This window comes from Micromonospora solifontis, from assembly GCF_003725545.1.
Classification (GTDB): domain Bacteria; phylum Actinomycetota; class Actinomycetes; order Mycobacteriales; family Micromonosporaceae; genus Micromonospora; species Micromonospora solifontis.
The window spans coordinates 1-55,674 of record NZ_RJLN01000026.1 but is presented as its reverse complement, the minus strand read 5'-3'; the positions used below and the strand labels follow the sequence as shown (position 1 = coordinate 55,674).

Genomic DNA, 55,674 nt, shown 5'->3' with positions numbered 1-55,674 from the left:
GCGGGGCGACTTCTGGAGCTGGCGGGACGTGATGTACACGGTCGCGGCCCGGCTCGACCCCGACTCGTACCTGGCCCTAGCCCGGGCCGCGTACGCCGAGATGGCGCTCGCCGGGATCACCTGCGTGGGCGAGTTCCACTACCTGCACCACGGGCCGGACGGGACGCCGTACGACGACCCGAACGCGATGTCGGCGGCGCTGGTCGAGGCCGCCGCGCACGCCGGGATCCGGCTCACCCTGCTGGACGCCGCGTATCTGACCGCGGGCGTGGCCGGGGAGCCGCTGACCGGGCCGCAGCGCCGGTTCGGCGACGGGGACGCGCTGCGCTGGGCGGACCGGGTGGCCGCGTTCCGTCCGGAGGACGACCACGCCCGCGTCGGCGCGGCCATCCACTCGGTCCGCGCCGTGCCGGCGGAGCAGCTCGCCACCGTCGCCAACCTGGCCGACCGCGCCGGTGTGCCACTGCACGTGCACCTGTCGGAGCAGCCCGCCGAGAACGACGCCTGCCGGGCCGTGCACGGCTGCACCCCCACCCGGCTGCTGGCCGAGCACGGGGTGCTCGGCCGGCACACGACCGCCGTGCACGCCACCCACCCCACCAGCGCCGACCTCGGCCTGCTCGGGGAGAGCCGGACCGGGGTGTGCCTCTGCCCCACCACCGAGCGGGACCTGGCCGACGGGATCGGGCCGGCCCGGCGGATGGTCGACGCGGGCAGCCCACTCAGCCTGGGCAGCGACAGCCACGCGGTGGTCGACCTGTTCGAGGAGGCCCGCGCGGTCGAGCTGGACGAGCGGCTGCGCACCCGCAAGCGGGGACACTTCACCGCCGTCGAACTGCTCACCGCCGCGACCGTCGGCGGGCATGCCGCGCTCGGCTGGGGCGACGCCGGCCGGCTGGCGGTGGGCGACCGGGCCGACCTGGTCACGGTACGGCTGGACAGCGCCCGGACCGCCGGGGTGCCGCCGGTCGGCGCGTTCTTCGCGGCCACCGCCGCCGACGTCACCTACGTGGTGGTCGACGGGCGGACGGTCGTGGCCGACGGCCGGCACCTGACCGTCGACGTGCCGGCCGAGCTGCACGACGCCATCGCGGCGGTGACCGCGTGAGCGCGAGGAGTGAGCCGGGCGTTCCGGCGCGCCCGACCGTGCGCAGCAGCGGCAGCCTGCTGGTGGACAACATCGGCGAGCTGGTCACCAACGCCCCCGGCGCCGAAGGCGACCCGCTGGGCCTGCGCCGGGATGCCGCGCTGCTCATCGAGGACGGCGAGGTGGCCTGGATCGGACCGGCCCGGTACGCGCCGGCCGCCGACCGGCGCATCGACGCCGATGGCGCGGCGGTGCTGCCCGGCTTCGTGGACAGCCACGCCCACCTGGTCTTCGCCGGGGACCGGGCCGCCGAGTTCGCCGCCCGGATGTCCGGCGAGCCGTACACCGGGGGCGGCATCCGGACCACCGTCGGCGCGACCCGCGCCGCCTCCGACGACGAGCTGCGGGCCACCGTGGGCCGGCTGCGCGGCGAGGCGATGCGGCAGGGCACCACCACCATCGAGATCAAGAGCGGGTACGGGCTCACCGTCGCCGACGAGACCCGCTCGCTGCGGATCGCCGCCGAGTTCACCGAGGACACCACCTTCCTCGGCGCGCACGTGGTCCCCGCCGAGTACGCCGACCGCCCCGACGACTACGTGGGCCTGGTGTGCGGGCCGATGCTGGCCGCCGCCGCCCCGTACGCCCGCTGGATCGACGTGTTCTGCGAGCGGGGCGCCTTCGACGTGGACCACGCCCGGGCGATCCTCGCCTGCGGGCAGGCCGTCGGGCTGGGCGTGCGGGTGCACGCCAACCAGCTCGGCCCCGGGCCGGGGGTTCAACTCGGGGTGGAACTCGGTGCGGCCAGCGTCGACCACTGCACCCACCTCTCCGACGCCGACGTGGACGCGCTGGCCGGGTCGGCGACGGTGGCCACGCTGCTGCCCGGCGCGGAGTTCTCCACCCGGTCGCCCTACCCGGACGCCCGGCGGCTGCTCGACGCGGGGGTGACCGTCGCGCTGGCCACCGACTGCAACCCCGGGTCGTCGTACACCTCGTCGATGCCGTTCTGCATCGCCCTCGCCGTACGGGAGATGCGGATGACCCCGGCGGAGGCCGTGTGGGCCGCGACCGCCGGCGGCGCGGCGGCGCTGCGCCGCACCGACGTGGGCCGGCTCGCGCGGGGCGCGCGGGCCGACCTGATCATCCTCGACGCCCCGTCCCACCTGCACCTGGCCTACCGGCCGGGGGTGCCGCTGATCCGCCAGGTCCTGCACAACGGAGTGCCCCAATGTCGACCGTAGTCATCCAGCCCACCGGGATCTCCCCCGCCGACGTGCTCACCGTGGCCCGCGGCACCGCCAAGGTCGTCCTCGACCCCACCGCCGTGGAGGCCATGGCCGCCAGCCGGTCCATCGTCGACGGCATCGAGGCGGCGGGCCGCCCGGTGTACGGCGTCTCCACCGGCTTCGGGGCGCTCGCCAACACCTTCGTCGCACCCGAGCGGCGGGCCGAGCTCCAGCACGCGCTGATCCGCTCGCACGCCGCCGGTGTGGGCGCGCCGATGCCCCGCGAGGTGGTCCGGGCGATGATGCTGCTGCGGGTCCGCTCCCTCGCCCTCGGCCGCTCCGGGGTCCGGCCGCTGGTCGCCGAGGCCCTGGTCGACCTGCTCAACCACGAGGTCACCCCGTGGGTGCCGGAGCACGGCTCGCTGGGCGCCTCCGGCGACCTGGCTCCGCTCGCCCACTGCGCCCTGGTGCTGCTCGGCGAGGGCTGGGTGCTCGGCCCGGCCGGCGACCGGATCCCCGCCGCCGACGCGCTGCGCCGGGTCGGGCTGGCGCCGATCGAGCTGGCCGCCAAGGAAGGGCTGGCGCTGATCAACGGCACCGACGGCATGCTCGGCATGCTGCTGCTGGCGATCCACGACGCCCGGCACCTGTTCGCCATGGCCGACGTCACCGCCGCGCTGGCCATCGAGGCGATGCTCGGTTCGGAGCGGCCGTTCCTGCCCGAGCTGCACGCCATCCGGCCGCACCCCGGCCAGGCGGCGTCGGCGGCGAACATCCACCGGCTGCTGCAGGACTCGGCGGTGATGGACTCCCACCGCGACGACGTGGCGCACGCGGTGCAGGACGCGTACTCGATGCGCTGCGCCCCGCAGGTGGCCGGCGCGGCCCGGGACACCCTCGACTTCGTCGAGCTGGTGGCCGGCCGGGAGCTGCTGTCCGTGGTGGACAACCCGGTGGTGCTGCCGGACGGGCGGGTCGAGTCGACCGGCAACTTCCACGGGGCGCCGCTCGGCTTCGCCGCCGACTACCTGGCCATCGCCGCCGCCGAGGTGGGCGCGATCGCCGAGCGGCGGGTGGACCGGCTGCTGGACGTCACCCGCTCCCGGGACCTGCCGGCGTTCCTCTCCCCCGACGCCGGGGTCAACTCCGGCCTGATGATCGCCCAGTACACGGCCGCCGGCATCGTCGCCGAGAACCGGCGACTGGCCGCCCCGGCCTCGGTCGACTCGCTGCCCACCAGCGGCATGCAGGAGGACCACGTCTCGATGGGCTGGGCGGCCACCAAGAAGCTGCGGACGGTGCTGGACAACCTGACCAGCCTGCTCGCGGTGGAGCTGCTGGCCGCCGTACGCGGGCTCCAGCTGCGCGCCCCGCTGACCCCGTCGCCGGCCGGCCGGGCCGCGCTGGCCGCGCTCGGTGCGGCGGCCGGCGAGCCGGGACCGGACGTGTTCCTCGCGCCGCTGATGGAGGCGGCGCGCGACGTGCTGCGCGGCCCCGAGCTGCGCGCGACGATCGAGCGGGAGGTCGGCCCGCTCGGCTGACCGGATCCCGCTCCGGCCGGCTCAGCGGTACGCCGGGGCGTGCGCCAGCAGGGCGACCGCGTCCCGGTCAGGGCTGCCGGCGTCGGGCTGGAAGGCGACGAACCGCTGCCCGTCCGGGGCGGTGAGGATCTCGGAGGTCAGCTCCAGCCGGCCCACTCCCGGGTGCTGGAAGGTGCGCCGCGCGCCGCTCTTGACCCGTACGTCGTAGTGCCGCCACAGCGCGGCGAACTCCTCGGCGGTGCCGGACAACTCGGCCACCAGCCGGGCCAGTTCGGGTGAGTCGGGGTCGGCGGCGGCGACCGTGCGCAGGTGCGCCACGCAGTCCTCGGCCATCCGCCGCCACGGCACGAAGAGGGTACGGGCGGCGGGGTGGGTGAAGACGTACCGGACCAGGTTGCGCCGCTGCGCCGGCCACTGCTCGACCCCGGCCAGCAGCCGGTACCCCTCCTGGTTGGCGGCCAGCACGTCGCTGGTTGGGCTCAGCACGTACGCCGGGGTGGGCCGGACGGCCGCCAGCAGCAGCCGCAGCCCCGGCCGCGGGCTGGCGGCCGGACGCGGCCGCCGCGCGGGTCGACCGGCCGCGTTGCGAGCCAGCGCGTGCAGGTGGGCCCGCTCGTCGTCGTCGAGGCGCAACGCCGTGGCGAGCGCGTCGAGGACGGCCGGGCCCGGGTTGGTGTCCCGGCCGCGTTCCAACCGGATGTAGTAGTCGACGCTCACCCCGGCCAGGGCGGCGAGTTCCTCGCGGCGCAGGCCGGGCGTCTGCCGGCGACCGGTGCCCGCCGGCAGCCCCACCTCGGCGGGACCGATCCGGCCCCGCCGGTTGCGCAGGAACTCGCCGAGGGCGCCACGATCGACCACCCGTCGAGTCTCCCAGCCCCGTACCCGGCCGGGGTGGCCCTGTCAGGGCCCGTCCCGGCCCGGTCTCCCGGCCGGTCCGGCGGGCCGGGAACCTGGGCGGCATGACACGATCTCGGATCCTCATCATCGGCGGCGGCTCGGGCATGGGGCTGGCGCTGGCGGAACTGCTGCTGCGCGGCGACGCGGAGGTGACCATCGCCGGCCGCTCCGCCGACCGCCTGGCCCAGGCGGCCCACCGGCTGGACATGCCCGGACGGCTGCGCACCCGGCCGGTCGACATCACCGACGAGGAGCAGGTGCGGGAGCTGGCCGCCGAGTGCGGACAACTGGACCACGTGGTGGTCACCGCCGCTGACATGACCGGGGCGTACGGGCCACTGGGCGACCTCGACCTCGACACGGCGCGAGCCGTCCTCGCCACCAAGGTGCTCGGGCCGTGGCTGGTGGCCAAGCACATCCGGATCGCCGCGGCGGGTTCGCTGACCTTCACCTCGGGCATCGCGGCCTACCGGCCCGCCCCGGGCGGCTCGCTGGTGGCGACCGCTAACGGGGCGCTGGAGTCGCTCGTGCGGGCGTTGGCGCTGGAACTCGCCCCGGTCCGGGTGAACGCGGTCTCGCCCGGCTGGGTGGACACCCCGATCTGGAACACCTTCGCCGGCGACGCCAAGCAGGCCCGGCTCGCCGCGATGGCCGAGCGGCTGCCCGGCGGCCGGGTGGGTGACCCCGCCGACATCGCCCGGGCGTTCGTGGCGGTGACGGAGAACCGCTTCATCACCGGGACGGTGCTGCACGTCGACGGTGGACACCGGCTGGTGTGAGCCGACTCCGCCCTGGTTGGCGAAACCGGCGACGTGGTGGTGTCCGGGTGCGCCGGACACCACCACGCCGGCGACGAGGCGGCGGTCAGGCGGCCGGCGGGAGCACCTTGGCGACCAGCTTGGCCAGCTCGCGCAGCGCCTTGCCGCGGTGGCTGACCGCGTCCTTCTCCTCCGGGGTCAACTCCGCGTTGGTCCGCTCCTGGCCGTCGCCGAGGAAGATCGGGTCGTACCCGAAGCCGCCGTCGCCGCGCGGGGCGCGCAGCAGCCGGCCGGACTGGCGACCGTCGACCAGGTGCTCCTTGCCGCCGGGCAGCACCAGCGCCACGGTGCACACGAAGGCGGCGCCCCGGTGCTCGTCCGGCACGTCGGCGACCTGGTCCAGCACCAGCTGGAGGTTGGCCCGGTCGTCGCCGTGCCGGCCGGACCAGCGGGCGCTGAACACGCCCGGCATGCCGTTGAGCGCGTCCACGGCCAGCCCGGAGTCGTCGGCGATGGTCGGCAGCCCGGTGCGCCGGCAGCCCTCGCGCGCCTTGATCAGCGCGTTCTCGCCGAAGGTGAGGCCGGTCTCCGGCAGCTCCGGGTACTCCTCGACGTCGTCGAGGCCGAGCAGGGCGATCCGGTGGGCGCCGAGCGCGCCGTCCAGGATGCGCTGCAGCTCGACCAGCTTCTTCCGGTTCCGGGTGGCGAGGAGGACCTTGTTCATGAGGTGAGCGCCTTCCGCTGCGCGTCGGCCAGTTCCAGACAGCCCATCACGCCCAGGTCGAGCAGGGCGTCGAGCTGGTCGCGGGCGAAGACGCCGGCCTCGCCCGTCCCCTGCACCTCGACGAAGTCGCCGGTCCCGGTGCAGACCACGTTCATGTCCACCTCCGCCGCGACGTCCTCGTCGTAGCAGAGGTCCAGCCGGGGCTCGCCGGCGAGGATGCCGACGCTGACCGCCGCCACCGACCGGTGCATCACCTTCTCGACCTTGCCGGCGAGCGCCTTGCGCCCGGACAGCCAGGTGACCGCGTCGTGCAGCGCCACGTACGCGCCGGTGATCGCGGCGGTCCGGGTGCCACCGTCGGCCTGGAGCACGTCGCAGTCGAGCACGATCGAGTTCTCGCCGAGGGCCTTCAGGTCGACGCAGGCGCGCAGGCTGCGGCCGATCAGCCGGGAGATCTCGTGGGTCCGTCCGCCGATCTTCCCCCGCACGCTCTCCCGGTCCGAGCGGGTGTTCGTGGCCCGGGGCAGCATCGCGTACTCGGCGGTCACCCAGCCGAGACCGGAGCCCTTGCGCCAGCGGGGCACGCCCTCGGTCACGCTGGCCGTGCAGAGCACCCGGGTCGCGCCGAACTCGACGAGGACGGAGCCCTCCGGGTGGGTGCTCCAGCCGCGGGTCAGGGTCACCGGTCGGAGTTGGTCGGGCCGCCGCCCGTCAGGTCGCGCCATGCCTGCACCTTATGCGGTGCCGTGATCAGACCGTCCCCCGGTGCCCGACAGGTCGGCCGCGCCGTGGTCAGACGTCGTAGCAGGCGCCGGGCCGCACCACGTCCAGCGGCCCGGTGTACGCGCCCGCCGCCGCCTCCACCGTGTGCGACTCGCTGCCCCAGGCCGCCACCAGGTGGGTGAGCAGCAGCCGGCCCACCCCCGCCTTGGTGGCGTACTCGCCGGCTTCCCGGCCGGTGAGGTGCAGGTCCGGTGGGTTCTCCATGCCGTCGAGGTAGCTGGCCTCGCAGAGGAAGAGGTCGGCGCCCTGGGCCAGGCGCAGCAGCGCGTCGCAGGGCGCGGTGTCCGACGAGTAGCAAAACACCCGGCCGCTGTGCTCCAGCCGCACGCCGTACGTCTCGACCGGGTGGTTCATCCGGTCCACGGTCACCGAGAACGGGCCGATCGGGAACGTGCCCGGCTGCAGCCCGTAGAACTGGTAGACGTCCTCGACGGTGCTGTCCTCCTGCCCGTACGCCGCGGCGATCCGGTCCGGCGCGCCGGAGGGCGCGTACACCGGCAGGGCCGGGTACGGGCCGTCCGGGGCGTACCGGCGCACCACCACGTAGGACACGGCGTCGAGCATGTGGTCGCAGTGCAGGTGGGTGAGGAGGATGGCGTCGGGGGCGTGCAGCCCGACGTACCGCTGCAGAGTGGAGAGCGCCCCCGAGCCGAAGTCGATCAGGAGTTTGAAGCCCTCCGCCTCCACGAGGTAGGCGGAGCAGGGGGACTCGGGGCCGGGGAAGCTGCCCGCGCAGCCGAGGACGGTCAGTCGCATCCGGTCGCCTCGATATCACGCCTCGTAGTCGACGCGCCGGAAGTCGCTCCGCCGATGATCTTTACCGACGCGTACGCCACGCTGCGCAGCCTACGCGTCGGCCCGGTCGGGCAAGAATCATCTACCGGAAGTTGTCACCAACGTGACACCCGTACACGTCCGGTCCAGGGCAACGCGGTCGGGCCGGCCGCCGGGGGTCCCGTCGGCCGGCCCGAACCGCCCAGCCGTCACGCCCAGAGCTGTCCCTCGAGGGCGTCCTCGGCGTCCGCGAGGGTGCCGCCGTACGCCCCGGTGGAGAGGTACTTCCAGCCGCCGTCGGCGATGACGAAGGCGACGTCGGCGCGGCGGCCGGCCTTGACCGACTCGTGCGCCACCGCGAGGGCCGCATGCAGGATCGCGCCGGTCGAGAAGCCGGCGAAGATCCCCTCCACCTCGACGAGCTGCCGGGTCCGCAGCACCGCGTCCCGGGTGCCGACGGAGAAACGCCGGGAGAGCACCTGGGCGTCGTAGAGCTCGGGGACGTAGCCCTCGTCGATGTTGCGCAGGCCGTAGACCAGCTCGCCGTAGCGCGGCTCGGCCGCGACGATCTGGATGCCCTCGACCTTCTCCCGCAGGTAGCGTCCGGTGCCCATCAGCGTGCCGGTGGTGCCCAGCCCGGCCACGAAATGGGTGATCGTGGGCAGGTCGTGCAGCAGCTCCGGTCCGGTCGTCTCGTAGTGGGCCCGGGCGTTCGCCTCGTTGCCGTACTGGTAGAGCATCACCCAGTCGGGGTGCTCGACGGCGATCTGCTTGGCGGTGGCGACGGCCTGGTTCGAGCCGCCGGCCGCCGGCGAGAAGATGATCTCCGCGCCGTACATCCGGAGCAGTTGGACCCGCTCGGTGGAGACGTTCTCCGGCATCACACAGACCAGCCGGTAGCCACGCAGCTTCGCCACCATGGCCAGCGAGATGCCGGTGTTGCCGCTGGTCGGCTCCAGGATGGTGTCGCCCGGCCGGAGCCGACCGGCCGACTCGGCCGCGCGGACCATGAACAGGGCCGCCCGGTCCTTGATGCTGCCGGTCGGGTTCCGGTCCTCCAGCTTGGCCCAGAGTCGCACCGGCGGCGCACCCTCGGGCACCGTCGGCGAGAGCCGGGGCAACCCGATCAGGGGCGTGCCGCCGCACGCGTCGAGCAGGCTCTCGTACCGCGCCATGGCGACCGCCCTCAGCGGGCGACGCGCGCTTCGCGCACGTCGCCGTGCCGCGCGATCGCCGCAGCGGCGGCGCTGTGCTGGGCGATCGCGGCTGCCGCCGCGAAGCCGAACGCGCCACCGGCCACGGCCGGCAGGATGGTGACGCTGTCACCGTCGTTGAGCTTGGCGTCGAGCGCGCCGAGGAAGCGGACGTCCTCGTCGTTGACGTAGACGTTGACGAACCGGTGCAGCGCGCCGGCGTCGGTGACCAGGCGGGCCTTCAGGCCGCCGTGCCGGGAGTCCAGGTCGGTGAGCAGGTCGCTCAGCGTGTCGCCGGCGCCCTCGACGACCTTCGCGCCGCCGGTGTAGCTGCGCAGGATGGTGGGGATGCGAACCTCGATGGCCATGATGTCTCGTGCTCCTTGTTCGGGTCGTGCCAGGTGACGGGAGAAAGAAGAGGTGCCGGCGCTGGAGGGATCAGCGGTCGGAACACTCGTAGTCGACCGTCGCCGGGCTCTGCCCGAACATGTAGGACTGGACGGCGTGCGGGTCCACGGCGGCATCCACGATCTTGACCGGCTCTTCGGTGACCACGCCGTCGACGATGCGGAAGGAGCGGATCTCCTCCGTGTCGGGCTCACGGGTCGAGACGAGCAGGTAGTGCGCTCCCGGCTCACCGGCGAAGGAGATGTCCGTGCGGGACGGGTAGGCCTCCGTCGCGGTGTGCGAGTGGTAGATGACGACCGGCTCCTCGTCGCGGTCGTCCATCTCCCGCCAGACCCGCAGGTGTTCCATCGAGTCGAACTCGTAGAACGTCATGGAGCGGGCGGCGTTCTCCATCGGGATGTGCCGGATCGGGGTGTCGCTGCCGGCGGGACCGGCGACCACGCCGCACGCCTCGTCCGGGTGGTCCCGGCGCGCGTGGGCGACGATCGCGTCGATGATCGACCGGTCGATGCTCAGCACGCCGACCAGCCTAGCGCCCGGGGTTCTCCGGTGGCGAGGTGGCGACCGTCACGGGTCAGTCGATCAAGGCGTTGAGCAGGGACTCCTGCAGATATCCGAGATACGCGTAGACCGATAGTTGGAACACCCGCGACGAGGTGGGGTCCTCGGCCACCGCGTCGTCGAGCTCCTCGCCCAGGTCGGTGCCGTCCTTGATCTCCAGCCGGACGCCCATCGCCAGCCGGGCGTCGTTGAGCGCGCGCAGCCACGCCTCGGCGGCCTCCGCGTCGAGCCGCACCTCGCCGCCGACCTCGCCGTCGGGCAACGCGGCGAGAATCGCGCCGGCCTGATCGATCTTGGCGGTCTTGAGGTCGCCCTCGGTGTAGCGGCGGAACTCGGCGGCGCTCGCCGCGTCCTCCGGATAGACCTCGGGGAAGAGCCGGCCGACCACCGGGTCGCCGTGGTCGAAGCCGTCGGTGAGCAGGCCGACCACCTCGGAGGCCACCTTGCGCAGCACCCGCACCTCGTCCACCGCGAAAGTGGCCACGTAGCGGTCGCCGTAGCGACGGAACATGCTCACGGCGTCTTCCCTGTTCGCGACTGCGGGGCTCGCAACCCCGGCTCACTCCTCGCGCTCACGAGCGGTCCACCGTCGCCCAGAGCCCGTACGCGTGCAACTGCGACGCGTCGTGCTCCATCCGCTCCCGGGCCCCGCTGGAGACCACCGCCTTGCCCTTGTGGTGCACATCCAGCATGAGCTGCTCGGCCTTCTCCCGGCTGTATCCGAAGAGCTTCTGGAACACCCAGGTCACGTACGTCATGAGGTTGACCGGATCGTCCCAGACGATGGTCACCCAGGGCCGGTCGGACGCCGGCACCTCGTCGGTGTCCGGCGTCTCGACCGGTGCAACCTGTGGAGCCGCCATGCCCCCCATCGTGCCACCGGATCCGGGGAACCGATGAACCGGAACGCCGCGCCGGCCCGGATCACCCTCCCGGGCCGCGTCCGGCGGCCCGGTCGACCGCTCCACGGCCCGCCCCTCAGGCGAGCAGGATGCCGTGTTCGACCGCATCGGTGACCACCAGGCCCAACGAGAGACGGATCACCTCGAAGCGGCGGGACACCTCGCGGGACAGCTCCAGCTCCACCTCGCGCAGCGCCCGCTGGGCCCAGGACCGCGCGCCGTTCGGGTCGTCGTTGCCCGGCGCGCGCCAGTGCTGCCAGCAGCCGCCGGAGAGCGCCACCCCGACCGGCGGCAGCACCTCGTCCCGCTCCCCGCCGGGGAAGCCGGACAGCGCCTCCAACGCTCCGCCACCGGCCAGCCCGGCCACCCCGGCCGTGCTGGTGACCAGGAGCACCCGGTCCAGCTCGCGACCCGCGGGATGGTCGGCGAGCCCCCACCGGACGGCGTGCGCGATCCGGTGCCGGACCCCCTCGGCCAGCGGCGCACCAAAGACCCGCGCGGCGGTGTCGTCGAGGATGCCCCGGGCCGCCTCGTCGCACTGGACCGTGGCGAGCAGCGACAGCGCCTCCATCTCCCGGTCGAGCAGGGCCGGCAGGCCGGCGCAGCCGACGCCGAAGACGATCTCCTGCACCACCCGCAGGTGGATGTTGGCCAATTCCAGGGCGAGGTGCTGACGGATCCGCTGGGCGCAGGTTCTGGCCTGCCGGTCCAGCCGCTCGGTGAGGTCCCCCGGGTCGAGCCCGGACCGGACCGGGACCCGGCCGTGCGCGCCGGGCGGCTCCGGCGGCCGGATGCTCGCCCGTCGCAGCCCCTCGTCCGCCGCCCAGCCCACCAGCGCCCGGCGCAGGGCGGCGTGGTCGGCCTGCCGGACGGCGAACCAGCGGGCGTCGGCCAGCCCGGGCACCGCCGAGAGCAGGGCGGCGCGGTGCGCCGCGAGGGAGACCTCCACCGGGTTGACCCGGTGGCCGCCCGGACGCGGCAGGGACCGGCCCGGGTGGCCGACCGACGCGACGGACGCCCCCGCGCCCTCCGTAACCGTCGGTCCGCCCGCCGGGCCGGCCCAGCCGGTGGCCCCGGGAGTGACCGCGAACAGCACCTCGACCCGGGTCCGGGCCAGTTCGGCCAGCAGGTTCAGCTCGGTCGCGGTGAGCGCCTGGTCGGCGCAGATCACGAAGAGCAGCGCGCCGGCGCGGCCGGCGGCGTCGAGCAGCACCCGGCAGCCCGCCACGCCGAGCGAGCCGGTGTCCGGCGTGTCGAGCACGGCGAAGTGGCGCAGCAGCGGGTCGGGCAGGCTCAGTTCCACCCGGCGCGGCGGGCGGGCCAGGGCCGGACCGGCGGCGACCGGGTCGGCGCCGTACGAGTGCGGCTGGCGGTAGCCCGGCACGTAGGCGGCCCGGGTGGGCACCCGCCCGTGGTTGACGTACAGGTAGCTGCCGTCGGGCACCGTGAGCATCCCGGGCTCCAGCCCGAGCAGGCCGGCGAGCAGCTCACGCCGCCCGGCGCCGGCCGGACCGGCGACGACGACGGCCAGCGGTTCGCCCGGGTCGGGGTCGGCCACCCCGAGCCGGGTGGGCAGGGGCGTGCACGGTGGCTCGGCAGGTTCGGGCGCCTCGACCGAGCGGAGCGGGCTCGGCTTCATCAAGCGGCCTCCGATAGGGCGACCAGGTTACGGGCCGGTCGCGTCGGGTGACATCCGTGGTGGCAGAAGAGTACGGGTGTCGGGAGTCCGACACCGAACACCCGGGATACTCAGGGGTAATCGACCGATTACTCAACTTCGCTGCGTGACGGTGTGGGCGCGGCCGGATTACCGTCGATATGCTGCACCGATGAGTCGGTGGGACTTCGTCGGCCGGAGGGATGAGCTCAACCGTCTGTTGTCGGCGGTCGGCGGCCCCGAGGGGCGCGGGCTGCTCTTCAGCGGCAGCGCCGGGGTCGGCAAGAGCCGGCTGCTCCGGGAGGGGGTCGCCGCCCTCCCCACCGACCGGTACGCGATCTGGTCCGTCTCGGCCAGCGCGACCACGGCCGCGTTGCCCTTCGGCGGGCTCGTCCAGGTGCTTCCGGCCGAGCAGCCGCAGGGGCTCTCCCCCGCCGGCATCCTGCGCTGGGCGGTGGACCTGCTCCAGGAGCAGGCCGCCGGCCGGCCGATCGTGCTCGCGATCGACGACGCCCACCTGCTCGACCCGCCGTCGGCCGCGCTGGTCCACCTCATCGCGCGGGCCGAGAACGCCACCGTGATCGGCACGCTGCGCAACGGCGAGCAGATCCCGCTGCCGATCCGTGCGCTGTGGACCGACGACCTGGTGGACCTGGTCGAGCTGGCGCCGCTCGGCCCGGCCGAGACCACCGGGCTGCTCGCCGCGATCCTCGGCGGCCCGGTGGACGCGGGCAGCTCGGAGCGGCTGTTCCGGCTCTCCGCGGGCAACCCGCTGCTCCTGCGCGAGCTGGTGCTGGCCGCCTCCGGCGGCGACGAGCTGCGCCGCACCTACGGCATCTGGAAGTGGACCGGCCGGCTTGAACTGGCGCCCAGCCTCACCGACCTGATCGACACCCGGATCGGCCAGCTCACCCCCGGCGTCCGGTCGGTGGTCGAGCTGGTGGCCTTCGGCGAGCCGCTCGGCCTGCAACTGCTCCAGCGGGCCGTCGACCCGGCCGACGTGGAGACCGCCGAGGAGCGCGGCCTGATCACCATGGTCCACGACGACCGGCGGTTGGACGTCCGGCTCGCCCACCCGCTCTACGGCGAGGTGATGCGCCGGCAGTGCCCGGTCAGCCGGACCCGCCGGCTCCAGGCCACCCTGGCCGAGCTGCTCGAACAGGTCGGCAAGCGACGCCGCGACGACCTGTTGCGGGTGGCCGTGTGGCGCCTCGACTCGGGCACGGCGCAAGATCCGGCGCTGCTGCTGGACGCGGCCGCCCAGGCCTTCGGCCGGTACGACGTGCCACTGGCCACCCGGCTGGCCCGCGCCGCCCTGGACGGCGAGGGCGGCTCCGACGCCGCCGAACTGCTGGCCACCATCCTCATGTTCGCCGACCGGCCGGACGAGGCGATCCGGGTCCTCGACTCGGTGGGCGCCGAGGTCCCCGACGGCCGGCGGCGCGCCCGGTGGCTGACGGTGCGCGGCATGGTCAGCTACTGGGGCCTCAGCCGCGAGTCCACGGTGGAGGAGATCGCGGCGCGCGCCGCCGAGCTGACCGACCCGGCCGACCAGGCCCGGATCCGCGCCTTCGAGGCGATCATGCGGCTGCACGGGCTGGACACCACCGCCGCGCTGCGGCTCGCCCAGGCGGTGCTGGACCGGCCGGCCGCGCCGGTGGCGGCGCGGGAGCTGGCCCGGTGCACGGTGGCCCACCTCCACGCCGCGCAGGGGCAGTACCGGCGCAGCGCCACCGCCATCGCCCGGGTGCAGGCCGAGGCGGCCCGCTGGCGCGCCGACATGCCGTACCTCCAGCTCGCGATGGAGCTGGCCCGGGGCACCCGGCTGGCGCTCTCCGGCGACCTCGCCGGCATCGACGCGATCGTGGCCGACGAGTTCGCCGACCTGGCCGGCGCGGGGGACTTCCGGCTCGGCACCGGCTACCTGGCCATCCTCCAGGCGTACGCGGCGCGGCTGCGGGGCCGCAGCGACGAGGCGCTCAAGACCAGTCTCGGCGCCTGCGCGGTGCTCGCCACCAGCCGGGTGTACGCCGGCCTGGCGCACGCCGAGCGGGCCCAGGCGGCGGCGTGGCGGGGCGACGCGACGCACGCGGCCGAGGCGATGGCGGAGGCGGACCGCACCCATGCCCCCGGCATGGCGGTGCTGTATCCCTGGCTGGAGCAGGCCCGGGGCGCGGTGCACGGAGCCGCCGGCGACCTGCCGGCCGCCACCAAGCACCTCTGCGCGCTGGCCGACCGGCTCCGCGAGGACGGCTTCGCCGGCCACGAGCTGCTCGTCCTGCTCGATCTGGTCCGGTTCGGCCAGGCCGGCGCGCCGGTCGGCCCGACCTGCACCGACGGCGGGCGGCGCACCGTGGCCCAGCGCCTGGCCGAACTCTCCGAGCGGATCGACGGCGTCCTGCCCCCGCTGATCGCCCGGTACGCCCGCGCGGCGGTCGACTGCTCCCCCGCCGAACTGCTCGCCGTCGCCGACGCGTTCGCGGCGCGGGACCTGACTGTCTACGCCGCCGAGGCCACCGCGACGGCCCTGCACCACGCGGGGCGCAATCGGGACGCCGCGACCGGCCCGGCGCGGGAACAGCTGGCCGAGCTGCTCCGGCGCTGCGACGGGCTCGCCACCCCGGCGCTGCGGCTGCTCCGGCCGGCGCTCAGCGAGCGGGAGTGGCAGGTGGCCCGGCTCGCTGCCGAGGGCGTCACCAGCCGGGCCATCGCGGAGCGGCTCTACCTGTCCAGCCGCACGGTGGAGAACCACCTCCAGCGGGTCTACAGCAAGCTCGGGGTGGCCGGCCGGGCCGAGCTGCGGGCCGCCCTGCGGTCGATGCCGGGCCATGACGGCACGGATCCGCGCTGAACTCTAGGCTGGGGGCGTGAGCACCCTTCGCCCCGCGCTGCTGACCGACCACTACGAGCTGACCATGATCAGCGCCGCCCTGCGGGACGGCACCGCCGACCGCCGCTGCGTCTTCGAGGTGTTCACCCGGCGGCTGCCGGCGGGCCGGCGCTACGGGGTGGTCGCCGGCACGGCCCGGCTGGTCGAGCTGATCCGGGAGTTCCGCTTCGACGCCGAGGAGGTCGACTTCCTGCGCCGTACCGGGGTGGTGGACGACCGGGCCGCGGAGTGGCTGACCAACTACCGCTTCACCGGCGACGTCGACGGGTACGCCGAGGGCGAACTCTTCTTCCCCGGCTCCCCGATCCTCACCGTCTCCGGCGGCTTCGCCGAGTGCGTCGTGCTGGAGACGCTGGTGCTGTCGGTGCTCAACCACGACTGCGCGGTCGCCGCGGCGGCGGCCCGGATGGTCACCGCCGCCCGCGGCCGGGCCCTGATCGAGATGGGGTCCCGGCGGGCGCACGAGGAGGCGGCGGTGGCCGCCGCGCGGGCGGCGTACCTGGCCGGGTTCCGGTTCACCTCCAACCTCGCGGCGGGCCAGCGGTACGGCATCCCCACCGCGGGCACCGCGGCGCACGCGTTCACCCTGCTGCACGACGACGAGCGGGCGGCGTTCGCCTCGCAGGTCGCCACCCTGGGCAAGGACACCACCCTGCTGGTCGACACGTACGACATCAGCCAGGGCATCCGGAACGCGATCGAGATCGCCGGGCCGGAGCTGCGCGCGATCCGGATCGACTCCGGCGACCTGACCGTGATCGCGCAGCAGTCCCGGGAGCTGCTCGACTCGCTCGGGGCCACCGAGACGAAGATCATCGTTTCCGGCGACCTGGACGAGTACTCCATCGCCACGCTGGCCGCCGAGCCGGTCGACATGTACGGCGCGGGAACCTCCGTGGTGACCGGCTCCGGCGCGCCGACCGCCGGTCTGGTCTACAAGCTGGTGGAGGTCGAGGGGCGGCCGGTGGTCAAGCGCTCCGAGCACAAGGCCACCATCGGCGGCCGCAAGGTGGCCGTACGCCGGCACAAGCCGACCGGCACCGCCACCGAGGAGGTCATCGTGCCGCAGGGCGTGCCGGACCGGCAGCCGAACGACCGGTTGCTCCAGCGCTCCTTCGTGGTGGCGGGCGAGCCGGTGGCGCTGCCCACCCTCGACGAGTCGCGGGAGCACCTGCGGCAGTGCCTGATCTCCATCCCGTGGGAGGGCCTGAAGCTGTCCGGCGGCGACCCGGCCGTCCCGGTGACCGTCGTACCCGCGACCTGAGGAAGGACCGTACCGATGGGCAACGCCTTGATCATCGTCGACGTGCAGAACGACTTCTGCGAGGGCGGCTCGCTCGCCGTCGCCGGCGGGGCGGGCGTGGCGGCCGGCATCTCCCGGCTGCTCGCCGCCGAACCGGACCGCTGGGACCACGTGGTGGCGACGAAGGACTACCACATCGACCCGGGGGCGCACTTCGGCAACCCGCCGGACTTCGTCGACTCCTGGCCGAGGCACTGCGTGGTGGGCACCGCCGGGTCGGAGTTCCACCCCGACCTGGCGACCGACCGGGTCGAGGCGATCTTCCACAAGGGCGAGCACGCCGCCGCGTACTCCGGTTTCGAGGGGCACGGCCCCGACGGCGAGTGCCTGGCCGACTGGCTGCGCCGGCACGACGTCGACCGGGTCGACGTGGTCGGGATCGCCACCGACCACTGCGTACGGGCGACGGCGCTGGACGCCGTCCGGGAGGGCTTCCGCACCACCGTGCTGCTCGACCTCACCGCCGCGGTGGCCCGGGACACCCTCGACGTCGCGCTGCGGGCGTTCGAGGGCGGCGACGTGACCATGGTCGGCGAACCTGTGATCAGGACCGCTTGACCAGGTAATTGGTTGCGACTGTCGTACCCCCGGTCGAGGATGTCGGCCGGAGGTACGGACCGTCGTGAACTTGAAGCCTTACCGGGAGGCGCTCGCCCTGCCCGGTCTCCGGTCGTTGCTGCTGGTGTCGGTGCTGGCCCGCGTCCCACTCACCGCGACCGGGGTGACGCTCACCTTCCACGTCGTGCTGGACCTCGGCCGGGGCTACGGCGCGGCCGGCCTGGTGGGTGCCGCGTCCACCGTCGGCGCCGCGCTCGGCTCGCCACTGCTCGGCCGGCTGGTCGACCGGCGCGGGCTGCGGCCGGTGCTGCTGCTGACCACGCTCGCCGAGGGGGTCTTCTGGGCCGTCGCGCCGACCCTGTCGTACCCGGTGCTGCTCCCGGCGGCCTTCCTGGCCGGGCTGCTCGCCCTGCCGGTATTCTCGGTGGTCCGCCAGTCGGTGGCCGCGCTGGTGCCGGCCGATCGGCGTCGCCCCGCGTACGCGCTGGACTCGATGTCGGTGGAGCTGTCGTTCATGGTGGGCCCGGCGCTGGCCGTGGCCCTCGCCACCGCCGCGTCCCCGCGGCTCACCATGTGGGCGCTCGGGGTCGGGATCGTGGCCTCGGGCGTCTGCTTCTGGCTGCTCGACCCGCCCACCCGCAGCGCCGACGAGCCGGCCGGCCCGCACCGGAAGATTCCCCGCCGCGAGTGGCTCACGCCGCGGCTGCTGGCCGTGCTGGCGATCAGCCTGGCCGCCACCCTGGTGCTCGGTGGCACGGACGTGGCGGTGGTGGCCGTGCTGCGCGCCGGCGGCGAGGTCGGCTGGACCGGCGCGGTGCTGACCGCCTGGGCGGTGGCCTCGCTGCTGGGCGGCTTCGCGTACGGGGCGGTCACCCGCTCGCTCTCGCCGCTGCTCCTGATGGCCGTCCTCAGCCTCACCACGATCCCGGTCGGCCTGGGCGGGGCGCACTGGTGGCTGCTCTGCCTCGCGCTGGTCCCGGCCGGGGCACTCTGCGCGCCCACCCTCGCCGCGACCGCCGACGCGGTGAGCCGGCTCGCCCCGGCCGACGTACGCGGTGAGGCGATGGGCCTGCACGGCTCGGCGGTCACCGTCGGCATCGCCCTCGGCGCGCCGCTGGCCGGCGCGGTCATCGACGCGTCGGCCCCGCTGTGGGGCTTCGCGGTCACCGGCGCGATCGGCGTGCTGGTCGCGCTGGTGGTGCTCCCGATCGAACTGGGCCATCGCCGCCGGCCGGCCACCCCCACCCCGGACGTGGACCTGACACCCGCCGGCGTCTGACCCGCGGTCGGCGCGCGACGAAGCCCGCAGGCCGGCCGGCGATACCGAGCGCCGCCGTAACAGCTCCGACACGGTGACCCGAGCGGGACAGCCGGACGAACGGGGCGCCGGGAGAATGGGAGCGCTTCCAATCCCGCGATCAAGGAGTCGCCGTGAAGATAGCCGCTCTACGTCTGGTTGCCGTGGCCGCCCTCTCGGTGGGGATGGTTTCCTGCAGCAGCAGCGCCGAGACCCCGGTGGCGAAGCCGACCGGGCTCAACGCCGGCGCCGACTGTCCCGGGCTGGCCGAGCACGGCCGGCAGATCGTCTTCGGCGAGGAGGCCGGCACCCAGTTGGGCGGGGTCGTCCTCGGCTCCGGGAGCACCGGCGTGGTGCTGGCGCACATGGCGGGCGGCGACGTCTGCCAGTGGCTGCCCTACGGGCGGGAGTTGGCCGACCGGGGCTACCGGGTGCTCGCCTTCGACTTCGCCGGATCCGGCTCCTCTCCGGGCAGCGGCGTCACGCGGGGCCAGCAGGTCCAGGCGGCGGCCGCGGCGCTGCGGGCCGACGGGGCCAGCCGGGTGGTGCTGATGGGCGGGTCGATGGGCGGCACCTCGGTGCTGGCCGCCACCCCGACGCTCAGCCCGGCGCCGGACGCGGTCGTCGCGCTCTCCCCGCCCACCTCCTACGGCGACGCGGACGCCGCCGGCGCCGCCCCGAAGATCACCGTCCCGGTCTTCTACGGCGCGGGTGAGCTGGAGCCGAACTTCCCGGTGGCGGCACAGGCGCTGTACGACGCCACACCGAAGACCACCCAGCGGCAGCTGGTGCTGGCCCCGAGCACCCAGCACGGGGTGTTCCTGGTCGACCCCGGCACCGGCGAGGCCGGGATCCGTGAGCAGGTGACGAAGTTCCTCGACAGCCACGCCCCGGCGGCCTAGGACCGCCGCACGCCTCCGGCGGCCGCGCTCCGGCCGGGCGGCGGCCCGACGATCCCGGACAGCAGGTCTCCGGCCCGGCACGGGGCGGACCGGAGCACGGGAAGGGCCCCCTTCGCACACCGTTTCCGGTGGCGAAGGGGGCCCTTCGACGAGTGGTCAGCGCCGGTCGAGGTTACCGGCGGTGTCCTCCACGTAGCTGGCGCCACCGTTGGCCTCGCTGGTCAGCGGCTTGGCGCCGCCCTCCGGCGGGCCGGCCAGGGTCTGCCCGGCGGCCAGCTCCGGGAACTTCAGGTCGAACGCCGGCCGCTCGGAGCGGATCCGGGGCATCCGGTCGAAGTTGCGCAGCGGCGGCGGGGAGCTGGTGGCCCACTCGAGCGAGTTGCCGTGGCCCCACGGGTCGTCGACCTCGACCACCGGGCCGGCCTTGTACGACTTCCAGCAGTTCCAGATGAACGGCAGCGTCGAGATGCCGGTGATGAACGCGCCGATCGTGGAGATCGTGTTCAGCGTGGTGAAGCCGTCGCCGGGCAGGTAGTCGGCGTACCGCCGGGGCATGCCCTCGTTGCCCAGCCAGTGCTGCACCAGGAAGGTGGTGTGGAAACCGATCATGGTCAGCCAGAAGTGCACCTTGCCCAGCCGCTCGTCGAGCATCCGGCCGAACATCTTCGGGAACCAGAAGTAGATGCCGGCGAAGACGGCGAACACGATCGTGCCGAAGAGCACGTAGTGGAAGTGCGCCACCACGAAGTACGAGTCGTGGATGTGGAAGTCCAGCGGCGGGCTGGCCAGGATCACACCGGTCAGACCACCGAAGAGGAAGGTGACCAGGAAGCCGATGGCGAAGAGCATCGGCGTCTCGAAGGTGATCTGGCCCCGCCACATGGTGCCGATCCAGTTGAAGAACTTCATTCCGGTCGGCACGGCGATCAGGTAGCTGAGGAAGCTGAAGAACGGCAGCAGCACCTGGCCGGTGGCGAACATGTGGTGCGCCCAGACGCTCATCGACAGGGCGGCGATGGCGATGGTCGCGCCGACCAGGCCCTTGTAACCGAAGATCGGCTTCCGGGAGAAGACCGGGATGACCTCGGTGATGATGCCGAAGAACGGCAGCGCGATGATGTAGACCTCGGGGTGCCCGAAGAACCAGAACAGGTGCTGCCAGAGCATCGGGCCGCCGGTCGCCGGGTCGTACACGTGGGCGCCGATCAGGCGGTCCGCGGCGAGCGCGAAGAGCGCGGCGGCCAGCAGCGGGAAGATGAGGATGGCCAGCAGGCTGGTGACCAGCATGTTCCAGGTGAAGATCGGCATCCGGAACATGGTCATGCCGGGGGCGCGCAGGGTCAGGATCGTGGTGATCATGTTGACCGCGCCGAGGATGGTGCCCAGACCGGAGATGGCCAGGCCGACCACCCACATGTTCGCGCCGACGCCCGGCGAGTGCTCGGCCGTGCTCAGCGGCGTGTACGCGGTCCAGCCGAAGTCGGCGGCGCCACCGGGGGTGATGAAGCCGGCGGTGGCCATGGTGCCGCCGAAGAGGTACAGCCAGTAGGCGAAGGAGTTGAGTCGGGGGAACGACACGTCGGGCGCGCCGATCTGCAGCGGCACCACGTAGTTCGCGAAGGCGAACACGATCGGCGTCGCGAAGAACAGCAGCATGATCGTGCCGTGCATGGTGAAGAGCTGGTTGTACTGCTCGGGCGACAGGAACTGCAGGCCCGGCCGAGCCAGCTCGGCGCGCATGATCAGGGCCATCAGGCCGCCGATCATGAAGAACGCGAACGCGGTGACCATGTACATGATCCCGATCTGCTTCGCGTCCGTGGTGCGCAGCAGCCGCGCGATGGCCGACCCCTTGACCGGCTCGCGGACCGGCCAGGGCCGGGTCACGACCGGCTTGGGTGCGACGGTGGTCACGAGTGGCCTCCGGTTCTGGGTTGTCCCGCTCGGCACGCGCTGTTCTTCTGCGCAGCCGTCATCCGTAGGGAGGATAGTCCCCGGCAGGTGGGGGCGCCGCGTGGGGTGGGCGGCTACGATCACCGGCCGTCGCCGCCGGGGCGTCAGAGCGGGTCGACCAGCAGCCGGTAGTGCTCCTGGAAGATCCGCCCGCCGCGCCCGCGCAGCAGCGGGTCGCGCAGCGCCGGCGGCACGTCGCGAGTCCGGTTGCGGTCCCGGGTCCGGTCCCGCACCCATCGGGTACGCGGCCGGCGGCGGCTCTCGTACGCGAGCAGGGCGGCGTCGACGCTGCCGGCGGCCCGGAGCGACTCGGCGAGCACCACGGCGTCCTCCAGGGCCATCGCGGCACCCTGGGAGAGGGTCGGCGCGGTGGCGTGGGCGGCGTCCCCGACGAGCAGCACCCGGCCGTGGAACCACCGGCCCAGCTCAACCTCCTCGGTGCGCTCCACGTGCACCCGGTCGAGCGCGGCCAGCACCTCGGGGACCGGACCGCCGTAGTCGCCGAACAGCTCGTGCAGCCGGGCGAGCGGGTCGGCGGGGAGGGTGCTGCCGGCCTCGTCGGCGTAGCAGTGCAGCCGGCCGGCCCCGATCGGCACCACCAGGAAGCCGGCGCGCTGGCCGAGCAGCGCGGTCCAGTCGGCGACCCGGGGCCCGTCACGCACCACGGCCCGGTAGACGACCTGGCCGGCGGGGCGGGGCGGGCCGCCGAGCGCGGCCAGGGTACGCACCGCCGAGCGCGGCCCGTCCGCGCCGATCAGCAGGTCGTACTCGGCGCAGGTGCCGTCGGTGAAGCCGACCGCGACGCCGCCCGGCAGCGGCTCGACGGTCCTGATCTCGGCGCCGTGACGGACCGCGCCGCCGGCCCCGGTGAGCAGGACGCGGTGCAGTTCGGCGCGGGGCAGGGCGCGGCACTCCCCCACCCCGGCCCATAGGGCGTCGAGGTCGACCTCGCAGAGCGGCGCGCCGGCGGCGTCGAGGAAGCGCTGCCGGTGGATGAGCTGGCCGAGCGGGCGTACCGGGCCGTCGAGGTCCAGCCGGCGCAGCGCCCGCGCCGCGTTGCCGGGGAGATAGAGGCCGATGTCGGTGTGCTCGCCGGGCGGCAGCTTCTCGGTGACGTCGGGCCGGAACCCCGCCAGCCGCAGCGCACGGGCGACGGCGAGCCCGGCGATGCCCGCGCCGACGACGAGGATGCGCAGGGGGGAGCCACCCATGGTGGTGTACGCCTCCGGAGGGGTTCGGAACGCGTTGGAGGCAAGACACTACTCGCCGCAATCGCCGCACGGTAGACCCCATCGGCCCTGGCGCGGGAGTCCCTCGGTGGGTTGGATCCGTCCCGTAGGCGGGAATCCCGCACCAGCCGGAGGATGCCGGAGACCTCGGCAGCGGTGTCGACGGGACGGCTGCGGTTGCGCAACCGTTTCATCCATGTAAATGTGTGACGTTGAACGTGGGAGCGCTCCCGAACGTACCCATCACCCGTCCCCGGCGCACCGCGCCGCAGGCAAGGAGCATCATGAAGCGTCCACTGAGGGCCGTCGTGGCCGCCGGTCTGCTGGCCGCCGGCTCGATCGTCGCCGTCATCCTCGGCGGCAGCGCCTCCGCCGACACCCAGATCTGCGAGCAGTACGGGTCCACCACCATCGGCGGCAAGTACGTCGTGCAGAACAACCGCTGGGGCACCAGCGCCCAGCAGTGCATCAACGTGACCTCCAGCGGCTTCTCCATCACCCGCCAGGACGGCGTCGGCTCGACCAGCGGCGCGCCGGTCTCCTACCCGTCAATCTTCGTGGGCTGCCACTACACGAACTGCTCCCCCGGCACGAACCTGCCGGCGCAGGTGAAGAACATCGGCAGCGCGCCGAGCAGCATCAGCTACAACTACGTCAGCGGCGCCATCTACGACGCGGCGTACGACATCTGGCTCGACCCCAGCCCGAAGAAGGACGGGGTGAACCAGATGGAGATCATGATCTGGTTCAACCGGCAGGGCTCCATCCAGCCGATCGGCTCCCCGGTCGCCAACGCCAGCATCGCCGGCCGGAACTGGGAGGTCTGGCGGGGCAGCAACGGCTCCAACAACGTGATCTCGTACGTGGCGCCGTCGCCCATCACCAGCATGAGCTTCGACGTCATGGCGTTCATCGCCGACACCCGCAACCGGGGCGCGATCACCAACGACTGGTACCTGACCAGCATCCAGGCCGGCTTCGAGCCGTGGCAGGGCGGCGTGGGCCTGGCGGTCAACTCGTTCTCGCAGAGCGTCAACACCGGCTCCACCCCGCCGCCGACGACCGCCCCGCCGACCACCGGCGCACCGACCACCCCGCCGCCGTCCGGCACCGGCTGCTCGGTGAAGTACACCCCGAACGCCTGGAACAACGGCTTCACCGCCGACGTGGCGATCACCAACACCGGCTCCGGCACCATCAACGGCTGGACGCTGACCTACAACCTGCCCTCGGGGCAGACCATCACCAGCGCCTGGAACGCCACGGTGACCCAGAGCGGGTCGGCGGTGACCGCCCGGAACCTCAGCTACAACGGCACGCTGTCGCCGGGGGCCTCGACCAGCTTCGGCTACCAGGGGACGCTGAGCGGCTCGTACTCCTCGCCGAGCAGCTTCTCCCTCAACGGAGTGACCTGCGCCCGGGCCTGATCCCGGCGGCGTGACGGGGGCGCGGTCCGCGGACCGCGCCCCCACTGCCGCGCCGTCAGCCGCCCAGGGCGTCGATGTCGCGCATCTCCTCGGCGGTCAGCGAGAAGCCGAAGACGTCGGCGTTGGCCCGGATCCGGTCCGGGGTCACCGACTTGGGGATCACCACGATCTCGTGGTCGATGTGCCAGCGGAGGACCACCTGCGCCGTGGAGACGTCGTGCGCCTGCGCGATCCGGGCCAGCACCGGGTCGGACAGGTCACTGGTCTTGAACGGGCTGTAGCCCTCCAGCACCACGCCCCGATCCCGGTGCGCGGCGTGCACCGCCCGGTCGTACAGGGACGGGCTCCAGCGGATCTGGTTGACCGCGGGGGTCTCCTCGGTGGCCTGGATCAGCTCGTCGAGCTGCGAGATCGAGTAGTTGCTGACCCCGACGGCCCGGGTCAGGTTCTCGTCCCGGGCGGCCAGCAGTTCCCGCCACATCGGGATGCTGTCGCCCGGCGAGGACGGGGGCCAGTGGATCAGCCACAGGTCGACGTACCCGGTGTCCAGGGCGGCCAGGCTCGCCTCGATCGTCTCCCGCTCCCGGCCGACCCGCTCCGGCGGCAGCTTCGTGGTGATGAAGAGGTCCTCACGGCGCACCCCGCTCTCCTTGACCGCCCGGCCGACCTCCTTCTCGTTGCCGTACATCGTGGCGGTGTCGATGTGCCGGTAACCGGCGTCCAGGGCGGCGAGCACGGCGTCGTACCCGGCCTCGCCGGTGGCCTGCCAGGTGCCGAAGCCGAGCAGCGGCATCCGCACGTCGCCGGAAAGAGGAACGGTGGGCTGGTCGAGGTCCATACCGACGCTTCTACCCGTGATCCCCGCACCCATGCCGGCGGCGCGCCGGACGGCGGGGAAACGGACGCGAGAGCCGGGAACCGGGCGATCGGGCCGGATGTGCCGCAGAATGCGGGGGTGGGCGACCGGCTGGAGGAGTACCGGCGGAAACGGGACGCGGCGCGCACCCCGGAACCGGTGCCGCAGCCGGCCCCGGCGCGGAAGCGGACCTCCCACCGCAGGCCGCGGTTCGTCATCCAGCAGCACCACGCCCGCAGCCTGCACTGGGACCTGCGGCTGGAGCACGACGGCGTGCTGGCCTCCTGGGCCGTGCCGCGCGGCCTGCCCCGCGACCCCGGCCGCAACCACCTCGCCGTGCACACCGAGGACCACCCGATGGAGTACCTCACCTTCCACGGCGAGATCCCGGCCGGCGAGTACGGCGGCGGCAGGATGACCATCCACGACACCGGGACGTACCGCGCGGAGAAGTGGCGCGACGACGAGGTGATCGTGGTGCTCGACGGGAAGCGGACGAAGGGCCGGTACGTACTCTTCGCCACCGGCGGGCGGGGCCGGGACTGGATGGTCCGCCGCACCGACCCGGCCCCGGCGGGCTGGACGCCGATGCCCGAGCTGATCCGCCCGATGCACGCCACATCCGCCAGGCGACTGCCAAAGGACGCCGACGCCTGGGGGTACGAGCTGCGCTGGGACGGGGTCCGGGCGATCGCGTACGTCTCCGGCGGCCGGCTGCGGCTGCTGGACGGGACCGACGGGGAGATCGGCGGGGCGTACCCCTGGCTGCGCGGCATGGCCGAGGCGCTGGCCCCGACCGAGGCGGTGCTGGACGGTGTGCTGGTCCGGATCGACCCGGCCGGCCGGGTGCACCCGCCGAGCAAGCGGGACGGCCAGTTCCTCGCCGCGGACCTGCTCTGGCTGGAGGGCGCGACCAGCACCGACCTGCCGTACGCGCAGCGCCGCGAACTGCTCGACGGTCTGGCGCTCGCCGGCCGGCACTGGCAGACTCCGCCGTGGTTCCCGGGCATCGGTGCGGACGCCCTGCGGACCGCCCGCGAACAGGGGCTCCCGGGTGTGCTGGCCAAGCGCCTCGACGCCCCGTACGAGCCGGGCCGGCGCAGCCGGCACTGGCTGAGCATCGACGCGAGCTGAGGAGCGCCGTGTACCTCACGCACCTGGAATGCCCGCGCTGCGGTCTCGAACGTCCGGCGGACAAGCTGCAGAACCTGTGCGACTGTGGGTCCCCGTTGCTGGCCCGCTACGACCTGGCCGCGGTGGGCGCGGCGCTGACCCCCGAGCAGTTCGGCCTGCGTCCGGCCGACCTGTGGCGCTACCGGGAGCTGCTGCCGGTCGCCGATCCCCGGTTCGTGACCACGCTGGGCGAGGGCTGGACGCCGCTGCTGCGTGCCCCCGCGTACGGCCACGAGATCGGGATCCCGGACCTGATCGTGAAAGACGAGGGACTGACCCCCACCGGGTCGTTCAAGGCCAGGGGCGCGGCGGTGGGGGTGAGCCGCGCCCGGGAGCTGGGCGTGGAGCGGCTCGCCATGCCGACCAACGGCAACGCCGGGGCGGCCTGGGCGACGTACGCGGCCCGGGCCGGGATGCGCGCGACCATCGCCATGCCGCTGGACGCGCCGACCATCTGCCGGCGGGAGTGCCGGGCGGCCGGCGCCGACCTGCGCCTGGTGGACGGCCTGATCAGCGACGCCGGCCGGTGGGTGGCCCGGCTGGTCGCCGAGTCGGGCGGGCGGATCTTCGACGCCGGGACGCTGCGCGAGCCGTACCGCCTGGAGGGCAAGAAGACCATGGGGTACGAGATCGTCGAGCAGCTCGGCTGGCAGGTGCCCGACGTGATCATCTATCCCACCGGTGGCGGGGTGGGGCTGATCGGCATCCACAAGGCCCTGCACGAGCTGCGCGAGCTGGGCTGGGTGGAGGACAAGCTGCCCCGCCTCGTCGCGGTGCAGTCCACCGGCTGCGCCCCGATCGTCCGGGCGTTCGCCGCCGGGGAGGAGCGGGCCACCCCTTGGGCGGACGCGCACACCGTGGCGTTCGGCATCACGGTGCCGGCCCCGCTCGGCGACGAGCTGATCCTGACCGCGCTGCGCGAGAGCGGCGGCACGGCGATCGCGGTCGAGGACACGGAGATCCTCGCCGACCTGCGCGACTTCGCCGCCCGGGAAGGGCTGCTGCTCTGCCCGGAGGGCGCGGCCTGCCTGACCGCCGCCCGGCACCTGCGGGCCGGGGGCTGGATCCGGGCCGGCGAGCGGGTCGTGGTGCTGAACACCGGCGCCGGCCTCAAGTACCCGGAGACGGTGGACGTCTCGGACGTGCCCACGGTGTAAGGAAGGGCCCCTTCTTAACGCCTCCGGTAGAGCACGGGCCCCTTCTTAACACCGGAGGCGCTCATCCGACCTCCTCGGCCGCGCGGGCCGCGGGGCCCGGTGTCACCACCGGGCCCCGCGGCTCACGCCTCCCGGCGATTCAACGCCAGGTGATGTCGGACTCGGAGTAGATGCAGTTCACCCCGTCGGCACCCGCGCCGATCTCGGTGGGCTCGCTGCCCTTCGGCACACCCTTGTACTTCACGCAGATCCGCGTGCTGTGGCTCGGGTCGTTGAGGATGGTGATCCGGGTGAACCGGGCGGTGTCCCCCCAGTTGGTGTTGATGCCGGCGAGCACCTTGGTGCCGGTGGCGGTGACGTTGTCCATCACCACGTGCCGCTGGTAGGAGGTGGAGCAGTTGCCGCAGGCCCGGTAGAGCTTGCCGGAGCTCTCCACCCGGAAGTTCTTGATGTAGACGGTGCCCGGCCCGTTGTGCTGGAACACCTTGTCGCTGGCCGACCGGGCCCCGCCGCCGTCCACGGTGTAGGTGGTGCCGCCCAGGAAGGTCGCGGCGTCCTCGCCGACGTCCTCCCACCAGACGTTGACCAGGGTGCAGTTGCCGAGGCAGTGCACGCCGTCGCCGGCCGGCGCGCCGATGATGACATTGCGCAGGGTGGCACCGGCGGCCAGCTCGAACATCGGATCCTGGCTCTCGGACTGCCCGCCGTCACCGATGCCGTAGTAGCGCTTCATGCCGCCGTCGAAGCCGCTGCTGGAGACGGGGATGGTGGCGTCCACCTTCACGCTGGACGTGGGCGTGGGCCAGGACGTCGAGGGTGGGGTGGAGGTGGTCGGCGACGCCGTCGGGGACGAGCTGGTCGGCGGCGTGGTCGGGGTGGAGACGGACGAGTCGACGGTCACGTCGTCGAAGCTGCCCCCGGCGTACGCGGTGACCAGGGCGATCCGGCCGGCGTCCGCCATGGTGTTGCTGCCCCCGCCGACCTGGGCCCCGTTGACATAGCCGCGGATGGTGCTGCCGCTGGCCTCGATCTTCAGCGTGTACCAGGTGCCGGTGGACGCCCCGACCGACGCCGAGCCGAGCGAGGTGATCTGGCTGCCGTTGACCGCCTGCAGTTCGGCCCGGCCCGAGCCGAGCAGGGCCAGCCGGTACATCTTGGTGCTGCTGCTGGCCCGGGCGGCGAGCCCGACCAGGGCGCTGGACGAGCCGAACGCGTTCGGCCGGACCCGCGCCTGCACCTGGTAGTCGGTCCAGCTGGTCTGGCCGGCGAACTGCCGGGCCAGCTCACTGCCGGTGTTGGACTGGGTGAACGCCCCGTCGGCGACGGCCCAGGAGCCGCCGGACTTCGACCAGCCGGCGGCGTCGCCGTCGGAGAAGGTGTCGGTGAAGACGGTGGCGGCGAACGCCGACGTCCCCATTCCGGCGGCGAGTGCCGCGACGGTGGCGCCGGCGCCCACCGCGAGCAGCAGTGGGCGGCGGCGTCTGGCCCGGGTGATCTGCACGGTTGTCCTCCTTGGAGCGGGTGGTGGTGGACCGTCGCGGCGGAGGGTCGGCGCCTGGCCACGGTCGCGACGATCGGTGCCCCGCACGGAGGCGTGGGTCTCCGGGAGCGGGGTGACGAGGAAGGGAAGCTCAGGAAAGGGCTTTCCCGTACCAGCAGGCTAGGCGCGGGCAGACATCGACGTCAATCCTTACGGTTTGCAGGAATGTTGCAGGTCAGTCCGTACTCGGGTCGGTCAGCCGCCAGGCCGCGTTGATCAGCCCGATGTGCGACAGGGCCTGCGGCGTGTTGCCGAGCTGCGCACCGCTGTCCAGGTCTATCTGCTCGGCGTAGAGGCCCAGGTCGTTGGCGTGGCCGAGGACCTGCTCGAACAGCGCCGCGGCCCGATCCGGCTGCCCGGCCATGGCCAGGCACTCCACCAGCCAGAACGAGCAGAGCACGAAACCCGCCGGATCGGTGTTCCAGCGCCGTACCAGGCCGTCGTCGGTGCCCAACTCGCGCGCGACCACCTCGATGGTGGAACGCATCCGCGGGTCGGTGGCCGGCAGGAAGCCCACCACGGGCAGGAACAGCGCCGAGGCGTCCAGCTCCGCCGAGCCGAACGCGCCGGTGTACGCGCCGATCCGCTCGTTCCACCCCTCGCGCAGCACGGTCGCGCGGATCTCGTCGCGGACGGCCGCCCAGCGGCGCGGGTCGGCCCGCTCCCCGAGCCGGGGCGCCAGCGCCACGGCCCGGTCCAGGGCCAGCCAGCAGATCGCCTTGGAGGACACGTAGTGCCGCTCGGTGTCGCGGGTCTCCCACATGCCCCGGTCCGGCAGCCGCCAGGTCGACGCGACCTGCTCGGCCAGCCCCACCACCATCTCCCGCAACTCCTCCTCGAACGTCTCGCCGAGGTAGTCGTGCAGCCGCCAGACCGCCGCGATCACCTCGCCGGGCACGTCGAGCTGCCGCTGCCGCCAGGCGTCGTTGCCGACCCGTACCGGCCGGCTGTCGGCGTAGCCGCGCAGGTGGGCGCAGTCGTGCTCGGAGAGGTCCCGCTCCCCCTCCAGCCCGAACAGCACCGGCACCGGCTGGTCGCCGATCCGGCCGATCGACCGGGCCGCCCAGGCGAACAGGCGGGACGCCTCGTCCGGGCAGGCCGCCACCCACAGGGCGCGCATGGTCATCGCGAAGTCGCGCAGCCAGGAGTAGCGGTAGTCGTAGTTGCGATCGCCGCCGAGCTGCTCGGGCAGCGACGTGGTCAACGCCGCGGCCACCGCGCCGCTGCGGGTGTAGGTGAGGCCGATCAGCACGGTCGCGCTGGTGCGGACCTGCTCCGGGTAGCGGCCCGGGTAATGGTGGGTCTCCCGGAACGCCTCCCAGGCGTGCACCGTCTCGCTCAGCGCGACGAGCGGGTCCAGCCGGGCCGGCGGGTCCCCGTAGGCCCCGGCGTACGCCAGGTCGAAGCCGACGGTCTGGCCGGCGGCCACCTCGAAGGTGTGGGTGACCCGGTCGCCGTCGTGGCGCAGCGCCTGGCCGGTGCCGCGCAGCACCAGCGCCACCGGCCCGGCGGTGGCCAGCACCCCACCCTCGGACCGGTCGTGCAGGTACGGGGTGAGCAGCCCGTACTCGGGGCGCGGGGCGAAGTCGAGGTGCATCCGGACCCGCCCGGTGAGGCCCTCGACCACCCGCAGCAGCACGGCGGGGGAGTTCATCCCCAGCTCGTGACCCCGGGCACCCACCTCGGCGGCGAGCGCGTCGGTGACCGCGACGCTCCCCTCCGGGGTGTGGTGGACGGTCCGCAGCACCAGCGTGTCCGGCCGGTACGCCCGCTCCACCCGGCCCGCGGCCAGCGGGGCGATCCGCCAGTGCCCGCCGGCCGGGTCGAGCAGGCGGGCGAAGACCGCCGGCGAGTCGAACCGGTCCGGGCACCACCAGTCGACCGAGCCGTCCCGGGCGACCAGGGCCCCGGAGCGGCAGTCGGAGAGGAATCCGTAGTCGGAGATCGCCGGCTGGTGCGCCACCCGCCCCGGGTACCCGGGGCGGTCCGGTTCAGGCCGGCGCCGTCAGGCGGTGGGCGGCTCGTCGTGGCCGGCCGCCTCGGCCGCGTCGGCCTCCTCCTTGGTCCGGTGCACGGCTCCGTCGGCGTGGTCGGGCGGGCCGTAGACGGTGTAGAGGACGAGCGGGTTGGGGCCGGTGTTGACGAAGTTGTGCTTCGTGCCGGCCGGTACGACCACCAGATCGCCGGAGACGACCTCCTTCCTCTCACCCGCCACCCGGGCCTCACCGGTGCCACTGACGAAGGTGAGGATCTGGTCGATGCCCTCGTGGACCTCCTCGCCGATCTCCCCGCCGGGCGGAATCGTCATGATCACCAACTGGGTGTGCCCCCCGGTCCAGAGCACCCGGCGGAAGTCCGGGCTCTTCTCGGCGACGGTCGCGATCGTGAAATGCTCCATGGCGCGCTCATACCCGGTGCGTCCGGGAATCACGCCGGGACTTGCAGATGGCGGAATTCGCCACCCGTCCCGGGTTTGGATCCCCTCTGGACGGGCATCTGCTGCCCCAAGACCGGTGCACGCTGGACCGGTCGAGCCAGGTCCCCGCTGTCGTACCGCCGTACGGCTGCGGTGGTGGGAGACGGCCAGAGCGCGGCGACGTTACGACCCCGGTCGGACGGCGCCGTGCGCTCGTCTGTGCGCCCCCGCCGTCCGGCACCGCGCCGTCAGGCGAGGACGGCCAGGTGGAAGGGGCGGTCGACGTGCTCGCCGCCCCCGTACGTCTCGACGAACACGGCGTTGGGAATGCCGGTCCGCGGCGCGACGGCGACGGCGCCCTGCGGGGCGAGCTTGCCGCCCGCGGCGGGTCCCACGGTCCCGACGTAGCCGGCGTGGGTCACGTCCTGGTCGAAGACGACCTGGTACATGCCGGCGGCCAGCCGGGTGACGGAGGTGGCGCCGAGCCCTCGGACCAGGGTGCCGTCGGCGCTGACCACCGCGAAGAGCACGCGGGCGCTGGCCGGCAGGCCGGCGGGGGTGCAGCTGGTGATCTGCGAGTCGGCGCGGGCGACCTCCTCCGCGCCGGGTACGGGCTGCCCGGCCGCTCCTCTCCTGGATCTGGTGCTGGACATGGCGGTCCTCTCTACCGGACCCGGGGCGCCGGCGGTGAGGGTGGGTTGTGGACCCCGGGCGATCCCCCGCGATCACCCTCCGTGCTCCCGAAGTTATGTCGGTGCACCGCCCGCCAACCACCGACAGCACTGTCCGATCATGGACAGCCGCCCGTCCTGAGCTGCTGATATTCGGCCAGCGAGGGCACCAGCAAGGTCAGCGGCCGACTTCCGGCACCGGCACCCATGCCAACGCAGCGTAGCCGCAGCCTGGTCGTCCGGTCCCGGCTCGACCCCCGGTCACCGGCACCCGCAGGGGGCCCGGGCGGCAGGTGCCGCCCGGACCCCGACGCGGTCAGCGCAGGGCGCAGGTCAACCCGGTCGGCGGCTGGTTGTCGCCGGTGACCACGAGCCCCCAGCTGGTGCTGCCGCCCGGTGCCAGGCTGCCGTTCCAGTCCGCGTTCGTCGCGGTCACCTGCTGGCCGGACTGGCTCGCGGTGGCGTTCCAGGCGCTGGCCAGGCGTTGCCCGCCGGGGAAGGTGAACCCGCTGCTCCAACCGGTGGCCGGCGCGGTGCCGGTGTTGCGCACCGTCACCTCCGCCTGGAACCCGCCGGTCCAGCTCCCGGTCACCTTCCACGTCGCGGCACAGCCAGCCGACGGCGAGGGCGGGACGGTGGTCGGGGAGACCGTCGGGCTCGGGGAGGCCGTCTGACTCGGGGACTCCGTCGGCGTCGGCGAGGCCGTCGGGCCGGTGCCGTCCGAGGTGGTGTAGGCGACCGGGGTGTACGCGGCCGAGCAGGTGCCACCGCACGAGGACGGCAGCGAGAACCGGTACACCCGGCCGTTGTTGATCAGGGCGTCGGTGACGTCGCGGACCCGGATCTGGAAGTCGGTGCCGCCCGAGGTGGTCGCCCCGATGACGTACGACTGGCCCATGTCGCTGTTCATCGTCGCGGCCTTCCACACCCCGTCGGCCAGGTACTCCACGCCGTGGATGCCGTTGGCCAGGTGGGACACCGCGATGGCCGGCCAGTACCGCTGCGCGCCCTGGAGGAAGCCGATCCGGATGTCGCCGGTGTAGTTCGGCGCGGGCACGAAGGACCAGGAGACCTGCCGGTTGTTCCAGTGGTTGGGGTACATGTCGCCGACCGGCGTCCCGTTACGGGCGAAGCGGTTCAGCGAGGCCGTGGCCAGGTCCAGGTGGTACGGGTCGTCCCGGCACCAGGCGTTGCCGTCGCCGCAGGAGTCCGCGACGAGCATGGTGAGGGTGGCCCCGTCGTAGCCGTCGGCGACCCAGGAACCGTTGCGGCAGAACGGCTGGCCCGGGGCGCCGTCGTTGGTGCCGGTGCAGTAGTCGCCAATGGTCACCTTGACGTACCGGCCGCAGTTGAGGCCGTTGTTCCACAGCCCGATCCGGTCCGCCTCGGACGGCGGCAGCGGGCGGGTCGGGTAGGACGAGTAGTCGCCGGGCAGGTTGTAGACGTTGAGGGCGAGGAAGTCCTGGCTGTCCAGTTCGGACTGGGGCAGGCCACAGCCGCCGTACGGGGAGCCGAGGCCGTCGAAGTGGGTGGCGTTGCCGGTCACCGGCCCGGGCGGGTCGCTGACCGCGGCGGCGGGCAGCTGACCGGCGACGAGCAGGGCGGCCGCGGCGGCGGCCAGGGCCGCGACGAGCAGGCGGGTGCGCGAGGTCGACATGGAGGAAGGCCTTCCGGGCGGGCCGACCCGGGCAGGGTCGACTCAGGAATGGTCATGGATGCCCGTGTCATGCCCGGCGGTGCCCGCCCGCCCATGCCATCACCCGCGGTCGATCGCTGTCAACGATGTCCCGAAAGCCCTGTGAGCGCGGCGATTCCGCCCGCTACATTGAAGTATGGTGCCCGCCCACGGGGGTCGGGCGGCGGAGCCGGTCTACCGTCCGGTGCTGGTCGGCCGCCGGGGTGAGCTGGAGGCGTTGGCCCATCTCGACGACGCCACCGTTCCGCTGCTCGCTCCGGTCATCGACGTCCACGTGGTCGACCCGTGCACGGTGGCGCTGCTGGGCCGGCTGCCGGCCGGACTGCTCCCCGCCGTCGACGTCTCGACCCTGCCGGACGAACCGGAGTGCGAGCCGGTCCGCTGGGGCGTACCCCTGGTGCCGGTGATCGGGCTCGCGGAGAGCGACCGCCGGGTGGCGGCGCACGGCGCGGCGGCGCGGGCGTACACCCGGCGGGCGGTGGTGCGGCTCCGGGCCGGCCAGGCCCGGGCCGGCCCGGACGCGACGACCGCGGCGGTGGAACGGGTGTGGCGGCTGGCCCGGCTGGTGCCCGAGCAGTGCGACCTGCTCGTTGACGCGGAGGACGTGTGCTGCCCGGCCGACGTCCGCCTGGCCGGCCCCCGGGTCCGGCGGCTGGTCGACTGGGCCCGGCGGCACGCCTGGCGCTCGGTCACGGTGGTGGCCGGCGGGATGCCGCCGACACTGACCCGCCTCCCCACCGACGAGCCGGTCCGCCTCGACCGCTTCGACTGGCGGCTCTGGCAGGACCTGGCCGATCTCGGCGTCGGCTACGGCGACTACGGGGTGAGCCCGGCGGCGCCGGACGCGGACGGGCCGGGCGACCGGTTGCCGACGCTGCGGTACACCACGGACGGGGCGTGGTGGATCTACCGCTGGTCGCGGCGGGGCGGGCGGGGCGACGAACGCCTCGCCGACCTGTGCCGGACGCTGGCGTCGGCGCCGTGGTGGCCGGCGGCCGGGGCCGGCTTCTCCTGGGGCGACCACGAGATCCTGCGCCGGGCCCGGCGCGGCGCCGGGGCCGGGTCACCGGCGAACTGGATCGCCTGGAGCACGTCACACCATCTGGCGCACGTGCTGGCCGCGCTGCGGGAGCCGCGCGGCGGGAGCCGCGCGGCGGGCCCTCGTGGGCCGGGCCGGAGGCGCCCGCCCGGGGCCGCGCCGGCCGGTCGACCCGGGGCGGCGAGCACCGCCGGGCGGGGTGAGGCCGTCACTCCTTCTCGGTGAAGCCGAACTGCACGACTCCCTCGTCGTCGACGACCGCGTCGACGGAGGTGTCGTTCAGCAGCTGGGCGGCGTCGGCGTCGAGGAAGATCCGGGCGCCCTGGTTGTCGACCACCTGGTCGCCCTGGGCCGGCTGCTCCACCAGCTCGATGGAGAGCGAGCCGGCGTCGGTGTCGGCGGCGATCCGCAGCCCGCCGGCGTCGGCGACGTCCTGCTGGGCGGCGAGGTCGCGGATCACCAGGACGGCGTTGTCGGTCATGGTCAGCATGGCGGGTTACTCCTCATGGCTGCTGCGGGATGCGGGGCGGGTCGGCACGGACCGCGCGGGCCCGGAACGCCCCAGAACGGCGAATGGGTCTTCGCCCGACAGAACGGGGCAGCTCGAACATGCCCCTCCGCCTACGGTCCCCCCTGACCCGCCATCCGTCAAATAGAGCCGGGTCAGTCGACAGCGTGCCGGCGCGCCTCGGCCACGAACAGGTGACCAGCGGGTTTCCGGACCCGGATCGGGGGTAACCGGAGGAGTTTCGGAAATAACTTTCGCCGCGGGCCCTTCTCTGGAAGAAAGCTCCATGGCAGCATCGACGCATGCATCGTCGTCTCTATCCTCAGGCGCTCGCGGTGCTGGCGCTGGTCGCCACCGCGGCCACCGCCGGCGCGCCCACCGCCACGGCCGGCGCGCCCACCCCGGCGCAGTTGCGGCTGAACGCGACCATCGACGCGGTCCTCGCCGACGCCCGGCTGGACGGGGCACAGGCGGGAGTGGTCGTGGTGGACACCACCACCGGGCGGACCCTCTACGACCGGAACGGGGAACGGCGTCTGGTGCCGGCCTCCAACACCAAGCTGCTCACCTCCACCGCCGCGATGGAACTGCTCGGGCCGGGCCACCGCTTCACCACCGACGTCGCCACCTCCGGCATCCGCCGGGCCGGGCTGCTCTCCGGCGACCTCTACCTGCGCGGCGGCGGCGATCCCACCATGCTGGCCGCCGACTACGACCGGCTGGCCGCGCAGGTGGCCGCCGAGGGGGTCCGGATGGTGGCGGGCAACCTGGTCGCCGACGACACCCGCTACGACCGGACCCGGCTTGGCCCGGACTGGACCTGGGACGACGAGTCCTACTACTACGCCGCCCAGGTGTCCGCGCTGACCGTCGCCCCGGACACCGACTACGACGCCGGCACGGTGATCGTGCACGCCGCCCCGGCCGGCGAGGCCGGCGCCCGGCCGGAGATCACCATGACGCCGCCCAACGGCTGGCTGCGGATCGAGAACCGGGCCGAGACGGTGGCCAGCGGCGAGACGACCATCTCCTTCGAACGCGAGCACGGCGGCAACACCATCGTGGTGACCGGGCAGATCGCCGTCAGCCAGGCCCCGGAGAGCGACTGGATGACGGTCTGGGAGCCGACCGGGTACGCCGCTGACGTCTTCCGCTCGGCGCTGCAACGGCACGGGGTCCGGATCCTCGGCCGGACGGTGCTCGGCCGGCCCACCCCGGACGGCGCGACGACGGTCGCCCGGCACGACTCGATGCCGCTGTCCGAGCTGATGGTGCCGTTCCTCAAGCTCTCCAACAACGGCCACGCGGAGGTGCTCACCAAGGAGCTGGGCCGGGTGCTCTCCGGCTCCGGCACCTGGGACGCCGGGCTGGCCGCGATCAGCGAGTACGTCGGCGACTCCGGAATGGACACCGGGACGCTGCGCCAGCGGGACGGCTCCGGCCTGTCCCGGCGCAACCTGATCCCGCCGGCCCAGTTCGCCTCGCTGCTGTCGACGGTGCGCGCCGAGCCCTGGTTCGACTCCTGGTACGCGGCCCTGCCGGTGGCCGGCGACGCCGAGCGGTTCGTCGGCGGGACGCTGCGCAGCCGGATGCGGGGCACCGCCGCGGCGGGCAACGTGCACGCCAAGACCGGCAGCCTGACCGGCGTGTCCAGCCTCTCCGGCTACGCCACCGACGCCGACGGCCACCTGCTGGCCTTCTCGGTGGTGTTCAACAACTACCTGACCTCGTCAGTCAAGGGGTTGGAGGACCAGATCGCGATCGCGCTGGCGTCGTACAGCGAGAAGGCGACGACCACGGCGCGGCTGGCGGTGCCGACGGCGCCGGAGTCGCCCCGGGTGCCCGAGGGCCTGGAGTGCTCCTGGGTGAAGCCGACGGCGTGCTGAGCGGCGGCCGCCCCTGCCCGCGCGGGACCGGGCAGGGGCGGCCGCCGTCAGGCGCCCGGGCGGTGGGGCCGCGGGACGGCGGCCGGGTCGCCGCGTTCGATCAGGGCGTCGATCTCGGCGGGCGGCAGCCCGTGCAGCGCGAGCACCCGGCGCCCCCACCGGTGCAGCCGGCACGGGTGCGGGCTGGCGTCGTTGCGGCAGATGGTGCCCCCGGACCAGCGCCGCGGCGCGTGCACGACCACCGCCCGCACCGCGAACTGCGCGTCCTCACCGGTCACGTACGGCGGCAGCGGGATCTCCCGCAGCACCTCACCGGACGGGTCGGCGGGACGGACGACGGGGGCGGTGCTGCTCATCGGACGTGCCTCCACAGAGGATGGTCGGGCGGGAACACCCGAACGGTACGACGCCCCGCCCCGCCCGCGACGGACAAACTGTCCCGGGCCCGGCCGACGCGCCGGCGTCGCGCGACAGGGCCCGGGCACCGGGACTTCAGCGCAGCGCGACCGCCTGCAGGCTGACGTTGCCGCAGTCCCCCATGGACTCCTCGACAGTCCAGCTCAGCAGCAGCTTCGCGCCCTTCGGCGCGCGGAACCGGATGGTGAACTCGGCGGTCCGCACGGTGTGCGGATCCTCCAGCCGTACGCTGCTGGCCGGGCCACCGCCGGAGAGCCGCAGGTCGAGGCGGGCCCGGGCCATCCACAACCCGGCGTAGAGGCGGACCGTGCGCTCCCGGCCGTCGGCGGCGACGGCGAGGCTGAAGCCGCTGCCCTTGCCGCAGGTGTAGACCCCGGACATGGTTCCGCTGGCCGACTCGACCGGGGTGCCGTCCCGCCAGGTGTACGCCTCCGGGTTGTTGCTGTAGCTGACCCGCTCGCCGCGGCCGCCCTCGTCGCGGATCTCGCCCGATCCGTTCCGCCGGTGGACCGGAGCGCCGGCGCCGAGGAGTCCCCAGTGGACCCAGTCGGTCGGGCCGGCGGCGGTCAGGTCGACCAGCGCCGGAACGTCCGCCTGACCGACCGTGAGCAGCGGCGGGACCGCGGGAGTGGTCGACGTGGAGGGCGACGGGCTGGGCGACGGCGGGCGTTGCCGGGGTCGCAGCCCGGGTGTCACGACCCCGCTGTCCGCGCCGGACGCGCCCGGGGCGGGCAGCTCTGGCCGGCCGCCCGCCGGGCCGGGCAGCACGCCGCTGCGCTCCTCCCGGGGCGTCGCGTGCTGCTCGGTGCCCAGGTAGACGACGACCGCGGCGAGGCAGACGAACGCCACCAGTGCCTCCAGGAGCCAGATCCGCCGCTGGCGGGCCCGGAGCAGCCGGCGGGCCTCGGACCGCGTCCGCCCGTGCGGGTACGAGGTCCGGCCGTCGACCGGACCGTGGTCTTCCTGCCCCACCTGACCTCCACTCGCCGCCGCGCCCCGGCCGTCGGGGGCGGGCGGGGCGGGGCCCGCTTCACATTTCCATCTTTCGGGGGCGATGCGCCATATGTCGGCGGGGATGAATTTCCGCTTGGTCACCGGACGGTAGTGGCGCGGCGTCAACTGACCGTGAGCGCCTCCATGGTCACGCCGTCGTTCTCCCCGCCGACGACGGTCAGCGCCCGCCAGGTGATCAACAGCTTGGCGCCGCGCGCCGCGCGGAAATGGATGACGTACTCGTAGAACCGGTCGCCGGCGGCGAGCGCCACCTCGCGGACGGCCGGGTCGCCACCGTTGGAGAGGCGGACGTCGAGCCGGGCGCCCGCGGAGAAGGTGCCGACGAAGAGCCGTACGGTCCGCAGGTCGCCGCTGCCGGCCACGCTCAGCGAGAAGCTCCGGCCGGCACCGCGCTGGAACACCCCGTACCGGGTGCCGTCCTGCCGCGCCGTCGGCGTGCCATCGGTCCAGGCGTAGCCGGAGACGCTGGCGGCGTGCTCCAACCGCGGGCCGCCCGGGGCGGTGATCTCCCCGGTGCCGGTCTGCTTGCGCTGCACGCTGCCGCCGCCGAGGCCACCCCAGTGGATCCAGTCGCGGGTGCCGAGCGCGGTCAGGTCCACCAGCGCCGGGACCGGCTGCTGGTCCACGCTGAGCAGCGGACCGCCCGGGAAGGCCGGGTTCCCGGTGACCGGCACGACCGTCGGCGGCGGCGCCGTGGCCGGCGCGGAGGCGGCCACCGTGGGCAACTCCGCCGGCACGGTGGGCGTGCCGCCGGGGCGCGGCCCCCGATTGGCGTACGCCAGCGCCAGCACCAGCGCGGACAGCGCCACCGCGGACAGCGCCACCCGACGGCGACGCCGACGGGCGCGGGCCACCCCGACCCGGGTGACCGGCCCGTCCGGGGCCGCGCCGACGGCCACCCGGACCTTGGCCGCCGCCGGACCGACCAGCTCGGCGAGCCGTTCCGTGACGCTCTCCCGGGCCGAGTGCCGGACCGGCCCGGCGGGCGCGGCCGGCGGCCCCGCGAACTCGCGGTCAGGCGGCGGCCCGGCGCTCTCATGGTCAGGCGGCGGCCCGACGCTCTCGCGGCGGGGCGACGGGGCGACGGTCTCAGGGTCAGGCGGCGGCCCGACGCTCTCGCGGTCGGGCGGTGGGCCGGCGGGCTCCGCGTCCACCGCCGCCCCGGGCTCGGCCCGGGCGTCCGGGCCGGTCGGCAGCCGACGCGGCACGGCCGGCGGGCGCGGCTCGCCATCCGGCCCGGCCGGTACGGCGGGAAGCCACCCTCCGACCCGGATACCGGTCTGCGTGAGTTCCTCCTCGGCCACCGACCCCTCCCTCGGCCACCGGCGCCGGCGATCGCGCCGTGGTCCGCCGCAGGGAGAATGACACACGTCTCGATCTCCGAGAAGCTGCCACCACAAGGCATTTTCCCGACAGTGGGATGTGCGCTCAGCGGCGCTCCCGCCGCTCCAGACCCCGGCCGGGATGCCAGCTCTCGATCACCAGGTGGTCCGGCGGATCGCCGACCCGGGTCAACACCACCTCGGTCAGCTCGACCCGGAACCGGTGTGAGCCGTCCTCCCCCGGCGGCTCCTCGTGCGCCCGGCCGGCGATCTTCGCGTCCCCGCCCCAGGACGCCGGGTCGTCCTCGGGGGCGTCCTCGGTCGGGCAGTGCAGCGCCACCCGGGGGTCGCGGCGCAGGTCGAGCGCCTTGCGCGCGCCCGCCATGCTGCCCAGCCGGAGCTGGCCGTCGTCGCCGAAGTCGAACTCCGTGCCGCTGATCCGGGGCGAGCCGTCCCGCCGCAGGGTCGCCATCGTGCCGTGCTTGCGGACCGCGAAACGGGCGCGCACGCGCGCGGCGAAGTCGGGTTCGGACGCCACCAGGTCGGACCACCATGTCATGCCGGTCAGCCTGGCAGGGAAACCTGACAGGCTACGGCGCATTTCCGCCACGGGTCAGCGGATCTCGAAGCCGAGCGCCTGGGCCAGCACGACCGCCTGTTCCGCGTCGACGATCGCCCCGGTCCGCTCAACGGCCGTCGGGTCCAGCGCGGTCAGGTCGCTGCCCCGCAGGTCGGCCCGGATCAGCTTGGCCGCGTGCAACTGCGCCCCGGACAGGTCGACGCCCGTGACGGTGGCGCCGGTCAGGTCCGCGCCGGTCAGGTCGACCTCGCGCATCCGGACGTCGGTGATCCGCACCCCGCGCAGGTCGGCGCCGGGCAGGGCCACGAACGACCAGTCGCCGCCGTCGATCCGCAGCGGGCGCAGGTCACACTGGTCGAAGCCGCTGCCCACCAGCTTGCAGCCGGTGAACTCGGCCTCGAAGAGGTTGCAGCGCTTGAACGTGCAGCGGGTGAACGCGGAGTCGGTGTGCCGGGAGGCGTTGAAGGCCACGTTGCCGAAGACGCACTCGGTGAAGCTGGCCCCCTGGCTCAGCGCCTCGGTCAGGTCGACGTGGAAGAACTCACAACGGACGAAGTGCCGGTCGACCAGTTCCTCGGCGTACCAGTCCTGGTGGCGGTAGGTGACGTCCTCGACGGTCTCCGGCATGCGACCGACATTAGTGGGGGCTGCCGACACTTCCCGGTCCGGCTACCGGGCGGTAGCGTCGGCGCCGTGAACCTCGCAGTGAGCACCGACCCCGCTGACATCGGCTTCGACCCCGCCCGGTTGGCGCGGATCGACGGGCACTTCGGCAGGTACGTCGACGACGGGCGGCTCGCCGGCTGGCAGATCGTGGTGACCCGCCGGGGCGAGGTGGCCCACTCCTCGACCTACGGGCTGCGGGACCGGGAGGCCGGCACACCGGTCGAGGCGGACACCCTGTGGCGCATCTACTCGATGACCAAGCCGCTCACCTCCGTCGCGGCGATGATGCTCTGGGAGGAGGGCCGGTTCGAGCTGAACGACCCGATCAGCCGCTGGCTGCCGGAGTTCGCCGACGTCCGGGTCTACGACAAGGGCTCGGTGCTCAAGCCGTACACGGTGCCGGCGGTCGAGCCGATCCGGGTCTGGCACCTGCTCACCCACACCGCCGGCCTGACGTACGGCTTCGCGCAGAGCACGGTGGTCGACGGCCTCTACCGCAAGGCCGGCTTCGACCTGGGCGTGCCGTCGGGCGCCGACCTGGCCGCGGCCTCGGCCGGGCTGGCGCAGCTGCCGCTGCTCTTCCAGCCGGGCACGAGCTGGAACTACGGGGTCTCCACCGACGTGCTGGGCCGGCTGGTCGAGGTGGTCTCCGGGCAGCGCCTGGACGCCTTCTTCACCGAGCGGATCCTGCGCCCGCTCGGCATGACCGACACCCGGTGGTGGGTCGACGAGCCGGACGCCAAGCGGCTGGCCGCCCTCTACACCCCGCACCCGGCCACCGGCGAGGCGGTCCGCGCCGACGGCATCGGCCGGGCCGCGCTGGCCGAGCCGAGCTGGTTCTCCGGCGGCGGCGGCCTGGTCTCCACCGCCGCCGACTACCACCGGTTCACGCAGTTCCTGCTGCGCGGCGGCGAGCTGGACGGGGTCCGCCTGCTGGGGCCCCGGACGATCCGCTTCATGACCCGCAACCACCTGCCGGGCAACCGGGACCTGGCCTCGTTCTCCCCGGAGGGGTTCGCCGAGACGGTCCTCGACGGCATCGGCTTCGGGCTCGGCTTCGCCGTGGTGCTGGACCCGGTGCCGTCCCGCGTGCCGAGCAGCGTCGGCGAGTACTACTGGGGCGGCCTGGCCAGCACCGCGTTCTGGGTGGACCCGGTCGAGGAGGTCACCGCCCTGCTGTTCACCCAGCTCATGCCGTCCAGCACGTACCCGCTGCGCTCGCAGCTGCGCCAGCTCGTCTACTCCGCGCTGGTCGACTGAGCGCGGCGCGGGCGTGATCCGCGTAACGGCACCGGGCGTCCGCCGGTTTCCCTAGCCTGGGGGCATGGCCAACATCGTCGTGTTCGGTGCCGGCGGCACCGCCGGGTCGCGGATCTCGGCGGAGGCGGCGGAGCGGGGGCACCGGGTCACCGCGGCGGTACGCCGCCCGGAGGCGACCAGCTACCTGCCCGCCGGGGTACGCACGGTGACCGGCGACGCCACCTCGCCCCGCAGCGTACGGGAGCTGGCCGGCGACGCCGACGTGTTCGTGGTGGCGATCGGCGGCGGCGAGCGGGACCTGTGGCGCGACGCCGCCCGGACGCTGGTGGACACGCTGCGCGAGCTGCCCGACCCGCCCCGGGTGATCCACGTGGGCGGCGGGGCGACGCTGCTGACCCCGAAGGGCACCCCGTACCTGGACGAGCCGGACTTCCCCGAGGAGTACCGGGACTCGGCCGAGGGCCAGGCCGAGGCACTGGCCCTCTACCGTTCCTCGACTGACGGGGTGACCTGGACGTACGTCTCCCCGCCGCCGCTGGAGTTCCACCCGGGCGAGCGCACCGGGCACTACCGCACCGGCACCGACCACCCGGTGACGGACGCGCAGGGCCGCTCGGTGCTCACCTACGAGGACCTGGCGGTGGCGATCGTCGACGAGATCGAGAACCCTCGGTTCCGCAACGCGCGCTTCACCGCCGCGTACTGACCGGCGTTCAGTCGGCGAGCCGGGCCGGGAAACCACCGGTGGCGATCGGCCCCCAACTCTCGACCGTGATCCGGATCAGCGACTTGCCCTGCTTCACCATGGCCTCGCGGTACTCGTCCCAGTCCGGGTGCTCACCGGAGATGCTGCGGAAGTACTCCACCAGCGGTTCCAGCGCCTCGGGCAGGTCGAGCACCTCGGCGGTGCCGTCCACCTGCACCCAGGGGCCGTTCCAGTCGTCGGAGAGCACGCAGGCGGAGACGCGGGGGTCGCGCCGGATGTTGGTCACCTTCGCCCGCTCGGGGTAGGTGGAGATCACCAGCCGGCCCTCGGCGTCGACACCGCCGGAGACCGGCGAGGACTGCGGCCGGCCGTCGGCGCGGGTGGTGATCAGCAGGACCTTGTGCCGGGGGCGGAGGAACTCGATCAGGGCCTCCCGGTCGACCCGGGTGTTGGTCGCGATGGTGCGTGCCATGTTTCGGTTCTACCAGGCCGCCCCGCCACCGGCCTGCCCAGCCCGCCGGCCCGCCTGGCCGCGATCTGCGGCAGGTCGGGGGTGTCGCTCTCAGCGGGGGCGGTGGACGACGCGACGCGGCGTGGGCTGTGCCGGTACCCGGGGCCGCGCCGCCGGACGCCAGGCCCGGCCATTCGCGTAGATCACCCGGAAGCCCAGGTACGACGCCAGGGGCGCCCAGTGGGCGGACCCCATCCGCAGCTCGGCGGCGTTGTGCCGCTGGCCGTTGGCCAGCACGTCCAGCAGGACGGTCTCGAACGCCGCCGACTCGACCCAGTCGACCTCGCGGGTGAACCCGCAGATCAGCGCCGCGCCGGTCAGCTCGAGGAAGTCCCGTAACGCGGCGTCGGAGGCGCGCAGCACCGAGCAGCTGCCGAAGTAGAGCCGGCGACCCTCGCACCGGCCGGCCATCCGTTCCGCGACGTCGGCCAGCTCGACCGAGTCCCAGTCGGTGAGGCAGAGCCGACTCGGCTCGCCGTGCATGGCGAAGAAGCCGACCCGGTAGTCCGCGTACTGCTTGAGCAGCCAGCGGTCGAGGAAGTAGAAGAGCTCGTCGCGGGTGGCGGCGTCCTTGTGGATGAACCGGATCTTGCCCAGCCGTTCGAGCAGTTCGAGCGTGGGCAGGACCGAGCCGCGCTCGTTGAGGTCCCGGTGCCACTGACCCTCGACGCAGAAGATGCCCCCACGCGCCAACGCCCACCTCCCCGGCCCCGTGAAACCCCTGAGCGGCCCCGGCGGAGACGTTACCGGGCCATCGGGGCCCGCCGACATCACCCTAGGTGTCCTCGGCTCGCCACTTCCGTCACGACCGCACGGTTACGACCACGCCGAGCCCGGCAGGGCCGGAATGGGCGATTTGCAATTTCCCTGCTTTTCACAGCGAGTGCCCAGCAACAAGCAATTATGAGAACAATTCCGATTATTGCCTCCGAATGGTCCTCAACGCTGTCAAGGTGGATGGCACGGGACGTCCGGGTCGATGTCCTGCTGACACCTCATTCGATCTCTTATCGGGAGGCCTTTCGTGCGCGTCAACACCCTCAAGCGGGCAGCCGTCGCCCTCGCGCTGGCACTGCCCGGGGCCGCGATCGCCACCGTGGTCGCCGCGCCGGCCGCCCACGCCGACGGCTGCTACACCTGGAAGCGGACCCTCTCCCAGGGGCGCTCGGGCGACGACGTCCGACAGTTGCAGATCCGGGTGGCGGGCTGGGCCGCCTACCGGGACATCGTCCGGATCGACGGCATCTACGGTCCCGAGACCGCCGCCGCCGTCCGCAGGTTCCAGGCCGCGTACGGGCTGCGGGCCGACGGCATCGCCGGGCCGCAGACGTTCGCCAAGATCTACGACCTGCAGGACAACGACTGCACGCCGAAGCACTTCAGCTACACCGAACTCGACAACGGCTGTGGCGTGGGCGGCTGGAGCGGCGGGCCGCTGTCCGCGAGCGCCACCCGGCAGGACGCGGTACGCACCATGTGGAAGCTGGAGGCGCTGCGGCGCAGCCTCGGCGACAAGCCGCTCTACGTGAGCAGCGGCTTCCGCAGCATCGCCTGCAACCGGCAGGTCGGCGGGGCGTCGGACAGCCAGCACCTCTACGGCAACGCGGCCGACGTGCTCTCGAAGACCTCGTCGCTGTGCACCGTGGCGCGCAACGCCCGCAACCACGGCTTCAGCGGCATCTACGGCCCCGGCTACCCCGACCACGACGACCACGTCCACGTGGACTCCCGCCGGGAGAACAACCAGGACAAGAGCAGCAACACCACCAGCTGGTCCGCGCCCGACTGCGGGATCGGCTGAGCCGACCCGCCGTGGACGGCGGCCCGACGCGGGGGTATGGGGCCCCGCGCCACCACGGGCCGACCCGCCGTGGACGGCGGCCCGACGCGGGGGTATGGGGCCCCGCGCCACCACGGGCCGACCCGCCGTCCCGTTCCCGGGTGTGCCTGAGACCAGCGGTCGTCAGCTCGCCCGGGGCCAGCGCGGCCGGGTGGCGGGGGGCGCCACGGGCCGGCCGGTCCCGCCGGGCCGGATAGCGGGCCGCATGCCGGGTGCGGCCGCCCGCCCGGCCGGGCCGCGCGGGGTCTGGGTGCCCGGCGCCGGCGGACGCGCCGCCGGCCCGGTCAGCACGAACGGGAAAGGCACGTGCACGAACGGGTTGCCGTGCCGCACCAGCGCGTCGATCTGACGCTCGTTGAGGCCGTGGGCCTCCAGCACCCGCCGTCCCCACCGGTGCAACCGGCAGGGGTACGCGGAGCCGTCGTTGCGGCACTTCGGCCCGGCGGGCCACTCCTCGGCGGCGTGCACCACCACCGCCCGGACCGCGAGCCGGACGTCCTCCGGGGTCAGCGATGCCGGCACCGGCACCTCGCCCAGGATCTGATCGATGGGATCCGTCGACTGCTCACCAACTCGCACGGCAGGCCTCCCGCAGTTCGGCAGCGGTGCGGCCGACCCGCCGCACCACATCCTCGACCACTGGTACGGACCGCCGCGGGTAGGAGTTCAATGCGCCGGGCGGTCGGCAGGTCCGTTGCCCGGCGGCTCAGACCAGGCCCGCGTCGTGCACCAGCAGGGCCACCTGCACCCGGTTGTTCAGCGCCAGCTTGGTGAGCAGCCGGGACACGTACGCCTTCACGGTCGGCACGCTCATGAACAGCTCCGCCGAGATCTCCGCGTTCGTCCGCCCCTGGCCGAGCGCCACGGCCACCTCCCGCTCGCGCGGGGTCAGCCCGTCCAGCAGCCGCAGCGCCCGGGCCTGGCGGGCGTCCGGCCCGGACGCCGGCGTCGGCGCGGTGACGTGCGCGATCAGCGTCCGGGTCACCGCCGGCGACAGGGTGGCCTCGCCCGCCGCCACCCGGCGCACCGCGGTCACGATCTCGGCGGGCGGGGTGTCCTTGAGCAGGAAACCGCCGGCCCCGGCGCGCAGCGCCCGCAGCACCTGCTCGTCGGCGTCGAACGTGGTGAGCACCAGCACCTCCGGCGGGTCCGGGGCCGCCCGTAGCGCCTCGGTGGCGGCCAGCCCGTCCACCCGGGGCATCCGGATGTCCATCAGCACCACGTGCGGGGCGTACGCGGCCACGGCGGCCGGCACCTCGGCCCCGTCGGTGGCCTCGCCGACCACCCGGATGTCGGGCACGCCGCCGAGGATCATCGACAGCGCGGCCCGGACCAGCGCGTCGTCGTCGACGATCAGCACCCGGACCGGGTCCCGGTCCCCGGCCGTCACGACGCCGGCCAGGGCAGCCAGGCGGCCAGCCGGAAGTCGCCGTCGGCGTCCCGCCCGTGCTCCAGCCGGCCGCCGGCGAGGGTGACCCGCTCGGCGACCCCCACCAGCCCGGTGCCCGTGCCGGGGATCGGCGAACCGGGCCCGCCCACCGGCCACCGGTTGCGGATCTCCACCGCCAGGCCGGCCTCGGGGCCGCCGGCCAGCCGGACGGTCACCACCGCCCCGGGCGCGTGCTTGCGGGCGTTGGTGAGCCCTTCCTGCACGATCCGGTACGCGCTGCGCCCGACCGCCGCCGGGACGGCCGTCGCGTCGACCACCTCGTCCAGCACGCTGACCCGTACCCCGGCGGCCCGCGACTCGGCGACCAGCGCCGGCACGTCGCCGAGGGTGGGCTGCGGGCGTTCCGGCGCCCCACCAGCGGCCGGTTCGGCGCGGAGCACGCCGATCACCTCGCGCAGGTCCTGGAGGGCGGCGTGCGCGCTGGCCCGGATCACCCCGGCCGCCTTCGCGACCTCGGCCGGCGGCGCGTCCGGACGGAACTCCAGGGCCCCGGCGTGCAGGCTGAGCAGGGAGATCCGGTGCGCGAGCACGTCGTGCATCTCCCGGGCGATGCGGGTGCGTTCGAGCTGGCGGGCCTGGTCGACGCGGAGCTGCTGCTCGGCCTCGGCCCGGTCGGCACGGTCGCGCAGCGAGAGCACGAGCTGGCGGCGGGCCCGGACGAACAGCGCCCACGCCACCACCGCGCCGATGAACAGCAGGGTCCAGACCGTGGTCGCCCAGAACGGCAGCACCGGATCGGGGCGGAGCATGACGTACAGCGGGCTGCTCAGCAGGTGCCAGCCGACCAGCGCCGCCGCCACCGGCAACGGCCGGTGCACCAGCACGGTGAACACGATGATCAGCAGGGCCACCGACGCGGTGACCGAGAAGAGCACCAGCGGCGCCGTGGCGACGGCCAGCCCCACCGGCCAGCGGCGCCGCAGCCAGAGCGCGGCGGCGGCCGTCGCACCGAGGACGAGGTCGACCTCGTTGAGCCAGGACGGGCCGGTGTTCAACGCGAACTGTGGATCGGGGCGTACCGAGTCGGTGAAGGCGAGCACCACCCAGCCGATGGCGAGCAGGAAGGCCAGCGCGTCGACGACCCAGTCCCGTGGCGTCCGGCGGATCGCCCGCGACGTGGGCGCCAGCGACCCCGGCAGCAGCCAGGGGTGATCGGGTACGACGGCACTGCTCACCCGCCCATGCTAGGAAGCGGCTCTCCCCCGCCACCAGCTACCAAAGTCGACGCCCGACGGTAGACCGAGGTATCCCCGGCTACCGACCGCCGGCCGCAGCGCCCGGCCGGGTGGCGCCGGCAGGCTCGACGACATGATCGAAGTCGAGCACCTCACCAAGCGGTACGGCGCGCACACCGCCGTCGAGGACGTCTCGTTCCGCTGCGAGCCGGGCACGGTGACCGGCTTCCTCGGCCCGAACGGCGCGGGCAAGTCCACCACCATGCGGATGATCTGCGGGATGACCGCGCCGACCTCGGGCGGCGCCCGGGTCGCCGGGCGGCCGTACCGGGACCTGCCGAACCCGGGCCGCGAGATCGGGGTGCTGCTCGACGCGTCCGCGCAGCACGCCGGGCGCACCGGGCGGGAGGCGCTGGCCGTGGCCGCGCTGACCATGGGCGTGGACCGACGGCAGGTCGCCGCGAAGCTCGACCTGGTCGGGCTGAACCAGACGGCGGCGAGGCGGCGGGTCGGGGCGTACTCCCTGGGCATGCGGCAGCGGCTCGGCCTGGCACTGGCGCTGCTGGGCGACCCCCGGGTGCTGATCCTCGACGAGCCCGCCAACGGCCTCGACCCGGAGGGGATCTTCTGGATGCGCGGCCTGCTGCGCGACTTCGCCGACCGGGGCGGCACCGTGCTGCTCTCCTCCCACCTGCTGCGGGAGGTGGAGGCGGTGGCCGACCGGCTGGTGGTCATCGGGGGCGGCCGGGTGGTCGCGCAGGCTGCCCGGGACGAGCTGCTGGCCGGCGCCGGCACCCTGGTCCGGGCCCGCGACCAGCAGGCGCTGCGGCTGACCCTGGACCGGGCCGGGCTGGCGGGGACCGCCGGCACGGACGGCGGCTTTCTGGTCCGGGCGGAGCCGGAGGCCGTGGGCCAGGCGGCGGCCGAGGCCGGCCTGGTCCTCACCGAGCTGCGTCCGGCCGGCAGCGGCGGACTCGAACAACTCTTCCTCACCCTCACCGCCGGCGTGTCGACCAGGGAGGCCGTCCGATGACCACGCTCACCGCACCCGCCGTCGAGACCCGCCGGCCCGGCACCGGCCCGTCGGCGGCCCGGCTGACCGGGGTGGAGTTGCGCAAGCTCGCCGACACCCGGGCCGGCCGCTGGCTGTTGATCACCATCGGCCTGGTCGCGGCCGGCATCGTCACCGTGCAGGTGTTCGTGCTCAAGGACGCCGAGCAGACCTTCACCGCGTTCTTCACCCCGTCGCTCTTCCCCGTCGGGCTGCTGCTGCCGGTGCTCGGCATCCTCTCCGTCACCGGCGAATGGTCGCAGCGCACGGCGCTGACCACGTTCGCCCTGGTGCCGCGCCGGCACCGGGTGGTGGCGGCGAAACTCGCCGCGGTGGTGCTGGCGGCGCTGGCCTCGGTGCTGGTGAGCCTGGCCGTCGCCGCCGTCGGCACGCTGGCCGCCCGGGCCACCGGCGGCGCCGGCACCTGGACCTTCGACTGGCACCTGCTGCCGTACGCGGCCGTGTTCCAGGTGGCGAACGTGCTGATGGGCGTCGGCTTCGGCCTGCTGCTGCTGAACACCCCGCTGGCGATCGTCACGTACCTGCTGCTGCCGACGGTGTGGAGCATCCTCTCCGCGATGATCGAGGCTCTGCACGGGCCGGCGCGCTGGCTCGACACCTCGATCACCATGCAGCCGCTGCTCGGGGCCGACGTCACGGCCGGGCAGTGGGGGCGGCTCGCGGTGTCGCTGCTGGTCTGGCTGGTCCTGCCGCTGGTCGCCGGGCTGGTCCGGACCCTGCGGCGGGAGGTGTCCTGACCGTGGCGGGTCGGGAGCCGGGTGCCGTGGTGGTCACCGGCGGGGCCGGCGAGCTGGCCGTGCTGTGGGTCGGATTCCCGCTGCTCGGGGTCGGGCTGGGCGCGGCGTTCACCGCCGCGTCCGGCTGGCTGGCCGACCTGCCGTGGTTCCCGTTCCAGGGCTGGTTCGCGCTGCTGGCCGGGCTGCCGGAGGGGCGGTCGTACCCGGTCGGCGCGGGGCTGGCCGGGCTGGCCGGCGCGGCCCTCGCGTACCTGGGCACCCGAGAGCGGCTGACCGTGACGGTGGGCCGGGAAGGGGTGCGGCTGCACCGCGACGGGCAGGGCCGGGACGTCGACCGGGCCGCGGTCGCGGCCGTCTTCCTCGACGGCAAGGCGCTGGTGCTGACCGACGCCGCGGGCGGCGAGCTGGTGCGGGAGCCGTCGGATCTGAGCCCGGCGGCGCTGCGCGCGGCGTTCACCGGGCAGGGCTGGCCGTGGGTCGGGCAGGATCCGTACCGGGCGGCGTACCGGCGGTGGGTGCCCGGACTGCCGGGGCTGCCGGCCGGGGCGGACGCGCTGCTGCGGGCCCGGCAGCGGGCGCTCGACACCGACCGCGGCGGGGAGGTCCGGGAGCTGCGGGGGGAGCTCGCGCGGCTCGGGGTGGTGGTCCGCGACGAGGGGAAACGGCAGTACTGGCGGGTGGTTGCCGGTCCCTCCGACCCCTAGACTCGCCGGTGATCCGCCCCCGGGAGATGGGAAGTCCCGTGCGTCGCTGGCCCGCCGCCCTGACTCTGGTCCTGCTGCTCGCCGGCTGCGGCGGGAAGGCTCCGGCGACCGAGTTCCCGGCCTGGGAGGTGCCCTCGCCGACGGCGTCCGCCCCGCTGACCCTGAAGGAGGCGAAGGGGCGGTACCTGTCGATCGTGGCGCCGTACAACACCGCGCTGGATGAGCTGCAGGAGGCGCTGCGGGCCGGCAAGCCGTGGCGGACCGTCCGGAAACTGGCCGGCGCGGTCGCCACCACCAGCGCCGCCCACGCCGAGCAGTTGCGCACCACCGCCTGGCCGGCGCCGGTGCAGGCGCCGGTCGCGGCGCTGCTCAAGGAGAACGAGGTGGCGTTGCGGCACTGGCAGTCGGCCGCCGAGGCGACCGGCGCCCAGGCGCTGATGCGGGAGATCCGCGCCGCCGCCGCGCATGATGGCGGCGCGGAGGCCAACCGGGTACGCAAGAGCCTCGGCCTCCCGGTCTACAAGAAGCCCTGAACTTCGGGCCCGCGCCGACGTGCGGCGCGGGCCCGAAGGGGTGGGAACCTACTTGGCGTTGCCGGTGTTCCTCACCCGGAACGTGTAGCCGGTGTCCATGTACGCGGCGTCGGTCGAGTACCGGAACCGCACGTCCGTCGTGCCGGCCGGCAGGTCGGCGGTCAGGTGCTGGTAGACCGGGTCGTCGACGAAGTACTCGCCGCCGGAGGTGCCGGTCAGGCCGTTGCCCTCGGTGTTGTTGCCGTGCGGGTCGTCGTTGGTGGTGACGACCTGGCCGGCGTCGGTGCGCAGCGGCACGGTCACCCAGTCGCCGTTGACCTGGGCCTCGACGAAGCCGTAGTCCCAGCCCTCCTCGATGAAGTACCAGCTCCAGAAGTCCAGCGAGGTCACGGTGCCGGAGGCGGCGACGTCGAGGATGTTGTCGTTCTGGCTCTCGTACCCGCCGTACCAGTGGGTGGTGCCGGTGTGCGGCGGGATCACCGTCTCGTCGTCACCGTCGAAGGCCAGCGCCACGGTCGGGCCGGGGTCGCGGAACCGCTCGACCGACATGCCGAACGGCACGGCGGTGGTGTCCTGGCGGTTCTTCAGCCGCGCCTCGATGGTCCAGGAGGTGTCCGCCGCCGGTCATGCCGTCCGCCTGCTCCTCGAAGATTTTCTTGATGAGCAGGTCACCGGCCTTGCCGTCGTACTGCTTGTCCGGGGTGTAGGTGCCGTCGCCGTTGCCGCCGGCCTGCTCCCAGAGGTACTGGAAGTAGGTGAACGAGGCGCCGTAGTTGGCCAGCGTGCTGCCCCAGCGGGTCAGCGAGGTCTCCTCGTAGAAGACCTGCTGGTTGCTCAGGTGCGAGCCGCCGGCGTCCAGGCCGTTGAGGAAGATGGCGAAGTCGGCCAGGCCCTCGTCGACCCAGGACAGTTCGCCCGGGTCGCTGTAGTTGTGCAGCAGGTGCTGCAGTTCGTGCGCCACGGTGCCCTCGTACAGCTCGGGCCGGTCGTTGGCCGGGTTGGCGTCCCGCCACGGCGAGTCGTTCGGGCCGACCCGGTTCGCCCAGTCCAGGGCGTCGACCACGATGACGTTCATCCCGTTGGTGTGCCTGGGTGAGGGTGAACTGCGCGGCCGTGGCGGTGGCGCAGGGCTTGAACTCGTCGCCCGGGTTGTGGTCGAACTGCGGGTCGAGGCTGGCCACGCCGGCCGGCGCGGTGCCGTCGAGCGGGGTGCCCTTGGGGACGTAGGTGTAGACCGGGGTGCCGCGCGCCCGCCACCGCGGCCGCGATCCGGCTCGGTCGTCTCATTCGCCCGCAGATGCCTCCTGCCGGTGCGGCGGTGATCAGCTCCGTCACCGCCGTCGGGTGACACGTCCCCTGCCGCTGCGGCACGAACGGTCGTGGCGGGCCGCCGTACGGGTGACGGCTCCGGACCGTACGTGCTATCCGCCGGGATTCTGAGCGGCCTGCCGACGGTGGCGGCGGCCGGCGTCCCGGCCCACGAGCCCGGCCCGGCTACCGCTACCGTTCCGGGTCGGGGAGGTGCCGGTGTACGTCGTATCGGTGATCAACTACAAGGGCGGGGTCGGCAAGACCACGATGACCGCCAACCTCGGGGCCGAGCTGGCCAACCGGGGCATGAAGGTGCTGCTGATCGACCTCGATCCGCAGGCCAGCCTGACGTTCAGCTTCTACGAGCCGGACGACTGGCGGGACCGGCTGCGGGACGAGCGCACGGTCAAGCGCTGGTACGACGGGCTGCGCGGGGACACCCCGGAGGTGGCCCTCGGCGAGCTGGTGGTCAGTCCCGGCGCGGCGAACGCGCAGCTCAAGGGCGCGGGCCGGCTCGACCTGATCGCGTCGCACCTGCAACTGGTCGACATCGACCTGGCGCTGGCCCGGGGCGTGGCCGACGGCGACGAGTACGACGCCGAGCTGTTCCGGGTGCGCGGGTCGCTGGACCAAGGGCTGCACGACCCGGCGCTGGATCCGTACGACCTGGTGCTGATCGACTGTCCGCCCAACTTCAACGTGGTGACCCAGTCGGCGATCATCGCCAGCGACCACCTGCTCATCCCGGCGCGGGCCGACTACCTGTCCACGCTCGGCATCGACTACCTGCACGCCAACGTCCGGGAGCTGGTGGACCGGTACAACGCGGACTCCCGGCGGTTCGCGAAGATCCGCCGCCACCACAAGGTGGCCCCGGACATCGCGGGGGTGGTGTTCACCATGATCCAGCTGATGGCGCAGCGGCCGGTCGCGGCGCACCAGGGCTACATGGATCAGGTACGGGCGCTGGGCGTGCCGGTGTTCCCGACCGCGCTGCGGGAGAACGTCACGCTGTTCGCCACCAACACCCCGCGCGGGGTGCCGGCGGTGCTGCGGGACCGGGTCACCGCCCCGGCGGTCCGCGAGGAGTTGCGCCAGATCACCACCGAGTTCCTGGACCACCTCCAGCCGGCGTCGGCGGTGCGCCCGACCTCCCCGGTCGCCACCGGGGCGGACGCATGACCGCGCCGGTGCGGGCGGCGCTGGCCCGGGTGGCGGAGTTCCTGGCCGGACTCTCCGACGCCGAGGTGGCCGCCCTGGCCGAGGGTCGCGCCCGGCTCGCCGTCCTGCCCGCCGCCGGGCCACCCCGGGCGCCCGCCGAAGCGCCGGAATCCGCGTCCCCGGAGGACGTCGAGCGGGCGCACGCCGCGCTCGCCGCCATGGCCCGGCGCGACGAGGGTAGGGCGTACCTGTCGACGTGGACGGCCCGGGAGCTGCGTGCGCTGGCGGCCCGGGCCGGGCTGCGCGGAGTGGCGGGCCTGCGCAAGTCGGAGCTGGTCGACCGGATCGTGGACCGCACCATCGGCTTCCGCCTCGACTCCACCGCCATCCGGCGGCGCTGATCCGCGAGGCGGTCCGTCACCAGGAGCGCCGGCCGAAGCGTCCGGCCGGACCAACGGTCGCCGGCCGGACGGGCGGGACGTGTCGTCAGTGACTACAAACTTGATGACGTGAACGATTCACCGCGCGGACGGGCGGCCGCACCGCGGACCAGGTGACCGACCCGCCGACGGGTGGCGGACCCGCACATCGGCGACCCGTCGGCTGCGGGACCGCGGTGAGTCGTTCGCGTCATCAAGTTCGCAGGGGACTGCGGGTGAGGTGCGGCTGGCCACGCGGAACGACCCCGGGCCCCGCCGCGCGGTCGCCGTGCCTGGGCAGACGGCGGGCCCCTAGTCTGGGGGCCAGGAGACATCGACGCGAGGAGGCCCGGATGGCCCGCTACGCCGCCCTGCTGCGGGGCGTCAACGTCGGCACCACCCGGTTGCCGATGGCCGACCTGCGCCGCGTCGTCGCCGACCTCGGCCATGAGGACGTCAGGACCTACCTGCAGAGCGGCAACGTGGTCTTCACCAGCCCACCCAGGAAGGACGACATCCTGGCCCAGGGCATCGAACGCCGGCTCGCCGACGAGTTGGGGGTGCGGGTCCCGGTGCTCGTGCGCGGCCACGACGAGCTGGCCGCGATCGTCGACGCCGGCCCGTACGCGAAGCAGCAGGACGATCCGACGCGGTTGCTGGTGGCCTTCCTGTCGGCGAAGCCGACGGCGGCGAAGGTCAAGGACCTGGCCGTGCCGGCCGGCGAGAACATCGAGTACGCGGTCGTCGGCCGGGAGATCCACCTGCACTTACCCGACGGCGGCTACGGGCGGACGAAGTTCACCAACGCGTACCTGGAGAAGAAGCTGGGCGTGGTGGCGACCACGCGGAACTGGAAGTCGGTGCTGGCGCTGCGCGACCTGGCCGCCGGCTGACCGGCGGGGCCCGGGCCGGGCCCCGCCGGTTTCGCTCAGAAGCGGTACGCCGTGTGGTACTCGGGCAGCAGCACCCGGCTGCGCGGCGACACCCTGCGCACGGCGGCGATCAGGTCGTCGAGGCGCTTGCGGTCGCTCTCCGCCACCGTCGGCGGGTTGGTCAGCGGGGTCTCGAAGTTGTCCCAGTGCACCGGCACGACCACCTTGGGATGGTCGAGTGCCGCCATCAGCCGGGGCACGTAGTCGGCGGTCGAGGTGGTCGCGGCGGAGGCGACCATCGCCACGTCGGGGGCCAGCCCGACCAGGTTGCGCTCGTTGAGGTCGCTCGCCCCCATGAAGAACACCGACGGGCCGCCGGCCACCCGGATCTGGTACGCCAGGGTGTCCCCCTCGGGCAGGTCGGAGATCTTCTCCGGCCGCGGCGGCCGGCTGACCCGTACCCCGGGGAAGGCCACCGACCAGGCGGCGTTGCGGCTGTGCAGCGAGCTGACCACCTCGACCGTGTAGTCGCCGAAGTCGAGCACCTCACCGCCCCTGACCGGGGCGAGCTGGCCGGCCGGCACCCCGTACGCCAGCCCCAGGTGGTAGGCGGTGAGGGTGCCGAAGACCCGGGCGCCGGTGCGGCCGGCGAGGTACGGCACGTCGTTGAAGTGGTCCCAGTGGGTGTGCGTGACCAGGATGTTCTCGGCCCGGTCCACCAGCGGGTCGATGACCCCGGTGTCGACGGTCAACGGGGTGTCCGGGTTGAACTTCCCCGTGAACAGCCCGGTGTCGTAGCGGCTCAGGTACGGGTCGACCAGCACGGTGCGGTCGCCGATGTCGATCCGCCAGCCGGACGTACCCCACCAGCGGAAGCTGACCGCGCCGGTGCGGCGGGACCGGGGGACG

Annotated in this window: 56 protein-coding genes (1 of these 56 only partly in view); 24 read left to right on the top strand and 32 right to left on the bottom strand. The window is 73.8% G+C overall.

The genetic code is table 11. The features are described 5' to 3' along the window. The 3 genes in view from EFE23_RS11955 to hutH are tightly spaced (at most 38 nt apart) and all read left to right on the top strand, a layout consistent with a single transcriptional unit that may run on beyond the window. Positions 1–1,108: the 3' portion of a formimidoylglutamate deiminase gene (locus EFE23_RS11955; RefSeq protein ID WP_123240984.1), read on the top strand. The gene continues 248 nt to the left of window position 1, outside the view; only the last 1,108 of its 1,356 coding nucleotides appear in the window; the start codon falls outside the window, past its left edge; it ends in the stop codon at positions 1,106–1,108. Positions 1,109–1,146: 38 nt separating this feature from the next. Next, the gene (gene hutI / locus EFE23_RS11950) at positions 1,147–2,331 is read left to right on the top strand and encodes an imidazolonepropionase (protein ID WP_123240968.1); all 1,185 of its coding nucleotides are present in this window, start codon (positions 1,147–1,149) and stop codon (positions 2,329–2,331) included. After that, entirely contained in the window at positions 2,319–3,857 is a 1,539-nt protein-coding gene (gene hutH / locus EFE23_RS11945) for a histidine ammonia-lyase (protein ID WP_123240967.1), read from the top strand. The genes hutI and hutH overlap by 13 nt, the downstream gene beginning before the upstream one ends. Positions 3,858–3,878: 21 nt before the next feature. Here the strand turns inward: hutH and EFE23_RS11940 are convergent, their stop codons facing one another. Further along, positions 3,879–4,715, bottom strand: coding sequence for a helix-turn-helix domain-containing protein (locus tag EFE23_RS11940; RefSeq protein ID WP_123240966.1), 837 nt, complete (start codon positions 4,713–4,715; stop codon positions 3,879–3,881). A gap of 101 nt (positions 4,716–4,816) precedes the next feature. Between EFE23_RS11940 and EFE23_RS11935 the strand changes: the two genes are divergently transcribed. Continuing rightward, positions 4,817–5,533: an SDR family oxidoreductase gene (locus EFE23_RS11935; protein WP_123240965.1), complete on the top strand. Its 717-nt coding sequence runs from the start codon at positions 4,817–4,819 to the stop codon at positions 5,531–5,533. Positions 5,534–5,618: 85 nt separating this feature from the next. On the opposite strand, the gene rdgB is transcribed toward EFE23_RS11935, so the two are convergent. The 9 genes from rdgB to EFE23_RS11890 form a co-directional block, all read right to left on the bottom strand. Continuing rightward, a complete protein-coding gene (rdgB, locus tag EFE23_RS11930) occupies positions 5,619–6,236 on the bottom strand; it encodes an RdgB/HAM1 family non-canonical purine NTP pyrophosphatase (protein WP_123240964.1) in 618 nt (205 codons plus the stop codon). Further along, positions 6,233–6,961 (bottom strand): ribonuclease PH, encoded by a 729-nt coding sequence (gene rph / locus EFE23_RS11925; protein ID WP_123240963.1) that lies wholly within the window; start codon positions 6,959–6,961, stop codon positions 6,233–6,235. Before rph ends, rdgB begins: the two co-directional genes overlap by 4 nt. A gap of 67 nt (positions 6,962–7,028) precedes the next feature. Beyond that, the gene (locus tag EFE23_RS11920) at positions 7,029–7,775 is read right to left on the bottom strand and encodes an MBL fold metallo-hydrolase (RefSeq protein WP_123240962.1); all 747 of its coding nucleotides are present in this window, start codon (positions 7,773–7,775) and stop codon (positions 7,029–7,031) included. A gap of 227 nt (positions 7,776–8,002) precedes the next feature. Continuing rightward, positions 8,003–8,968, bottom strand: a complete 966-nt coding sequence (locus tag EFE23_RS11915) for a PLP-dependent cysteine synthase family protein (protein WP_123240961.1) — start codon at positions 8,966–8,968, stop codon at positions 8,003–8,005. Between the two features lie 11 nt (positions 8,969–8,979). Beyond that, complete coding sequence (locus tag EFE23_RS11910) at positions 8,980–9,354, bottom strand: MoaD family protein (protein WP_123240960.1); 375 nt, start codon at positions 9,352–9,354, stop codon at positions 8,980–8,982. A 70-nt stretch (positions 9,355–9,424) separates the two neighbouring features. Further along, positions 9,425–9,913: a M67 family metallopeptidase gene (locus tag EFE23_RS11905; RefSeq protein WP_123240959.1), complete on the bottom strand. Its 489-nt coding sequence runs from the start codon at positions 9,911–9,913 to the stop codon at positions 9,425–9,427. A gap of 55 nt (positions 9,914–9,968) precedes the next feature. Further along, positions 9,969–10,466: a DUF2017 domain-containing protein gene (locus EFE23_RS11900; protein ID WP_199737027.1), complete on the bottom strand. Its 498-nt coding sequence runs from the start codon at positions 10,464–10,466 to the stop codon at positions 9,969–9,971. A 61-nt stretch (positions 10,467–10,527) separates the two neighbouring features. Further along, positions 10,528–10,818 (bottom strand): ATP-dependent Clp protease adapter ClpS, encoded by a 291-nt coding sequence (clpS, locus tag EFE23_RS11895; RefSeq protein ID WP_111242404.1) that lies wholly within the window; start codon positions 10,816–10,818, stop codon positions 10,528–10,530. A 115-nt stretch (positions 10,819–10,933) separates the two neighbouring features. Next, positions 10,934–12,496, bottom strand: a complete 1,563-nt coding sequence (locus tag EFE23_RS11890; protein WP_123240957.1) for a hypothetical protein — start codon at positions 12,494–12,496, stop codon at positions 10,934–10,936. Positions 12,497–12,686: 190 nt separating this feature from the next. Here EFE23_RS11890 and EFE23_RS11885 point away from each other — a divergent pair, with 190 nt between their 5' ends. From EFE23_RS11885 to EFE23_RS11865, 5 genes are all read left to right on the top strand, one after another. Beyond that, positions 12,687–15,365, top strand: a complete 2,679-nt coding sequence (locus EFE23_RS11885; protein WP_123240956.1) for a LuxR C-terminal-related transcriptional regulator — start codon at positions 12,687–12,689, stop codon at positions 15,363–15,365. Positions 15,366–15,381: 16 nt separating this feature from the next. Continuing rightward, a complete protein-coding gene (locus tag EFE23_RS11880; protein WP_123240955.1) occupies positions 15,382–16,668 on the top strand; it encodes a nicotinate phosphoribosyltransferase in 1,287 nt (428 codons plus the stop codon). 15 nt (positions 16,669–16,683) lie between these two features. Next, complete coding sequence (locus EFE23_RS11875; protein WP_123240954.1) at positions 16,684–17,265, top strand: isochorismatase family protein; 582 nt, start codon at positions 16,684–16,686, stop codon at positions 17,263–17,265. Positions 17,266–17,329: 64 nt separating this feature from the next. Beyond that, positions 17,330–18,544, top strand: coding sequence for an MFS transporter (locus tag EFE23_RS11870; RefSeq protein WP_123240953.1), 1,215 nt, complete (start codon positions 17,330–17,332; stop codon positions 18,542–18,544). Between the two features lie 152 nt (positions 18,545–18,696). Further along, positions 18,697–19,464: an alpha/beta hydrolase family protein gene (locus EFE23_RS11865; protein ID WP_148058435.1), complete on the top strand. Its 768-nt coding sequence runs from the start codon at positions 18,697–18,699 to the stop codon at positions 19,462–19,464. 156 nt (positions 19,465–19,620) lie between these two features. On the opposite strand, the gene ctaD is transcribed toward EFE23_RS11865, so the two are convergent. Beyond that, on the bottom strand, positions 19,621–21,378 hold the full coding sequence (gene ctaD / locus EFE23_RS11860) for an aa3-type cytochrome oxidase subunit I (protein WP_123240951.1): 1,758 nt from the start codon (positions 21,376–21,378) through the stop codon (positions 19,621–19,623). Between the two features lie 143 nt (positions 21,379–21,521). Further along, a complete protein-coding gene (locus EFE23_RS11855; protein ID WP_123240950.1) occupies positions 21,522–22,628 on the bottom strand; it encodes an FAD-dependent monooxygenase in 1,107 nt (368 codons plus the stop codon). 302 nt (positions 22,629–22,930) lie between these two features. Here EFE23_RS11855 and EFE23_RS11850 point away from each other — a divergent pair, with 302 nt between their 5' ends. Then, complete coding sequence (locus EFE23_RS11850) at positions 22,931–24,073, top strand: glycoside hydrolase family 12 protein (protein ID WP_123240949.1); 1,143 nt, start codon at positions 22,931–22,933, stop codon at positions 24,071–24,073. A gap of 55 nt (positions 24,074–24,128) precedes the next feature. Here EFE23_RS11850 and EFE23_RS11845 read toward each other — a convergent pair whose 3' ends face one another. Beyond that, positions 24,129–24,911 (bottom strand): aldo/keto reductase, encoded by a 783-nt coding sequence (locus EFE23_RS11845; RefSeq protein WP_123240948.1) that lies wholly within the window; start codon positions 24,909–24,911, stop codon positions 24,129–24,131. 117 nt (positions 24,912–25,028) lie between these two features. Between EFE23_RS11845 and EFE23_RS11840 the strand changes: the two genes are divergently transcribed. After that, positions 25,029–26,063 (top strand): DNA polymerase ligase N-terminal domain-containing protein, encoded by a 1,035-nt coding sequence (locus EFE23_RS11840; protein WP_123240947.1) that lies wholly within the window; start codon positions 25,029–25,031, stop codon positions 26,061–26,063. Between the two features lie 8 nt (positions 26,064–26,071). After that, positions 26,072–27,259 carry a threonine synthase gene (locus EFE23_RS11835; protein ID WP_123240946.1) on the top strand — a complete coding sequence of 396 codons (1,188 nt, stop codon included), beginning with the start codon at positions 26,072–26,074 and terminating at the stop codon, positions 27,257–27,259. Between the two features lie 139 nt (positions 27,260–27,398). Here the strand turns inward: EFE23_RS11835 and EFE23_RS11830 are convergent, their stop codons facing one another. The 5 genes from EFE23_RS11830 to EFE23_RS11810 all read right to left on the bottom strand — a co-directional run bounded on the left by EFE23_RS11830 (position 27,399) and on the right by EFE23_RS11810 (position 33,543). Beyond that, the gene (locus EFE23_RS11830) at positions 27,399–28,760 is read right to left on the bottom strand and encodes a pectate lyase (protein ID WP_233600951.1); all 1,362 of its coding nucleotides are present in this window, start codon (positions 28,758–28,760) and stop codon (positions 27,399–27,401) included. 214 nt (positions 28,761–28,974) lie between these two features. Continuing rightward, positions 28,975–30,762 carry a glycoside hydrolase family 15 protein gene (locus EFE23_RS11825; protein ID WP_123240945.1) on the bottom strand — a complete coding sequence of 596 codons (1,788 nt, stop codon included), beginning with the start codon at positions 30,760–30,762 and terminating at the stop codon, positions 28,975–28,977. 42 nt (positions 30,763–30,804) lie between these two features. After that, entirely contained in the window at positions 30,805–31,197 is a 393-nt protein-coding gene (locus EFE23_RS11820; RefSeq protein WP_123240944.1) for a cupin domain-containing protein, read from the bottom strand. Positions 31,198–31,463: 266 nt separating this feature from the next. Further along, positions 31,464–31,868 (bottom strand): hypothetical protein, encoded by a 405-nt coding sequence (locus EFE23_RS11815; RefSeq protein WP_123240943.1) that lies wholly within the window; start codon positions 31,866–31,868, stop codon positions 31,464–31,466. A 334-nt stretch (positions 31,869–32,202) separates the two neighbouring features. Continuing rightward, positions 32,203–33,543 (bottom strand): cellulose binding domain-containing protein, encoded by a 1,341-nt coding sequence (locus EFE23_RS11810; protein ID WP_123240942.1) that lies wholly within the window; start codon positions 33,541–33,543, stop codon positions 32,203–32,205. A 175-nt stretch (positions 33,544–33,718) separates the two neighbouring features. Between EFE23_RS11810 and EFE23_RS11805 the strand changes: the two genes are divergently transcribed. Beyond that, positions 33,719–34,846 carry a beta family protein gene (locus EFE23_RS11805; protein WP_199737025.1) on the top strand — a complete coding sequence of 376 codons (1,128 nt, stop codon included), beginning with the start codon at positions 33,719–33,721 and terminating at the stop codon, positions 34,844–34,846. On the opposite strand, the gene EFE23_RS11800 is transcribed toward EFE23_RS11805, so the two are convergent. Then, positions 34,830–35,111, bottom strand: a complete 282-nt coding sequence (locus tag EFE23_RS11800) for a HesB/IscA family protein (RefSeq protein ID WP_123240941.1) — start codon at positions 35,109–35,111, stop codon at positions 34,830–34,832. The genes EFE23_RS11805 and EFE23_RS11800 overlap by 17 nt on opposite strands. 320 nt (positions 35,112–35,431) lie before the next feature. On the opposite strand from EFE23_RS11800, the gene dacB reads away from it, so the two are divergent. Then, on the top strand, positions 35,432–37,015 hold the full coding sequence (gene dacB / locus EFE23_RS11795; protein ID WP_123240940.1) for a D-alanyl-D-alanine carboxypeptidase/D-alanyl-D-alanine endopeptidase: 1,584 nt from the start codon (positions 35,432–35,434) through the stop codon (positions 37,013–37,015). A 47-nt stretch (positions 37,016–37,062) separates the two neighbouring features. Here the strand turns inward: dacB and EFE23_RS11790 are convergent, their stop codons facing one another. The 5 genes from EFE23_RS11790 to EFE23_RS11770 all read right to left on the bottom strand — a co-directional run bounded on the left by EFE23_RS11790 (position 37,063) and on the right by EFE23_RS11770 (position 40,975). Then, positions 37,063–37,371 (bottom strand): hypothetical protein, encoded by a 309-nt coding sequence (locus EFE23_RS11790; RefSeq protein ID WP_123240939.1) that lies wholly within the window; start codon positions 37,369–37,371, stop codon positions 37,063–37,065. 136 nt (positions 37,372–37,507) lie between these two features. After that, complete coding sequence (locus EFE23_RS11785) at positions 37,508–38,404, bottom strand: hypothetical protein (RefSeq protein WP_233600950.1); 897 nt, start codon at positions 38,402–38,404, stop codon at positions 37,508–37,510. A 143-nt stretch (positions 38,405–38,547) separates the two neighbouring features. Continuing rightward, entirely contained in the window at positions 38,548–39,750 is a 1,203-nt protein-coding gene (locus EFE23_RS11780) for a hypothetical protein (protein WP_123240938.1), read from the bottom strand. Between the two features lie 124 nt (positions 39,751–39,874). Further along, positions 39,875–40,327 (bottom strand): pyridoxamine 5'-phosphate oxidase family protein, encoded by a 453-nt coding sequence (locus EFE23_RS11775; protein ID WP_123240937.1) that lies wholly within the window; start codon positions 40,325–40,327, stop codon positions 39,875–39,877. Between the two features lie 54 nt (positions 40,328–40,381). Further along, positions 40,382–40,975 (bottom strand): pentapeptide repeat-containing protein, encoded by a 594-nt coding sequence (locus EFE23_RS11770; RefSeq protein ID WP_123240936.1) that lies wholly within the window; start codon positions 40,973–40,975, stop codon positions 40,382–40,384. Positions 40,976–41,041: 66 nt separating this feature from the next. On the opposite strand from EFE23_RS11770, the gene EFE23_RS11765 reads away from it, so the two are divergent. Together EFE23_RS11765 and EFE23_RS11760 are read left to right on the top strand one after the other, a co-directional pair. Continuing rightward, positions 41,042–42,274 carry a serine hydrolase domain-containing protein gene (locus EFE23_RS11765; protein ID WP_123240935.1) on the top strand — a complete coding sequence of 411 codons (1,233 nt, stop codon included), beginning with the start codon at positions 41,042–41,044 and terminating at the stop codon, positions 42,272–42,274. Positions 42,275–42,338: 64 nt separating this feature from the next. Beyond that, positions 42,339–42,980, top strand: coding sequence for an NAD(P)-dependent oxidoreductase (locus EFE23_RS11760; protein WP_123240934.1), 642 nt, complete (start codon positions 42,339–42,341; stop codon positions 42,978–42,980). Positions 42,981–42,987: 7 nt separating this feature from the next. On the opposite strand, the gene EFE23_RS11755 is transcribed toward EFE23_RS11760, so the two are convergent. After that, entirely contained in the window at positions 42,988–43,452 is a 465-nt protein-coding gene (locus tag EFE23_RS11755; RefSeq protein WP_123240933.1) for a PPOX class F420-dependent oxidoreductase, read from the bottom strand. A 90-nt stretch (positions 43,453–43,542) separates the two neighbouring features. Then, the gene (locus EFE23_RS11750) at positions 43,543–44,184 is read right to left on the bottom strand and encodes a DUF6642 family protein (protein WP_123240932.1); all 642 of its coding nucleotides are present in this window, start codon (positions 44,182–44,184) and stop codon (positions 43,543–43,545) included. Positions 44,185–44,515: 331 nt separating this feature from the next. Here EFE23_RS11750 and EFE23_RS11745 point away from each other — a divergent pair, with 331 nt between their 5' ends. Then, on the top strand, positions 44,516–45,292 hold the full coding sequence (locus tag EFE23_RS11745) for a D-Ala-D-Ala carboxypeptidase family metallohydrolase (RefSeq protein ID WP_123240931.1): 777 nt from the start codon (positions 44,516–44,518) through the stop codon (positions 45,290–45,292). Between the two features lie 162 nt (positions 45,293–45,454). On the opposite strand, the gene EFE23_RS11740 is transcribed toward EFE23_RS11745, so the two are convergent. The 3 genes from EFE23_RS11740 to EFE23_RS11730 all read right to left on the bottom strand — a co-directional run bounded on the left by EFE23_RS11740 (position 45,455) and on the right by EFE23_RS11730 (position 47,956). Then, entirely contained in the window at positions 45,455–45,910 is a 456-nt protein-coding gene (locus EFE23_RS11740) for a hypothetical protein (RefSeq protein ID WP_123240930.1), read from the bottom strand. 127 nt (positions 45,911–46,037) lie between these two features. Continuing rightward, positions 46,038–46,646, bottom strand: a complete 609-nt coding sequence (locus EFE23_RS11735) for a response regulator (RefSeq protein ID WP_123240980.1) — start codon at positions 46,644–46,646, stop codon at positions 46,038–46,040. A 71-nt stretch (positions 46,647–46,717) separates the two neighbouring features. Next, positions 46,718–47,956 carry a sensor histidine kinase gene (locus EFE23_RS11730; RefSeq protein WP_123240929.1) on the bottom strand — a complete coding sequence of 413 codons (1,239 nt, stop codon included), beginning with the start codon at positions 47,954–47,956 and terminating at the stop codon, positions 46,718–46,720. A 133-nt stretch (positions 47,957–48,089) separates the two neighbouring features. Here EFE23_RS11730 and EFE23_RS11725 point away from each other — a divergent pair, with 133 nt between their 5' ends. From EFE23_RS11725 to EFE23_RS11710, 4 genes are read left to right on the top strand one after another with little or no spacing between them, the layout of a single operon-like run. Further along, a complete protein-coding gene (locus EFE23_RS11725; protein WP_123240928.1) occupies positions 48,090–48,989 on the top strand; it encodes an ABC transporter ATP-binding protein in 900 nt (299 codons plus the stop codon). Next, positions 48,986–49,765 carry an ABC transporter permease gene (locus EFE23_RS11720; protein ID WP_123240927.1) on the top strand — a complete coding sequence of 260 codons (780 nt, stop codon included), beginning with the start codon at positions 48,986–48,988 and terminating at the stop codon, positions 49,763–49,765. The genes EFE23_RS11725 and EFE23_RS11720 overlap by 4 nt, the downstream gene beginning before the upstream one ends. A 2-nt stretch (positions 49,766–49,767) precedes the next feature. Continuing rightward, entirely contained in the window at positions 49,768–50,469 is a 702-nt protein-coding gene (locus EFE23_RS11715; protein ID WP_123240926.1) for a YqeB family protein, read from the top strand. Positions 50,470–50,507: 38 nt separating this feature from the next. Next, positions 50,508–51,002, top strand: a complete 495-nt coding sequence (locus EFE23_RS11710) for a hypothetical protein (protein WP_123240925.1) — start codon at positions 50,508–50,510, stop codon at positions 51,000–51,002. Between the two features lie 48 nt (positions 51,003–51,050). On the opposite strand, the gene EFE23_RS11705 is transcribed toward EFE23_RS11710, so the two are convergent. Both EFE23_RS11705 and EFE23_RS11700 read right to left on the bottom strand, forming a co-directional pair. After that, on the bottom strand, positions 51,051–51,551 hold the full coding sequence (locus EFE23_RS11705; protein WP_123240924.1) for a M6 family metallopeptidase: 501 nt from the start codon (positions 51,549–51,551) through the stop codon (positions 51,051–51,053). Beyond that, positions 51,493–52,077 carry a hypothetical protein gene (locus EFE23_RS11700; RefSeq protein WP_123240923.1) on the bottom strand — a complete coding sequence of 195 codons (585 nt, stop codon included), beginning with the start codon at positions 52,075–52,077 and terminating at the stop codon, positions 51,493–51,495. The genes EFE23_RS11705 and EFE23_RS11700 overlap by 59 nt, the downstream gene beginning before the upstream one ends. A 452-nt stretch (positions 52,078–52,529) precedes the next feature. Here EFE23_RS11700 and EFE23_RS11695 point away from each other — a divergent pair, with 452 nt between their 5' ends. The 3 genes from EFE23_RS11695 to EFE23_RS11685 all read left to right on the top strand — a co-directional run bounded on the left by EFE23_RS11695 (position 52,530) and on the right by EFE23_RS11685 (position 54,786). Continuing rightward, entirely contained in the window at positions 52,530–53,495 is a 966-nt protein-coding gene (locus EFE23_RS11695; protein WP_123240922.1) for a ParA family protein, read from the top strand. Further along, positions 53,492–53,875, top strand: a complete 384-nt coding sequence (locus EFE23_RS11690) for a Rho termination factor N-terminal domain-containing protein (RefSeq protein ID WP_123240921.1) — start codon at positions 53,492–53,494, stop codon at positions 53,873–53,875. Before EFE23_RS11695 ends, EFE23_RS11690 begins: the two co-directional genes overlap by 4 nt. A 371-nt stretch (positions 53,876–54,246) precedes the next feature. After that, a complete protein-coding gene (locus tag EFE23_RS11685) occupies positions 54,247–54,786 on the top strand; it encodes a DUF1697 domain-containing protein (RefSeq protein ID WP_123240920.1) in 540 nt (179 codons plus the stop codon). Between the two features lie 35 nt (positions 54,787–54,821). Here EFE23_RS11685 and EFE23_RS11680 read toward each other — a convergent pair. Next, a partial coding sequence (locus tag EFE23_RS11680) for an MBL fold metallo-hydrolase (protein WP_199737023.1) occupies positions 54,822–55,674 on the bottom strand: 853 nt, incomplete at its 5' end.

What these genes read in the sequence shown, in the direction of transcription:
- hutH (WP_123240967.1), top strand. Translation starts at nt 2,319, where the DNA reads ATGTCGACCGTAGTCATCCAGCCCACCGGGATCTCCCCCGCCGACGTG.
- EFE23_RS11935 (WP_123240965.1), top strand. Translation starts at nt 4,817, where the DNA reads ATGACACGATCTCGGATCCTCATCATCGGCGGCGGCTCGGGCATGGGG.
- rdgB (WP_123240964.1), bottom strand. Translation starts at nt 6,236, where the DNA reads ATGAACAAGGTCCTCCTCGCCACCCGGAACCGGAAGAAGCTGGTCGAG.
- rph (WP_123240963.1), bottom strand. Translation starts at nt 6,961, where the DNA reads ATGGCGCGACCTGACGGGCGGCGGCCCGACCAACTCCGACCGGTGACC.
- EFE23_RS11920 (WP_123240962.1), bottom strand. Translation starts at nt 7,775, where the DNA reads ATGCGACTGACCGTCCTCGGCTGCGCGGGCAGCTTCCCCGGCCCCGAG.
- EFE23_RS11915 (WP_123240961.1), bottom strand. Translation starts at nt 8,968, where the DNA reads ATGGCGCGGTACGAGAGCCTGCTCGACGCGTGCGGCGGCACGCCCCTG.
- EFE23_RS11910 (WP_123240960.1), bottom strand. Translation starts at nt 9,354, where the DNA reads ATGGCCATCGAGGTTCGCATCCCCACCATCCTGCGCAGCTACACCGGC.
- EFE23_RS11900 (WP_199737027.1), bottom strand. Translation starts at nt 10,466, where the DNA reads ATGTTCCGTCGCTACGGCGACCGCTACGTGGCCACTTTCGCGGTGGAC.
- clpS (WP_111242404.1), bottom strand. Translation starts at nt 10,818, where the DNA reads ATGGCGGCTCCACAGGTTGCACCGGTCGAGACGCCGGACACCGACGAG.
- EFE23_RS11890 (WP_123240957.1), bottom strand. Translation starts at nt 12,496, where the DNA reads ATGAAGCCGAGCCCGCTCCGCTCGGTCGAGGCGCCCGAACCTGCCGAG.
- EFE23_RS11885 (WP_123240956.1), top strand. Translation starts at nt 12,687, where the DNA reads ATGAGTCGGTGGGACTTCGTCGGCCGGAGGGATGAGCTCAACCGTCTG.
- EFE23_RS11875 (WP_123240954.1), top strand. Translation starts at nt 16,684, where the DNA reads ATGGGCAACGCCTTGATCATCGTCGACGTGCAGAACGACTTCTGCGAG.
- EFE23_RS11855 (WP_123240950.1), bottom strand. Translation starts at nt 22,628, where the DNA reads ATGGGTGGCTCCCCCCTGCGCATCCTCGTCGTCGGCGCGGGCATCGCC.
- EFE23_RS11850 (WP_123240949.1), top strand. Translation starts at nt 22,931, where the DNA reads ATGAAGCGTCCACTGAGGGCCGTCGTGGCCGCCGGTCTGCTGGCCGCC.
- EFE23_RS11845 (WP_123240948.1), bottom strand. Translation starts at nt 24,911, where the DNA reads ATGGACCTCGACCAGCCCACCGTTCCTCTTTCCGGCGACGTGCGGATG.
- EFE23_RS11820 (WP_123240944.1), bottom strand. Translation starts at nt 31,197, where the DNA reads ATGGAGCATTTCACGATCGCGACCGTCGCCGAGAAGAGCCCGGACTTC.
- EFE23_RS11815 (WP_123240943.1), bottom strand. Translation starts at nt 31,868, where the DNA reads ATGTCCAGCACCAGATCCAGGAGAGGAGCGGCCGGGCAGCCCGTACCC.
- EFE23_RS11810 (WP_123240942.1), bottom strand. Translation starts at nt 33,543, where the DNA reads ATGTCGACCTCGCGCACCCGCCTGCTCGTCGCGGCCCTGGCCGCCGCC.
- EFE23_RS11805 (WP_199737025.1), top strand. Translation starts at nt 33,719, where the DNA reads ATGGTGCCCGCCCACGGGGGTCGGGCGGCGGAGCCGGTCTACCGTCCG.
- EFE23_RS11800 (WP_123240941.1), bottom strand. Translation starts at nt 35,111, where the DNA reads ATGCTGACCATGACCGACAACGCCGTCCTGGTGATCCGCGACCTCGCC.
- dacB (WP_123240940.1), top strand. Translation starts at nt 35,432, where the DNA reads ATGCATCGTCGTCTCTATCCTCAGGCGCTCGCGGTGCTGGCGCTGGTC.
- EFE23_RS11790 (WP_123240939.1), bottom strand. Translation starts at nt 37,371, where the DNA reads ATGAGCAGCACCGCCCCCGTCGTCCGTCCCGCCGACCCGTCCGGTGAG.
- EFE23_RS11775 (WP_123240937.1), bottom strand. Translation starts at nt 40,327, where the DNA reads ATGACATGGTGGTCCGACCTGGTGGCGTCCGAACCCGACTTCGCCGCG.
- EFE23_RS11770 (WP_123240936.1), bottom strand. Translation starts at nt 40,975, where the DNA reads ATGCCGGAGACCGTCGAGGACGTCACCTACCGCCACCAGGACTGGTAC.
- EFE23_RS11760 (WP_123240934.1), top strand. Translation starts at nt 42,339, where the DNA reads ATGGCCAACATCGTCGTGTTCGGTGCCGGCGGCACCGCCGGGTCGCGG.
- EFE23_RS11755 (WP_123240933.1), bottom strand. Translation starts at nt 43,452, where the DNA reads ATGGCACGCACCATCGCGACCAACACCCGGGTCGACCGGGAGGCCCTG.
- EFE23_RS11735 (WP_123240980.1), bottom strand. Translation starts at nt 46,646, where the DNA reads ATGATCCTCGGCGGCGTGCCCGACATCCGGGTGGTCGGCGAGGCCACC.
- EFE23_RS11725 (WP_123240928.1), top strand. Translation starts at nt 48,090, where the DNA reads ATGATCGAAGTCGAGCACCTCACCAAGCGGTACGGCGCGCACACCGCC.
- EFE23_RS11720 (WP_123240927.1), top strand. Translation starts at nt 48,986, where the DNA reads ATGACCACGCTCACCGCACCCGCCGTCGAGACCCGCCGGCCCGGCACC.
- EFE23_RS11705 (WP_123240924.1), bottom strand. Translation starts at nt 51,551, where the DNA reads ATGTCGGTCGAGCGGTTCCGCGACCCCGGCCCGACCGTGGCGCTGGCC.
- EFE23_RS11700 (WP_123240923.1), bottom strand. Translation starts at nt 52,077, where the DNA reads ATGAACGTCATCGTGGTCGACGCCCTGGACTGGGCGAACCGGGTCGGC.
- EFE23_RS11690 (WP_123240921.1), top strand. Translation starts at nt 53,492, where the DNA reads ATGACCGCGCCGGTGCGGGCGGCGCTGGCCCGGGTGGCGGAGTTCCTG.
- EFE23_RS11685 (WP_123240920.1), top strand. Translation starts at nt 54,247, where the DNA reads ATGGCCCGCTACGCCGCCCTGCTGCGGGGCGTCAACGTCGGCACCACC.